Origin of the sequence: Desulfamplus magnetovallimortis (assembly GCF_900170035.1) — a bacterium.
GTDB lineage: Bacteria > Desulfobacterota > Desulfobacteria > Desulfobacterales > Desulfobacteraceae > Desulfamplus > Desulfamplus magnetovallimortis.
On the sequence record NZ_LT828540.1, the window covers coordinates 579,280 to 636,950 of the forward strand.

The following is a 57,671-nucleotide window of genomic DNA, read 5'->3' on the forward strand; positions in this document are numbered from 1 at the left end:
CATCGGCGGGTATTGCAAGTGCCATAAAGGTTATTTTATCCCTTCAAAGGGAGCTTATCCCCCCCCATCTACATCTAAATGATCCCAATCCCATGATACCATGGTCGGAAATCCCCATTCATATACCTAAAGCTCCCATTCCATGGCCCCTGAAGCAGGATGGAGAGCGTGTAGCAGGAATCAGCTCCTTTGGTTTCAGTGGCACCAATACCCATATGATTATATCTGGTATTGAGTCTGTAAAGGGTCCCTCCATCGGTTTCATCCAGGGTAAAGAAAGGGACACCAAGGGCATGGGAGCAGGTGTCCGGAAAATGGAAAAAGGCTCCCAGGAGATGGAAAAAGCCCCCCGGGAAATGGAAAAAGCTTACCTCTTTCCCCTGTCAGCCCGTACCCCAAAGGCATTAAAGGAGATGGCACGTCGATATATCAACGGCCCACTGTTACAGCCAAAGAACCAGACAAAAGAAAATGACCAGACAAGGATAGATGACCATATACGAGAAAATGGCCATATCCCAAAAAATGATCCTGAATGGCCCATTATTTGTGCCACCGCAGCTCAAGTCAGAACAGAATTTCCATATAGAATGACCCTGGTTGCCGACAATAAAAAGATGGCAAGGGATATTCTCACCGATTATACACAGGATATTTATACGGATAACCTACAAATAACAGAAATGGAACAAAGCAGGGATATCTCCCGTGTGGTATTTCTCTTTACCGGTCAGGGTTCCCAATATCTGGAAATGGGTAAAGAGCTTTACGATACAGAACCTGTTTTCAAAAAAGCAATGGATCAGTGCGATGAAATACTTAAACCTCATCTCAAGATACCCATCCTTGAACTGCTCTATGGAAGCGGCAATTACAATGAAGAACTTCTGAATGGTGATGACAGGGAAGAGCTTCTCAGCGGTGATAAAAGGAAAACAATCCTTAGCGATGATGAAAGGGAGGAACTTCTTAATAGCACAGGCTATACCCAGCCCGCCCTTTTTGCCATGGAATATGCCCTGGCACAGCTCTGGATGAGCTGGGGAATAAGACCCTCGGCAATGATTGGACATAGTGTGGGGGAATACGTTGCGGCCTGTATTGCCGGTGTTTTTTCCCTTAAAGACGCACTCTATCTGATTGCCCTAAGGGCACGCCTCATGCAGGATCTGCCACGGGAAGGAGCCATGGCAGCAATTTTTGCATCGTCCCAGGTTGTTGAACAGGCTATTTTGCAACATAATGCAGCAACCTCCCATAATATATCGGTTGCTGCATATAATGCCCCAAAAAACACTGTTATTTCAGGTAAAAGGGAATCTGTTGAGTCCATCCTTAAAACCTTTACTGAATGGGGAATTGAATACAGACACCTGCCGGTGTCCCATGCCTTCCACTCTGAACTTATGGATCCCATACTAAATGATTTTCACAGGAGAACACTTGAAATTGATTACCAACCCCCAAGGATAGAGATAATTTCAAATATCACAGGAAAGGTTGCGGGCACAGAGATTGGCACAGGAGATTACTGGGTACGTCACCTGCGTTCCCCTGTTAGGTTTGCCGATGGAATCACCACCCTGCTAAAGGGCAGCCATGGCTCATTTATTGAGATAGGCCCCTCGGCCACCCTTATAAGTATGGCAAGACAGATAGCAGAAAACCAAATGCGGGAGAGAGTAACACAGGAGAGAGCAATAAAGGAGAGAGCAACACAGCAGAGAGCAACAAAGAAGGGAGCAACAAAGAAGGGAGCAACAAAGAAGGGAGCAACAAAGGAATCAGATGCGGCTCCCCTATGGCTTCCCAGCATACGTCGCAAAACTCCCCCAAGGCGTACAATTCTTAAAAGCCTTGGATGCTACTGGGCCAATGGGGGTGTGGTAAATTTTGGAGCTGTGAACCACTCCATTGCCACTGTTGATAAAAACTTGAGACTACCCACCTACCCCTTTGAACATCGCCCTTACTGGAAAGAGGTGGAAGTGGACAGTCCAAGGAGCACATTAAAGGGGTTAAGCCAACTGGATCATCCCCTGCTTATGAACTGTTTCCAATCTCCCTTATTGAAGTCAACCTTTTTTGAAACAATGTTTGACCAAAGGAGAATACCCCTTCTGAATGACCACCGTGTATTTGGACAACTGGTTGTGGCCGGAGCCACCCATATATCTCTTATTTCAGCAGCAATACTTGTTCACAACTCTTTTCCGTTTTCTCTAAGGGAAGTGCTTTTCCCCCAGGCCCTTGTTGTGCCGGAAGATGATGCTGTGCCTGTCCAGTTAACAATTTCAACCCCAAAAAACAATGGGGAGATGGATTTCAGGCTAATCAGCTTAGATGAAAGTGGCCAGCAGTCAGCTCTCCATGCAAAGGGCTCTGTTATTACAAACAGTATGGAAAGCATCAATGTCAATATGGAGATGGATAGCACAGAAAATTTGCAGGCTCATTACAATAAACTCCAGAATATTAACGCAAAGGATATTACAAAAAAGGAGATTACAAAAGAGGAGATAAAAGAAAAATTAGATGAAATCCGTAAAAGCTGCCAGGAAGAGATCCCTGTAAATGAAGTTTATAACCTGCAAAGGGAACGCCATATTGTTCTTGGCCCATCCTACCAATGGCTCAAAAGTCTGCACAGGGGAAGGGATGAAGTTATTGCAACCCTTGCTCCGCCAGAGCTTGTTTTAAATATGGATTCCAATGTTATGGACGATCCATCTAAGTATGAAATCCATCCAGGACTTATAGACTCCTGTTTTGGTGCCATGGTGATGACCCGCTCCATGGAAGTTGATGAAACATTTATTCCTTTTTCCATGGGAGAACTCCACATCTATAGAGCTGTATCAGGTATTCCCTTACTCATTGTCCATGCAAGGCTAACCCACCAGGATGAAAACCGCCTGATTGGCGATATTGAAATCTATTCACAGGAAGATTACATGCCGGTGGCAAAGTTTGTTGCCCTGGAGGGAAGGAAGGCCGCCCGCACTGCCCTTCTGCAAAAATCAGACAAGGAACATGAAAGCCTCTACAAAATATCCTGGGAAAAATACAAAGACCATAGCTCTGAAAACCAGCCTGGATCAAAGGATATCGGGTCAACTTTAAAAATGATTTCAGGAAAAGATAAACCATGGCTTATCTTTACTGATGAAGATGGCATTGGTAAAGCAACGGCTGAACTTATGGAACAGAGGGGAATTGCCACCATAACAGTAAAGGCAGATCTCCATGGAGATGCCTTAAAACAGCTTTATACAAATCTTTTTACCATTAACCCTAATACACATTCATCTAATACAACAGCATCTAATATAACAGCATCCAATACAACCTCATCCAATACAATCTCATCCAATACAATCTCATCCTCCAGACCCTTTGAAATGCTGTTTTCCGCCTGCGGCCCCCTGGGGGGAATAATATTTCTATGGAATAATATTAAAACTGATGAAAAAAATGACCTTGGGAATGAGTCTGAAATAACTTTCCCAAACTCCCCCTTGCAACTCTGTGAGAGGGAACCGGGGGGTGAGATAAATGGACAAGTTATTAAAAATCCATTCCTTAATCATGAGACAGAAACTCTTTTAAATATTTTGAAATCCCTCACAAAGGTATCTATTCCCATTGAGAATCTTCCAGGACGCATACTGGTAACCACCTGTGGAAGCTGCCGGGCAACCCTCCAGGATACCATTCCCAATCCCCAACAGGCAGCCCTGTGGGGTCTTTCCCTATCTGCTGCCCAGGAGCAGCCGGCTTTTGGCTTAACCTGTGTGGATATACCCCCTGATACACAACCTGACCAATGTGCCAGATATCTCATGGAAACCATTGAACTCCCCTTAACGGAAAACAGAATTGCATGGCGTAATGGCCATGCCCATGTGCCGAGGCTGGTACCCGTCACACACGTTATTAAAAACCGCTCCCTTAAAACAGATGATAATTTAATAGATAAAGAAAAAACATATCTTATAACCGGTGGCATGGGGGCACTGGGTATAAAGCTTGCTGACTGGCTGGTGGAAAAGGGAGCACGCCACCTTGCCCTTTTAGGACGTACCCCTGTAAGCCTCACTGGTGATAATGACAATAGCGGCAATGCTTATAATGGCAATACCGACAATGTCTATAATGACAATAATTATAATAGTGATGCAAATATTCACAATAACAGCACACATGGGAACAACCCCATACATATGGCATTAAATGAGCTAAAGGAAAAATCAGCAGAACCCATATACTATTCCGTGGATATCTCCAATGGGGATGAGCTTGCCCGTATATTTAAAGAGATATCCATGAAGCAACCTGCCATTGGGGGGGTCTTCCACCTTGCAGGCCAGCTCCATGACGCCCTCATTGGTGACCAGACCGATGATACCCTTAAAAAGGTCATGGAACCCAAGGCCCTTGGTTGCTGGAATCTCCATGGGTTAACCTGTGACCTGGATACCCTGGATCATTTTGTATGTTTTAGCTCCATTGCTTCTGTTTTGGGAAGTGCCGGGCAGAGTAACTATGGTGCTGCCAATGCCTTTTTAGATGCCCTCATAGATCACCGCAGAGCATTGGAACTGCCGGGACTTAGCATAAACTGGGGCCCCTGGGCAGAGGCTGGAATGGCAGCCCGCCTTAATCCCAAACTCAGTGAGCAGATGAAGAACCAGGGAATTTATCCCATGGAACCTGACTCTTCCATGGAAACCCTGGGCAGACTTCTCTCAATGGCCTTCAATGATCATAATATGAATAAAACCCACCCTGACAGAATTTCCCAGGCTGTTGTAATTACCGCTGCCTGGGATCTATATACAAGGGGAAATGAAATTCCATTTCTTGAACGCTGTATTAATAAAGAATTATACAATAATGATGTGGCTAATGATAAAAAGGCATCTCTTATCCAGCAGCTTGCCCCTCTATCCCGAGAGGAACGCCGGGTACATTTAAATAGACACCTTCAAAAACTTGTGGGTACAGTACTACGCATGGAGGCCTCTGACGTGGCTCCCCGTATCCCACTTTTTGATATAGGCATTGATTCCCTCATGGCACTGGAGATGAAAAACCAGCTACAAAGACACCTTGAAACACCTTTAAGTGCCACCCTGCTGTTTGACTATCCCACCATTGAGACCCTGACCACCTACTTCCTTGATGAAGCCCTTTTATCAAAACTGTCGGAGCATAAAGGGCCTGATGCAGAAAAAATATCTGATGGAAAAACCAATGGATATCTGGATGAAACCAATGGATATCGGGTAGAAACGGCCAGGCAAAATAGTGCAAAGGATTCTGATTCCCCTGGCGATGGGGATGAGGTTGTAAATATACAAGAGATATCAGATGATGAAGCCGAAGCCATGCTTCTGGCACAACTTGAAAAACTGGAGGATCATTCATAATCCCATGACCACCACAGACCTGTCCGCCACCAAAAGAGCTCTTATCGCCCTGCAGGATATGCAGAAAAAACTGAATACCCTGAAACAGAAACAGAAAGAACCCATTGCTGTTATATCGGTATCATGCCGTTTTCCAGGAGAATGCAACACACCGGAGAAATTTTGGGAAAAGTTATCCAATGGATATGATGCCATAGAAACAATTCCGGCAGATCGCTGGGATGCCGATGCCTGGTTTGATGAAGATCCTGATGCCCCTGGCAGGATGTGTACCCGACGCAGTGCATTTCTTAAGGATATTGACAAATTTGATCCTAAATTCTTCGGCCTGTCACCTCGTGAAGCTGCCACCATAGATCCCCAGCAGAGGATTTTGCTGGAGCTGGCCTGGGAAGCATTTGAAAACGCCAATATCCCTCCGGACAAGCTCTATGGAAGCCGTACAGGTGTTTACGCAGGAGTTGCCAATTTTGAATATGGTGCCCATCTGCTCTGGTCAGATCCAGACCTTATAACCCCCTATGCAGGTACAGGTGGCTCCCTTGGTGTCACTGCAGGCCGTCTATCCTATACATTTGGTTTGACCGGCCCAAGTCTCATTGTGGATACAGCATGTTCATCATCCCTTGTTACAACCCACCTTGCCTGCCAGGCACTTCGCCTTGGGGAGTGTGACATGGCACTTTCCGCAGGGGTCAACCTGTTTTTCGGCCCTGAAACCCACATCAATTTCAGCAAGGCCAGGATGCTCTCACCAGATGGCTGCTGCAAAACCTTTGACGCATCAGCAGATGGATATGCAAGGGGAGAAGGTGCCGGGGTTATTCTCCTCAAACGACTGTCCGATGCTGAAAAAGATGGAGACACCATTCTTGCCGTTATAAAAGGATCAGCGGTTAACCAGGACGGCCCCAGCGGAGGTCTCACCGTACCCAATGGCCCTTCCCAGCAAAAGGTGATCAAACAGGCACTGGAATATGCTGGAATCACACCGGAACAGGTTGATTATGTGGAGGCACACGGCACAGGTACATCTTTAGGAGATCCCATTGAAGTTCGGGCTCTTGGCAAGGTTTATGGAGACAATCGCTCCATGGACAATCCCCTTAAAATTGCATCGGTTAAAACAAATATAGGTCATCTTGAGGCTGCCGCAGGTGTTGCAGCACTCATAAAAACTATCATGATGATACACCATGGCAAGATTGTTCCCCATCTTCATCTGAAGGAACCCACTCCCCATATCCCCTGGGAAGAACTTCCCCTGAAAATTCCAACCCAGCTTACCAACTGGGATAATCCCGTCAGGATTGCCGGTGTAAGCTCCTTCAGCTTCAGCGGAACCAACGCCCATATAATTTTGTCAAACCATATCAGCAGCAATACTAACTGCAATACCAATACTAATAAAAATAACAATATAATAGACAACAAAAAAGATAGGGAATACAGAGACAATACCAAGGACTCTGCCACCACCGTGAAATCAACTTTGGGCAGATTACGTACCCATTGGCATATTTTACCGCTTTCTGCAAAGGATGATGCTGCACTTGATCAACTGCTGATCAGGTACCAGGAACATTCAGTATCCCAGAATTGGAGTGATCTATCCTGGCCTGCCCTATGCCATACAGCATCAACGGGGCGTGCCCACCTTCCCTGGAGGATGGCAGTTATATCAAGGGATATCTCCTGCCTTGAAAAAGAAAAGATAGGCCAAACCTCACCCCCCGATATAACCATAAAAGGCCGTGCAGGAGCTGCTCCTGAAAAAATTGCTTTTCTATTCACCGGCCAGGGTTCCCAGTATAAGGATATGGGCATATCTCTATATCGGGATTCAAGGGTTTTCCGCGGGGCAATTGACAAGTGTGATGAACTGCTAAGACCATACCTAATTGATTCATTGGTTGATCTTTTATATTCACCGAATGGGAGTATTATAGATGAAAATTCAGGTTTAAACAGGACTTCCATAACCCAGCCTGTCATTTTTGCCCTGGAATATGCCCTGTTCAAATTATGGGATTCCTGGGGTATCCGCCCCGATGCCCTTCTCGGGCACAGTGTGGGAGAATATGCCGCAGCATGTGCAGCTGGAATCTTTTCCCTTGAAGATGGTATCCGCCTCATATCCCAAAGGGGTCGCCTTATGGAAACCATGTGTAACCCCGGAGCCATGTTGTCAATCCCCCTTGATGAAAAGGAAATCCTTGCCAGGATAAAAGAGTATGCCCCTGACCTGGTTATAGCAACCATAAACGGCCCTGAATCAGTTGTGGTGTCAGGCCCCTCCCCTTCGGTGGATAGATTTTCACAGACACTTGAAAATCAAGGGATTAAAGCCAAGTCTTTAAGGGTATCCCACGCCTTCCACTCCCCCATGATGGAACCCATGCTAAAAAGTTTCAGGGAAATTGCCGGCTCCATTACCTTTAATGAAATCAACATACCCATCTATTCCAATATGACTGGAGAACCCATGGGCAGGGAGATGGCAACCCCTGATTACTGGGTACAACATGTAATATCTCCGGTGAGATTTGCCCGGGGCATGGAAAGGATGCTAAAGGACGGCTACCGTACATTTGTGGAGATAGGGCCAAAACCTACCCTTTGTGCTTTGGGCAACGATATTGCCGAAAATCTGGATATGGATATGGCGTCCCAATGCCTGTGGCTTCCTTCCCTGCGTTATGGACATGGTGCATGGCCAAGGATGCTGGAGAGTCTTGGAAGATTATGGTTAAAGGGTTCTGATATAAACTGGCCTGCTGTTACGGGAAATGCCACTGATTTTAAAAATTATCCTTTGGACATACAAGGAACTTCAAGAGATCGAAAAGGGGATCCAACAAATTTAGAAAAAAATTCCATGGATTCAAAAGAAAGCTGCCCAAGGGGTAATGATAATTCCTGCCAGGCCTACATAAGGCTTCCCAATTACCCCTTCCAGCGTCGCAGTTACATGATAGACTGGATAAGCCCCAAAATTCCTGATAAATATAACAAACTTCATGGAAAATATAACAAACAACCTGATAAATTCAACAAGCTCTTTAACACATATAACAAATCCTCTGTTGATCAAAATTTACCAGGGGATACAATGCTCCTTGGCACATCCCTGAACTCACCTGCAATCTCCCAGGATACCCATATATTCATGCCTTCACTTGATGTGGAAACAATGTCACTGCTTATCCACCACCAGATATTTGGAGCAGTGGTTTTGCCTGCCGCAGGGCATGTTGAACTGGCACTTGAAGCAGCAGTTAGGCTCAATATGGATAGATCCCCATTGAAACGACAGGGAGAGGGGTCAGTATCCACAACTATCCAAACAAAACCAGGCATTATCCTTGAAAACCTCTCTCTCCACCAGGCCTTGGTGCTACCTGAAGCAGGTGAAGAAAAAAGCATTCAGGTGATTTTAAAACAGGTGGATAATGGATATGATTTTGAAATTGTAAGCGGCTTTGGAAAAAGCTGGACACGCCATTCCAACGGGCAGCTTCGTTATATTGAATCTTCAAAAATTCAATCCTCAAAAACTGATCATTCAAAAACTTATCCCTCAGAAACTTATCCCTCAAAAAATGATATCTCAAAACCACTTTTACCCCCTGTTTCCCTGAAACATTTGCAGGAAACATGCACCACCACAATATCTGTTTCTGAATATTACAGAAAAACAAATGAAGCTGGTATCGCCCATGGAGAAAAATTCAAAGCCATGGAAAAACTGTGGCAGGGAAAGGGTATTATACTTGCAAAATTTCAAATTCCGGATGGGGTAACCATGGGACCCCATCAATTTCAGTTACACCCGGTTCTCCTTGATGCAGCATTCCAGACAGGGGGAGTGCCCCTTTTAAGCCGTGGAAAACCCTATCTGCCCGTTGCCATTGACCGCCTGTGTCAATACAAAAAACCATCATCATCACTTTGGTGTGCCGTATTTATGAGAAAAGGAGCAGAGGAACAGGAACACATTGTAACAACAGATCTTGTTCTAATGGATGATAACGGCGGTGTTGTTGCAGAAGTTGAAGGTTTATATTTCCAACAAACAGATCCTAAAATACTAAAAATCCAGATTCCCTTTTCCCTTGGAGACTGGCTCTATAAGATGGTGTGGGTAACAAAGCCCATGTGGCAGCCTGAAGTGCCATGGCTTCCTGACCCTAAAACACTCACATCAAATCTAATGCCCCAGATGGAAAGCGCCCTTCCCAGTGTAATGTTTTATGAAAAGCTGTTTCCAATGATAAATACCCTTGTGGCAGCTTATGTACGGGATGCCCTTCTTGATTCGGGTGTATTAAGGAATGAGTCTGAAATAATTTTCCCAAACTCCCCCTCTCCAGTGATGGAGAGGGGGCTGGGGGGTGAGGTAAATGGACAAATTATTAAAAACCCATTCCTAAACAGCGAGTGTGATATTAAAAATATTGTTGAAAAAAGAGAGAAGCTTCTTCAACAACTGGAGGCTATACCGGAACACCACCGCCTCTTTGACCGCCTTATAACCATATTGGCCAACCATGGGGAAGGGATTGCACATAAAAATTCTTTGGCTCTAATTTCTGACATGAAAGAGGAGTTCCCCCAGGCAGAGGCTGAACTCACCCTCATTGAAAGGTGCGGAAACGGTCTAAAAGAGGTTTTGAGGGGTGAACAGGAGGGAATTCAGCTTCTTTTCCCCGGGGGGGATATGAGTGTGCTAACCCGTCTATATACCGATTCTCCAGGTGCCAGGGCAGTGAACTCCCTCCTTGAAAAAACCCTTTCAAATGCACTTAAACAGTTGCCGCAAGGAAACCAGGTACGCATCCTGGAGATAGGCGGAGGAACCGGGGGAACCACTGCCCATGTTTTACACTGTCTTCCCGCTGAAAGAAGCCATTACACGTTCACAGATATAACGCCCATGTTTCTTGGAAATGCCAAAAAAAGATTCAGCCAATACAGTTTTATGGAGTATAAAGTGCTGAACATAGAAAAAGATCCACTTGAACAGGGCTTTGCGGCGGGTAGCTTCGATATCATTATTGCAGCCAATGTACTCCATGCCACCCGTGATATGGGTGAAACCCTTGCCCATGTTAATACGCTCCTTGTCCCGGGGGGAATGCTTCTTCTCCTTGAGGGAACAACTGTCCAGCCCTGGCTTGATCTTACATTTGGAATGACAGATGGCTGGTGGAGATTTAACGACCTTAAGCTGCGGCAAAATAACCCTTTAATGGATATTGAAACATGGAAAAATGTACTTACAACCCAAGGTTTTGACAAACTTGGTGTTGTGGGACCAGACCAGGCCGCCGGCAGAGATATAGTGGGGCAATCTCTAATTGTTGCTGGAAAATCCTTTGGAAATGATTCCGAAATAGTTTCCCCCAACTCTCCTGAATATCTTATTATTTCCCATGACATGGCCATGGGAGAAGCTTTGGCCCCGCTCCTGAACTGCCAAAGGGAACATTGCCTAAGGGAGAGTCATCAAAGGGATAAACATTACTTATTAGATGCAGCAATGCTGACCCTTGAAACAAGCGAGTTTATTGCGGAAAAGATAGCTTCCATTGGAAATTTTAACACCATTTTATACCTTGCAAACCCTTACTTTGAAGGTGATGCAAGCACCAATATGCCAAATCACAAAAGCTGCCATGCCTTTCTTAATCTGACAAAGGCCCTGGATATAATCAAGGATAACATGCCAGTGCTGCCGGAGCTTTGCATTGTAACCTGTGGTGCTGCTCCTGTCATGGAAAAGGGCAGGAAAGATGACAAAAAAACGAATATTTTCAATACCCCCATGTTTATAATGGCCCAGGTATTCTCCTATGAATACCCGGAGATCCCATGTACAATAGTGGATCTTCCGCCAATGGAACAATTTTTTCACAGGGAACCAAATAAAGCAACTCAATCATCATCTATGAAAGGTGCTGATTTGGCAGATACAGGCGTGATAAGTAGAGATGTCTCAGGTAGAGATGTCTCAGGTAGAGATGTCTCAGGTAGAGATGTCTCAGGTAGAGATGTCTCAGGTAGAGATGTTTCAGGCAGAGATGTTCCAGGTGTGGAATCAAGCGTGGAAGAAAGAGATCCACTGAAACAGCTTGCCCAATTGCTACTGAGACAATCGACCACCTCTTCGTTGAAAACCGAAATAAAAGAACCAATGGCACTCAGAAACGGAGTTTGGCACGGCCTTAGACTGCACAGATACAATGGAGAATCCTCCCCCATTAATGTGAAAAAGGAGGCGTCATATCTCATTACAGGTGGAATGGGGGCATTGGGATTTTTGACAGCAAAGTGGCTTGTGGAGACAAAGGGAGCAACCACCATAGTTCTTGCAGGTCGAAGCGAGCCTTCTTTTAGTGTACAGGAACAGATAAAAGCCCTGGAATCCATGGGAGCCACCATAAAAATCAAAACCTGCGACATTTCCGATCCCAAACAAACCCGGGATCTTATACGTTTTGCCCATGCCCCCCAGGATGGCATACCCCTTAGGGGGGTAATCCATGCCGCAGGGCACCTTGATGATGGTCAGATTGCCTCCATGGAGTGGGAACGCTTTAAAAATGTTCTTACACCCAAGGTAAATGGAGGATGGAACACACACCTTGCAACCATTGAAATTGAGCTTGAGCTTGATTTCTTCATACTATATTCATCCATGGCTTCCCACTTTGTACCGCCCAACCAGGCTTCCCACGCTGCTGCCAATGGATTTTTGGATGCCTTGGCTCTGTATCGCCGTCAACTTGACCTGCCTGCCATGGTCATAAACTGGGGGGCATGGTCACAGATCGGCCAGGCAGCAGACATAAAAATAGGTGAACAGCTTGCCATGCAGGGCATAGGCACCATTTCACCATCACAGGGGCTGGAGGTTCTTGATTACCTTTTTAACCATCCAGTGAATCAAGTCACTGTAGCTCCCATGGAATGGCCCCTTTTTATATCGCAAATGGGGAAAAGACCCATGTTTGCCCATTTCTTAAATGAAAAGTCCCATGGGGCAAAATCCGCACACAACAATATTGATACTTTTTCATATTCTTTCCCGTCCGGAGATAATCGGGGGCAAGGTAATCTTTCAGCTCAAGGTACTCTTTCAGATGGAGTGGATCTGCTTAAGGAAAATAAAGGAGATCAATCCACACTTCTCAAAAATGAACTTCAGCAACTTCCCATTGGAGAACGCCACATAAGAATCATGGAACTACTAAAAGAGCATACTGCCATAATTCTTAACCTTGAATCATCCCAATGGGTTGAAGAAGACACGGGCTTTTTTGACCAGGGAATGGACTCCCTGACTGCCATAGAGCTTAGAAATGCCCTTCAAAGGGAACTGGGACAAGCAATGCCCACAACACTTCTGTTTAAATACCCAACTGTAAGTACATTGGCAGGATATATATTGGAAAATGTACTAAAAATTGAAAACAATGAAGATTCATCTGAGCCATCCACGGAAAAACCTGTGGATTCATCTTTAAAAAATTTAGAAAATAAATCTTCCCACGGGTCACAGCAAAACACTGAATCAAAAAATACCCTGGAGGCAGATCAAGATATAACCCAGATGTCCGATGATGAACTCTCCAAAATGATTGATGGAGAACTTGGGGATCTTTTGGATTTATAGACCTTAACAAAGCCCATGGATTTTAAAAAAGGAATAAGGATAAATGAGTAATACCACTGGAAAGGATATAAGCAGTCTCTCCCCCCTTCAAAAAGCAGCCCTTGCAATAAAAGAACTTCGTGGCAGACTTGATAAAATTGAAGCGGAAAAGAATGATTCCATTGCAGTTGTGGGCATGGCCGGTCGTTTTCCTGGAGCTGATTCCCTTGATAAATACTGGGATATTCTATCCAGTGGAATGGAGACCATACGGGAAGTTCCCCCTGATCGATGGGATATTAATGATTTTTATGATCCCAATCCCAATGCCCCTGGAAAAATCAACAACAAATCTGGTGGTTTCATGGATAATATACACCACTTTGACGCCTCCTTTTTTGGAATATCCCCCATGGAAGCAGAACGCATTGACCCCCAGCAGCGTATTCTGCTTGAAGTTGCCTGGCATGCCCTTGAGGATGCCGGCCAGGCTCCATCGGAACTGCGGGGATCCAAAAGCGGTGTATTTGTAGGTATTACCCAGAACGACTATGCTATAATGCAGTTTGCAGGTGCTCCGGAACATATCCAGGCCTATACCGGAACCGGAAGCGGTTTTTGCTTTGCTGCTGGACGTTTATCTTTCCTCCTTGGTCTCCATGGCCCCACATTTGCAGTGGATACTGCCTGCTCTTCCTCCATGGTGGCAATGCACCAGGCATGTCAGGCCCTTAAAAACAGGGAGTGTGATCTTGCCATAGTGGCTGGTCTCCAGCTAAATTTAACTCCGCCCATGCAGATTTTCCTTGCAAAGACAAACTCCTATTCCCCTGATGGACGCTGCTTCACATTTGATGAAAGGGCCAACGGTTTTGCACTGGGGGAAGGTGTGGCTGTAATGGTTTTAAGGCGAACCTCGGATGCTGTTTCAAGGAGAGATCATATACGTGCTCTCATTAAATCCACAGCAATGAACCATGACGGCCCAAGCAGCGGTCTCACCGTTCCCAATGAATCTGCCCAGGAAGCCCTGGTTAGAGAAGCTCTCCAAAAGGCACGCCTGAATCCACAGGATATAGACTATGTGGAGGCCCATGGTACAGCAACCACCCTGGGAGATCCCATTGAAGTCGGTTCTCTGCGGGCGGTTTTCGGGAATGACCATGTGGACTCTGGAAAAAAAAGAGATGATGCTACACCTCCAGATTCCCCGGACAATTCATCTTTAAGGACTGCCCCCTTAAGGATTGGTTCCGTCAAGGCCAATATCGGCCATTTAAGTGCGGCAGCAGGGCTTTCCGGTCTTACGAAGGTTGTCTTGATGCTGGAAAATGAAAAAATTGTTCCCCAGCCCAACTTTAAAACTCCCAATCCCAAAATCCCCTGGGAAGGATTTTATGTGGAGGTGCCCACAAAACCCATTCCATGGAAAAGGGATGAAAAACGTCCCCGTCGGGCAGGTATAAACTCCTTCAGCCTTTCCGGAACAAATGTTCACGCCATTGTAGAAGAGGCACCAAAGCCACCATCATCCTCAATTGCTCTTGATGGAACCGCCACACCAGGTACCAGTATTGGTCTTGATGGAACCGGCAAAACAGACACCGGTATTAGCCTTGATGAAACCGGCAAAACAGACACCAGTATTGGCCTTGATGAAACACCCACACCAGGCACCATTGAGAGACCCCTCCATATCCTTACCTTATCTGCCAAAAGTAGCCAGGCCATGGATGCCCTTGTTAAATCCTGGCAAGATTATCTAAAACATGGAGTGTTGAATATTAACCTTGGGGACATTTGCTACAGTTCAAATACAGGACGGGATCATTTTAAATACCGTCTAACCATTAGAGCTTCAACAGTGGAAGATCTGGAAAAAAATCTGACTTCCCATGATGGCGATCCAGAACTACCAACTTCTATTCATAAAGGAGAGGTGCCGAGGGGGGGCATGGGTGCAATTGCGTGCCTTTTTACTGAATCCATCGCAGTTGACCAGGTAATAACCATGGCCAAAAAACAGCCAATTCTTAAGGATACTCTTGAAAAATGCTCTGATATATGCCGTAAAATTTTGGGTAGGGAAATTTTCAAAGGAGCTGCAACCGATCCTGCAACCAATTCTTCAACCAATTCTTCAACCAATTCTTCAACCAATCCTGCAACCAATCCTGCAACCAATCCTGCAACCAATCCTGGAACCAATTCTGCAACCAATCCCTTGGAAAACAAACCAGATCATTTGCAAAACTTTGCATCCCAATATGCAATGCTAAAGATGTGGCAAAGCTGGGGACTTAATCCCTCAATGGTCATGGGGCAAGGTATCGGGGAGCTGACTTCGGCCTGCTGTGCCGGTGTGTTTACCCTGGAACAGGCATTTCAAATCCTGAAAGGTGATGAAATAACAGGAAGTTCACCAAGGATAATCATCCTTTCACAGTCAACCGGAAAACCGGTGCCTCCATCAAAATGGCAAAATTACAGGTTAATAGCAGATTCAACCATAACTATAGAAAACCCCGTCCAAAATACCATTGCACTGGCCACTGGGACTATTCCCGATAAATACAAGATACTCCTCACAACCGAAGAGTTGGAAACTAAAGGAGATGTTTCCTTTAAGTTAATGCCGATTCTTTCCATTAAAAATGATGATCCATGGATGTGGAGCCTGGATCTTTTGGGTAACCTTTATACCATGGGATTTAATGTGAACTGGAAAGGTTTTGACTCCGGTTACATAAGGAACAAAACCTCCATTCCACTCTATCCTTTCCAGGGAAAAGCCTTCTGGTTTAATCCATCTTCTGAAACGGAAAAAAATAGTGTAAAAACTCAGGAAATATCCAAAAAGATTCCAGAAAGATCCATGGATAATACCATCATAATTTTAAAAAATGCTGATGAAGAACCCCAAAAAACTGCAAACCCCAGGGAGCAGGAAAATCCAAACCCCTTACAACATCCAGCAGCCGCTTCCACTGCTATAACCCGAATCATGAAGAACCAGATTGAGACCGCAAATAGTATATTTTCCAATGTGGTGGCACAGCAACTGGCATTTGTGAAACAAACCATGGAACGTGGAGTTACCCCACAACCACAATCGGAGCAATTAACAGCAAGACCTTCAAATTTAGTTGATGCAGAGAATTCTGATCCTGACATCATTGTCCAGGGTAATGCTGAATCAGGTAAACTTAATCTTGACAACACTTCTACAAACCACACCTTTGGAGTGGCCTCCTGTGCCGGAGATTGGAAACTTATGCTCATGGGTGCAGATGATGAAGAGGCATTGCAGAAAGAATGGAATATACTGCTTGGAAAGCTGGAGGAGAACACTGAAAAAACAGATGAAGATAGCAAATCAAAAAGTTTGGAGGGTGGTGATCGAGAAATTGGTGATCGAGAAAATGACGATGGAGAAAACAGACTTTTAATCATAAAAAAATCCCTGAAAGATGATTCACCCTGGACTCCCAGGGGAAAACATTGCTCCATGGTGGTTTTTGAAAACAGTGAAGATCTTAAAACTGTTTTAAAGGAAAAAAATAAAAGAAGAATCTTTTCCGCTGTTTTGCCTGACACTTCCCGCAGTGTTGTCATGACATTTCCCGGCGTTGGAGATCATTATCTAAAGATGGGACAGGGACTCTATAACCATTTTCCAGTTTTCAAAAAATCCATGGATAGATGTTTTGACTTTATTTATTCAGAGTTTTCCCTAAATCTTAAAAATGTTCTCTACCCACCAAAACCTGAAAACGAAAAAAAACAAAAAAATAAGGTAGATGACAAAAAAGCCGCACCTGCCCCAAAACTGGATCTCAGGGCAATGCTGGGAAGGGGTAGTGCCCCTTCTATCAATCCGGAGGATCAAGCCTTAAACAGGACAGTTCATCTGCAACCCCTTATCTTTATAATTGAATATGCCCTTGGTAAGCTTTGGTTTACCAATGGTATCCGTCCAACTGCCCTTCTTGGTTACAGCATTGGAGAATACAGTGCCGCCTGCCTCTCAGGTGTAATGGAACTTGAAGATGCACTGCGTCTTGTTACAAAGCGTGCCCAGCTCATTGAAGAGCTGCCCAAGGGTGTTATGCTTGCAGTACCCTTGCCTGAATCAAAACTTGCTCCTATGCTTGAAAAACTTGGCGATATTGGAGAAAATCTTTCAATTTCCATTATAAGCACCACTAACCAGTGTATTGCAGGCGGCCCTGAAAATGCCATATCTTCACTGGAACAATATTTAAGGGATAAAGAGGTTGTCAGCAGAAGACTGCCTGGTACCCATGCCTTCCATTCAAAAATGATGGAACCACTCAAGGAACCTTTGACAGAGCTTGTGAAGGAGTTCAAACTTAATAGACCTCAAATTCCATATCTTTCCAATGTAACCGGAACATGGATAAAACCTGAAGAGGCAACCGATCCATCCTACTGGGCACGGCACACATACCAGACTGTTCGTTTTGCCGATTGCATAGAAAATTTAATGCAGGAAGAGGGACGGATACTGCTGGAAACAGGACCTGGCCAGAGTCTTGGCAGTTTTGTGATGCAGCATCCAAAATCACATGAAAGAAAGGATAAGCTTATTATTCCATCACTGCGTAATCGTTATGAGAAAATGCCTGATGAAGCTTACTTTCTTACTACCCTTGGGAAGCTGCTTTTAGCAACCAATGCAATGGAAAGATAAGAATGTCGATGAAAGGAGGAAGCCATGCAAGCCATAGAATTTGAAACAACCATTGATAAAAGCGGACAGATTCATTTGCCGGATGAGTTTCAACATGCTTATGGAAAATTTGTCCGTTTGGTTGTTTTATTACCGGATGAGTCGACATCTATCACGAAAAAAAGAAAACCAGGAAGTGCTAAAGGGATTCTACGTGTGTTGTCGGAAGATGACGAACACTTGAATGACTTCAAGGATTACATGCCATGAGCATTTTACTGGATACGCAGGCACTACTCTGGTTTCTTCTGGATGATCCCCGGTTAAGCGACAAAGCTAATGTAACTATCGTTGATAAGGATGGTTTGATTTATGTCAGTCCTGCAAGTATCTGGGAGATTGCGATCAAGATCAGTATCGGCAAATATGAACTTCCGGAGCCTTTTGCACTATTTTGGGAACGACAGTTGCGAATAAACGACTTTACGCTTTTGCCTATAACAGTGTTACAATCTGAATGTGTAATTAGTTTGCCGTTTCACCATCGCGATCCTTTTGATCGTTTGATTATTGCACAATCTTTGGTGGAGGAAATACCGGTAGTGAGCAGCGACACCATGTTTGATTCTTATGGTGTGGAGAGAATATGGTAAGTCGGGTTTAAAACCAATGATATTTTTCTAAAAACCGAGTGATTATTTTAAGGCCATATATGGCTTCGAAATCAAACCGTCAAATAAAATATTTTTTAAGTAAAATTATTTAAAAATAAACAAAAAATACAATTATTAATAATAAAATTAATTTTATAGTTTTTAATAGCACCAAACTACTCAAAATCGACATCTTATTGCTTTTTCAGAAGTTATTGCAGTTGTCTGAACCAGGATAACCAGGATGGATAGGATGCTCAGGATAGATAATCCTGCCTTATCCTGTTAATCTTGGGAATCCTGATTCAGACAGTGTTGACAAGGCTTACAAGATCATAGGTGTCGACTTTGAGAAACTAAATAAGGAGTAAAAATGAGCAAAAAAACAGTTGGCGTAATTGGTGCCGGAGTAATGGGAAGCGGAGTGGCACAAAATTTGGCACAAAAAAATTTTAATGTTGTATTAATTGATATCACTGACGAAGCCCTTGAAAAGGCACGAACGAATATACACAACAGTGTCCGATTTCAGGCTTTCATGCAAAAGGATAAAAGCAAACTTGATTCCCCGGAAACAATACTTGAAAGAATTGAATTCACAAAGGACTACGAACCACTTAAAGATGCCTGGTATGTTATTGAAAATGTGGTGGAAAAATGGGAAGCAAAGAGCGAAGTTTATCCACGCTTAGATGAGGTCTGCCCTGAAAATACCGTGTTTGCTGTGGACACATCCTGCTACTCCATCACCCGTGTGGGGGCACTTACCAAACGCCCAGATAAAGTTATCGGCATCCATTTCATGAATCCGGTTCCAATGAAACCCACCGTTGAAGTTATAAAGGGATGGCACACTTCAGAAGAAACCATTGAGATCACCAAAGAGATGCTAACCGGCATGGGAAAAGATTGGGTCATAGTTAATGATTCCCCTGGTTTTGTGTCAAACCGTGTTCTCATGCTGACAATAAACGAAGCAGTGTTTCTGTTGCAGGAGGATGTTGCCAAAGCCAAGGATGTTGATGACATATTCAAAAAATGCTTTGGCCACAAGATGGGTCCCCTTGAAACAGCAGACCTTATTGGCCTTGATACTATTTTATACTCCATTGAGGTACTCCATGAAAGCTTCAATGACAGCAAGTACCGCCCCTGTGCCCTTTTGAAAAAAATGGTGGATGCCGGACTCCTTGGCAGGAAAAGCGGAAAAGGTTTTTACTCCTACTAACATTCATATTAGATGATATGACGCAACAAAAAATGAAAGTTTAGGAAGCATCAAAACCTACTATTTTGACATAAATAATATAATACAAAAATTCAAAGCAATCATTTAAACAATTAAAGATTTTAAAATAAAGTGAGATATTTTTATGAGTAACGAATCAATTATGCCTAAAGTAAAAGAGTTTGTTGGACAATATCTTAACACCGACACAATAGAACCGGATCTTGATCTTTTTGCATCTGGAATGGTCAACTCCCTGTTTGCAATGCAGTTGGTGCTTTTTGTGGAAAAAGAGTATGGTTTAAAAGTAGAAAACGAAGATTTAGATATTGAAAACTTTAAATCCCTTGACGCCATCCATGGATTTATAGAAAGAAAGTTGGAAGTTACAGCATAGAAAATTTATTCTATTGCTCACTATCCTGTTGCTTAAAATTGCCAATATGTCACTTTCAAAAGATAAGGATTAATCATGGATATGGAACTGAGTGCCCAACATAAAGAGGCACAGAAAATTTTTAGGGAATTCGTGAAACAAAATATCACTCCAACGGCTGCAGAATGTGACCGAGTGCAGGAAACCCCCATGGATCTGATTAAAACCATTGCAGATGAGGGATATTTAGGTGCACTGGTACCTGAGCAGTATGGCGGAAAAGGGATGGATCCCCTTAGCTGGGGACTTCTGTGTGAAGAGGTTGGTCATGAAAGTGCTTCTCTGCTATCTCTTCTTACTGTTCACAGCATGGTGATACAGGCAATAGTGAAATGGGGTACCGAGGGCCAGAAAAACAAATGGCTGCCCCGTTTGGCAACCGGAGAAACCATAGGTGGTTTTGGTCTTACCGAGATAAAGACCGGAAGTGACGCCAGAAATGCAAAAACAGTTGCGACCTTAAAAGAAGATTATACCTCTGATGAAAAAACTTCTTCAAAGGATGAAGGCACTGCCCAATTTTATGTGTTAAATGGCCGAAAACGGTGGATCTCCTTTGGCCAGGTGGCATCCCTTTTTATTATACTTGGCCAGCTTGACGAAAAACCCACTGCCTTTCTTGTTGAACGGGAAAGTGAAGGATTTTCAACAGAGGCCATATCCGGCATGATGGGTTTTAAGTCTGCAATGCTTGCCGAACTTCGCATGGATGATTGCATTATTCCGGGTGAAAATATGGTGGGACGTCCCGGGTTTGGTTTCTCCCATGTGATCGGAGCTGCCCTTGATCAGGGCAGGTTCTGCATTGCATGGGGATCCTTGGGAATTGCCCAGGGATGTGTTGATGCCTGCCTTTCTTATACCAATGAAAGGGAACAGTTTGGAGTATCCATAAAGGAACATCAGCTCATCCAGGAGATGATCGCTGATATGATCACCCAGACCAGTGCAGCCCGTATGCTTTGCCTGAATGCTGCATCCCTTAAAGCAAAAGGTGATCCATCACTTATCATGGAGACCTCCATGGCCAAATATTTTGCATCCCGTGCCGCAGTTAAAATTGCAGGTGATGCTGTACAGATCCATGGTGCCAATGGATGCAGCGACCAATATCCTGTGGAGCGTTATTTCCGTGATGCCAAGATCATGGAGATCATTGAAGGCAGCAACCAGATGCAGCAGATTATAATTTCAAGGTATGGATACCAAAAATATCAGATGAGTAAAATGCAGGAAGGGAAAAAATAATGAGCAGTGTACATAATGGTGATGCTTCAATAACTGCAACGGCCATCACTGGAGAAACAGCCATTGCCACGGCCAAGGATGAAAAACAGAAAGAAGCCATAATAAAAGAACACAAAGAGCGTAAAATAAAGTGTGTGGTGTGGGACCTGGACAATACGCTTTGGAACGGTACCCTCCTTGAAGACAACAATGTCACCCTTCGTCCTGAAGTAAAAGATGCAATGGCCATTCTGGATAAACGGGGTATCCTGCAATCCATTGCATCCAAGAACGAGCATGAACTTGCCATGGAAAAACTTAAAGAGCTGGGTATTGATGAATATTTCTTATATCCCCAGATCAACTGGGGCCCAAAATCTGCATCTATTGACAGGATTGCAAAGGATATCAACATAGGCATTGATACCCTTGCCTTTGTTGATGATCAATCCTTTGAAAGGGAAGAGGTGGCCTTTGCCCTCCCCTCTGTCATTTGCATTGATGCCCTTGAGGTTGATAAAATGCTTAAACTTCCTGAGTTTAATCCCAAATTTATCACCGAGGATTCCGGAAAAAGAAGAAAAATGTACCTGGCTGACATTGCAAGAAAACAGGTGGAAGAGCATTTTGAAGGCCCCCAGGATGCTTTTCTATCAACCCTTGAAATGGTTCTTACCATAGGCACTCCCCGTGAAGAGGATCTGAAACGTGCCGAGGAACTTACCCAGCGTACCAACCAGCTCAACACCACAGGTTATACATACTCCCATGAAGAGCTGGATTTTTTCCGCCATTCAGACAAACACCGCCTCATAATGGCGGGATTAGATGATAAATACGGTACCTACGGCAAAATTGGTTTGGTACTAATAGAATGCACAGAAGACACATGGCTTATAAAACTTCTTCTCATGTCATGCCGTGTCATGACAAGGGGTGTGGGAACGGTTCTTATCAACTATGTAAGAAATGAAGCCCGTAAAAATGGAGTAAAGCTTGTTGCCGAGATGATAAAAAATGATCGTAACCGAATGATGTACATGACTTATAAATTCAATCACTTTAAAGAAGTTGATGAGAAAGATGATCTGATTATCTTTGAAAATGACCTTACCCATGAACAGGCTTATCCTGACTACCTGACATTGAAATTTGAGGATTAGTAACTATACAAAACTTCAAACACCCCCTCTTCATGTATGGAGAGGGACTGTTTATTTTATTTATGTCATATATTTTTAAAAACATTAATTTTCTTCTATCTAATTTTGGTAGTGTCATAAAAGTGTTGATATCTTTTTGTGAAAGCCCTGCTGAATCAAGGTTTGTGAAGAGCTCATCAACATATTTGGGACACCACCCTAAATTTTTATAGTCTAAATAATTGATTTATATTTAAATTTGAATTTGAATATAATGAAGACTTTGGAGAAACAAAATATGCCTGCAGAACTGATAAAAAAAACTTTAAGAGGTACTGATCTATTATCAATAAACTGGAAAAAAGAATTTGCTTTTATTCAACCAGATGAGCTGATTACTATAACTGTTTCCAAGATAGAAGAAATAAAAAATCAAGACGATTCAATCAAAGTCAAAGAAAAACATAAAATATCTGATACTAAAAAAAACTATGCTAAAATTGCAGAAGAATTTAAAAGAATAATGACCCCCGAAGTTTCTTCGATATTTGAAAATGCTTCAAAAGATTTTCGTGATGGAGTTGATGAATCTTTTGATTATAGAAATAATCAAAGTTTATAGAACATGAAAAAATACCTTTTAGATACTGGCATTATAAGACTTATTGGAATAAATGAGAATGTAACAAAAAAATTTATCTCTCTTGATCAAGTTAAAGGAGACGCTTATATTTCCGTATTAACAATTCATGAGATGTATTATGGACTTTCCAATGCAAAGAATACTGATTATGAAATAATGGCACGAAGGGCTATTGATTTTGTAAAAAAATCATTTCAAAATCATATTATATCTATAACACCAACAACAGCAGAAATATTTGGAGAGATAAAAAGTATATATAAAAAAGAAACTGGAATAAGCCCCAAGAATATTAAAAAACATACTATTGACTTTATGATTGCGTCCACAGCTATAAAGGAAAACGCAATATTAATTGCTCATGATAATATTTTTAATATTATTAAAGATATTTACACAGACTTTCAATGGGAAGATTGGATAAATTAAAAATCTCATGCCTGGCAACATATTAAAATTCAGGCTTTTTTCATAAATCAATTGAGTGTCCCCTTTTTGCTGGATTCTCCCCCTCGCCGGTCATGGAGAGGAGCCAGGGGGGTGAGTTTTAGGCTTAATCAGACGATCAAAAAAGGTTAAACGAAAATCAATTTTCAACAGGCTCTTAAACCCTAAAACATCAAGGAAACCTTGAAAATGACACATGCGAAAAATTCCATAGAAGGCATTGAACTATTTGATATTAGTACATTAAACCATGGTGCAAAGGGTTTTTCCGGTGCTGCATTTGACGGTCGATATATATACCTTGCACCCCTAAACAATGGAAACTTTTTTGGGGAGGTTCCAAGATTCGACACTACCCTGCCCTTTGATTCCAAAGATGCCTGGACTTTTTTCGACACAACCCAAATTGACCCCGAAAGCCGCGGATTTGTGGATGCAAAATATGATGGCAGATATATATATTTCATACCGTTTTGTAATGGAGAACACCACGGACATGTTACAAGGTACGATACAACACAGCCATTCAACATTGCCGACTCATGGAAGGTTTTTGATACAACAACAATCCATCAAGACTGCCGTGGGTTTATAAGTGGCTGCTTTGACGGACAATATCTATACATGGCACCCTATCAACTTGACTTTACCACAACCCATGGACGTACAATTCGTTACAACACCCAAAAATCCTTTGGGGATGCCTCATCCTGGGAAACATTTGATTTAACAGCAGTTAATCCCAACAATGTGGGATTTCACAGTGCTGCCCATGACGGACAGTTTATATATATGATCCCCTACCTTCTAAAAGGCAAACAGTATAACGGCAATCTTGCAAGGTACAACACAAAGGAAAATTTCAATGACCCTAATTCCTGGGAAAGCGTGGATCTCACCCTCTTTAACGGCCGTGCCCGGGGATTTGTCGGTGCTGTACACCATGGTGAATTTCTATATGTTGTTCCATATTTTGACGGAAACGACCGATATGGCCAGGTTGCAAGATACCATACAAATTCAGATCTTTCCGATCCCAATGCCTGGGAATGGTTTGACAGTGCCCATATTAATCCTGGCAGCCGAGGCTTTTTCGGTGCATTAAGTGATGAAAGATATATATACTTTATTCCACATTGCCGGGGTATAGGTGCATATCACGGTCAGATGACCCGTTATGACACAAAGGGCGAATTTGGAAACCCGAAAAACTGGGCAGTCTGTGATACTGCCCTTGCACATCCTGACTGCCGGGGGTTTATGGGGGGAGTTATCCATAACGGTTATCTTTATATGCCCCCCTTTGAGGTGGACGCCGGTGAGCACAGTGGGCTGATGGTGAGGCTGCACCTTGCAACTGAATCTTTATGGATCTCTTAAACAATTTGATGATAATCAGCAAAAAATCTGTGCATCATTTTTTCCTGCAAAATCTTACTTTTGAGAAAAATATCACAGGAATTAGAGAGAGGGAGAGATAAACATGCGTACATTTTCATCATATGGACCAGTAAATCCCAAACTTCATTATTATGCACCAAGAAAGGAGCTGCTTGACTTTGGCTATGGCCAATTGGTGGGAAATAGTTATGAAGAAGGTGGACATTATATTACGGTCTGGGGTTCCAGGCAGACAGGCAAATCCTGGGCATTGCGTGAAATTCTTTTTAGATTGAAAAAAGATGAAAAGTTCCTTGTATTAAAAATAAATTTAGAAAATTTAAAACAGACAAAAGATGTTTCTATCATCTTACAGAATATTAGCGAAAGCATTGGCAGTGGATTGAACAAAACGGTTCCTGTTATTGATACACCTGAACAATTTCAAAACATTTTTAGTAATAAAGTTTTAGATAGGCCATTGGTTCTTATTTTAGATGAATTTGACTCGCTAAATGAAGATGCCATTTCTGCAATTGTCGGTACTTTTAGAAATATCTATACCATAAGACAGGATCAGTCTGACAGACCAACAGATAAAAAAGATTACCTGCTTCATGCAGTTGCATTAATTGGTGTCAGAAGTGTACTTGGGGTTGAAAGTGCCAAAGGTTCTCCATTTAATGTGCAAAGAAGTATGCAAATTCCAAATTTGACTTTTGATGAAGTTGAGACCATGTTTCGCTGGCATGAACAAGAGAGCGGCCAGAGGGTGGATCAAGAGGTCATTGATACTCTTTTTTATGAAACACAAGGTCAGCCGGGATTAACCTGCTGGTTTGGTGAACTTTTGACAGAAGGGTGGGGGCAGTTTCGTGTAACACCTGAAATGCAAATGGATATGGCACTTTTTCAAAGAGCATACAGGGCTGGATTATACAGGTTACCCAATAACAATATTTTAAATATCATCAGCAAGGTAAAAATAACACCATATAAAGAGATTGTGTTACGAATGCTTGGTACCAGAGAGAAAGTTAGATTTGCTTATGATAAAACAGATCTAAATTTTTTATATACAAATGGTGTTATAGATATTGAAGAAACTGATGATAACAATCAAAAAGAGTTGCATGCCAAATTTGCCAGCCCATTTGTTCAGAAACGGCTTTTCAACTTTTTGACAAATGAACTGTTTGATATCGGTGATGAACTCTACGAGCCCTTTGAAGATATTGAATCTGCCATTAATGAAACCAGAATTGATATCCGTCAAATGATGAAGTTTTATCAAAAATACCTGATAAAAAACAGTCATTGGATATTAAAAAGGGCACCACGCAGATCAGATTTAAGAATTTTTGAGGCAGTGTTTCATTTTAATGTTTATATGTATTTATCACGATTTATCAGAAGATACGGTGGAGAAGTTTACCCTGAATTTCCAACAGGAAATGGTCAGATAGACCTTATCCTAAAATATGGAAAAAAGATATACGGTGTAGAGTTGAAATCCTATGTTGACAAGTCAGAATACAGAAAAGCTCTTAAACAGTCAGCAGCTTATGGACAACAGCTCGGTTTAAAAGAGATATCACTCATATTTTTTATAGAAATTATAGATGCAGATAACAGAAAAAAATTTGAAAATGATTTTAATGATCCTGACACAGGTGTTAAGGTCATGCCTTTTTTTGTGGAAACCAGATCATTAAATGATTGTTAATAATAATTGAATAATTCGTTAATTGTAGTAGAGACGCAATGCATTGCGTCTCTACATCATATATTGCATTATATATTACATTACGTATATATATTATATATCTAATGTTTCAGTATCATGAGATTTAAAATATAAATTCATTAATCCAAAAGTTTAAATAATCAAAAACATGAAATCATCGGAGAAAACTTGATGGACACAAAGTCGGCACAGCAGAATACACGGGATCACATAGTCAGTTTTTTAAAAGGATTAATGGAAAAAGCACTTCCTGAGACACCTGGAGAAGATGCCCTGACCATACCATTTCTTGAAATGGGTGCCAACTCATTAATCTTGATGCAGCTGCAACAATCTGTGGAGAATGAATTTGGTGTAACCATTGAGATTCCTCAGTTTTTTGAAGAATTGACCACCATGGAAGCACTCATAGATTACCTTGAAATACATTGGACTCCATCAAATTTAGAATCCCGTGAAAACTCCGTGAGCCAGCAAGGTTTTTCTGTAAACACTCCAAATAATTCCCCTGCCCATGGTCAATCCCCTTTATCATCCAATCAAGTTTTTGAAGAAAAAGAAAGCTTATCCTCCATACTTCCTTCCATCAATATTCCCACCTTTACCAATGCCGATGCTTCTTTGCTGGAAATCGTGGTGAATCAGCAACTACAGGCTGCAGCACAGAATTTCACCAACACGGTTAACCAGCAGCTACAGTTCATTGCAGAAGCAGGGATGGCTGGAATCAGCAGCACTAATTTAAAAGATATGGGGCAGCAGAAAATTAAAAAAGAGACTCCACCTGTAGCTGGGCAATCATTCCGGAAAGATTCATCTGCTGGTTTATCATACCAGAAAGATTCATCTGCCGGTTTATCATCCCAGAAAGATTCATCTGCCGGGCAATCATCCAAGAAACAACCCTCGCCTGATAAATCATCCAAAAAACATTCATCTTCTGCGGTGATGCACAAAATGCTCTCCCCCCTTGAGATAAGGGCAAGGGGCCTCACAGAGAGGCAAAGCAGACACCTTGAAACCCTTATTAGCAATTATACAAGACACACCCGCAGATCCAAGGAACTTGTTGCTAAATACAGGCCAGTACTTGCCGACAGTCGTGCCTCTGTGGGTTTCCGTTTCACCACCAAGGAGATGCTTTATCCAATTATAGGCCAAAAAGGCAAGGGAGCCCATGTCTGGGATGTGGACGGCAATGAGTATATTGATATCACCATGGGACAGGGAGTTACACTTTTTGGCCATGATCCTGACTTTATAAGACATGCACTTGCCAATGCCCCTTCTGATCGGCTACTTGGGCCCCGCCCTCCGGAAACTGGGGAAGCTGCTCGGCTTATAAGTGAATTTACCGGAATGGAGCGTGTTACCTTTACCAACACCGGTACTGAAGCTGTCATGGCAGCCCTGAAACTTGCCCGTGCAGCAACGGGAAGAGATAAAATAGTCATGTTTGAGAATGCCTACCACGGCCACTCGGACAATGTCATGGGCAGGGCTGTAAAAAAAGGAGATACCCTTGATGGCTTACATAGTGTGCCAGTAGCTCCGGGGATAACCCAAGGAGCAGTGGATGACCTTTGGGTACTTGAATATGATGAAGATGAATCCCTTGATTTTATACAGAAAAATGCCCATAAAATTGCAGCTGTGGTGGTGGAGCCTGTGCAGAGCCGCCGCCCAGATCTCCAGCCCAGGGAATTTCTCCATAAACTTCGCCGCATTACAACGGAAACCGGCACACTCCTGTTTTTTGATGAGATGATCACAGGCTTCAGGGTGCATCCTGGGGGGGCACAGGCATGGTTTGGTGTGGAAGCAGATATTGCCACCTACGGCAAGGTTCTTGGGGGAGGAATGCCCATCGGCGTTGTTGCCGGCAAGGCAAAATACATAGATGCCATAGACGGGGGAACATGGCATTACAATGATGCGTCATATCCCAAGGTCAACCGCACCGTGTTTGGAGGTACTTTCTGCCAGCATCCCACCGCAATGATAACCACCCTTGCAACCCTTAAACATCTGAAAAAGAAGGGCCCTGCCCTACAGGAATCCCTTAACAGAAAAACCAAATTCTTAGCAGATGAGCTAAACAGCTTTTTTCAGGCAGAAGAGGTACCCATAGAGGTTGTCTATTTTGGTTCCCTGTTCCGTTTTGCCTTTTCAAGTAACCTTGAACTTCTTTTTTACCACCTCATGGAAAAGGGAGTGTTCATCTGGGAATGGCGTAACTACTTCCTTTCAACTGCCCATACAGATGAAGATGTTGCCCACATCATCAAAGCAGTTAAAGAGAGTATAATGGAGCTGCGGAAAGGGGATTTCCTTCCCCCTAAAAAGGGGAAAGAAACGAAAAATCCTTTGGGGAGCAAGGAAGCTGAGATTTTTGTAGGCAGCAAGGAAACTGAAACTCATATAGGAAAAAATCTTGAAAATAGAGACTTCACCATCACCATCCCCCTTACCCGTGCCCAGCAGCAACTCTCCATACTGGCAACAATATCCCCGGAAGGATCAAAGGCATACCATGTAAGCCCAATGCTTAAGTTAAAGGGGAAAGTTGATATTGATCGACTGCAAAAAGCTGTGGATATCCTTATAAAACGCCATGAATCCCTTCGATCAATCATTGAGGGAGATCTTTTAAAAATCCTGCCCATGGGTGATTTCTATGCCATAGGCCCCCATGCTGGAAAGATTGTCACAGTTGATCTTTCCCAAGGTGTTGACCTTATCCAAGGTGTTGACCTTACCCAAGGTGTTGACCTTACCCAAGGTGTTGACCTTACCCAAGATGTTGACCTTACCCAAGATGTTGACCTTACCCAAGATGTTGACCTTACCCAGGGTGTTGACCTTCCCCAGGCCATTGATCTTCCCAAAGATTCAGATACTTCCAAAAACAGGGATATTGACCATGGGCTAAAGGGATGGCTTGGGGATTACGCTAAAAAAGGATTTGATCTTGCCAGGGGCCCGCTTTTTGAAATACACCTTTTAAAGCTGGATCACAGTGATTGGCGTCTTATCCTAAAAGGCCACCACATTGTTGTGGATGGGCTCTCCATGAACCTTATTGTCAATGAAATTGCCACCATCTATAATATTGCTCTCCATAATACTACTTCTTCGGTTGGCTCTTTTTCTGATTCCCTTAGCGATTCCCCTGATACTCTCCATACCTCTTCCGGACTTACACCACCCGTATCCTGGTCAAAGTATGCTTTCTGGCGTAACACCACAACCTTCCCCAGGGAAGAGAAATACTGGCTTAGGCAACTTGAAGGTGATCTGCCTGTTCTGTCACTGCCTGCTGATAATATGGAGCCAGCCATAAAAAGTTATTCAGGGGGCCGCTGCACAAAGATGATTCCAAAGGATCTGACCCAGGCCCTGGCACACCTTGGCACAAAACAGGGATGCACCGACTTCATGGTTCTTTTTGCTGCCTATGCACTGTGGCTCCATCGACTTTCCACCCAGGAGGATCTCCTGGTGGGAATACCGGTTGCAGGACGTGGTATGGAAAATGGAGATAAGGTTGTGGGTTACTGCACCCATGTTATCCCCATAAGAAGCCGTATTAATTGGGATGACACCTTTATTGAGTATCTCAAAGCCACAAGAAAGGTTCTCCTTGAAGGATACCAACACCAGGAATATCCCTTTGCTGAACTCATGGACAAACTAAAGATTAAAAGGGATGGGCAGCGTGCCCCGCTTCTCTCCGCCATATTCAACTTAGATCGACCCGGCAAGGCACCTGCCATGGAAAACCTTGAAGTAACATGGCTGTCACAACCCATCTATTATACCCCCTTTGATATAACTTTGAACCTTACAGAGGTATCTTCCGGCCTTGCCCTTGAGTGTGATTTTAACAGGGACAGGTTTGAAGAATCCTCCATTGAACGTTATGTGGAACACTTCATTACCCTAATTAAAGGCATTGCCAGCAAGCCTGAATGCCCTGTTTCATCCCTTCCCCTAATGGATACACCACATCTTGAAAAAATACTTTTGGAGTGGAACGATACCCATGCAGAGTTCCCTTCAGATAAATGCACCCACGAACTATTTGAAGATCATGTAGAAAAAACTCCAGATGCAATAGCCCTACGCATGGGAGGAGACCCTGATACAAAAATAACATATAGTAATCTCAACAAAATGGCTGACAGGGTGGCACATGCACTTTTACAACTTGAAACAGATGTGGAAGAGGTGGTGGCAGTTTTTATGGAACGCTCACCACAGCTTGTTGCAGCACTCCTTGGTATTTTAAAATCAGGTGCAGCCTACCTTCCTGTGGATCCTTCCTATCCGGAACAGCGTATAGGTTTTATGCTCAAGGACGCAGGGGTAAAAACCATATTGACACAGGAAAGCCTTTGCAGCCGTCTGTCTGATTCCAATGGCATCAATGTAATTCCACTTGACAACCTGACACAGGATAGCTTTTCCCTGCCGCCGGAGGTTGTGAAAAATAACAATATCAATAAAGACCCAAATGTTAACAGCAGAATGGTGCTGAACATTCCCAACCGCACACAACCTGATAACCTTGCCTATGTTATCTACACATCGGGTTCAACCGGAGTTCCCAAAGGGACAATGATCCGCCACCGGGGAATGGTTAATTATCTCATATGGGCCTGTTGTTATTACCGCACAAAGGAGGGGGAAGGCTCGCCTCTCCACTCCTCCATAGGATTTGATGCCACCATCACAAGTCTATTTACTCCACTTGTTTCAGGTAAATGCCTCTTCCTTCTTCCTGAAGGAGACCAGGGACGTGAAATCCAGGAGATCCATAAAGCCCTGGTGTCGGAAACTGACTGGAGTCTCATGAAGTTCACCCCTGCCCACCTGGAACTTATCAATGCCATGATTCCACCGGAAAAGCTAAAAGGTAGCACACGCTGCCTGATTTTTGGAGGGGAAGCACTGTTGGGACGCCAGGTTAAGCCATGGAGAAAATATGCCCCGGATACACGTCTTGTTAATGAATATGGCCCCACGGAAACCGTTGTGGGATGCTGCATCCATGAAGTTTGTCCAGATGATCCCCACACAGGCTCCATGCCCATAGGACACCCCATTGCCAATACACAGCTCTATATCCTTGACAACAATTTTGAGCCGGTTCCCATAGGTGTAACAGGGGAACTCTATATTGGAGGCGAAGGTGTTGCCAGGGGGTATTTGGGACGGCCGGAACTGACAAAGGAAAGATTTATTCCCATATCATCCACAGGAGTTGCAAGGGCACTTTCTGAGCTGCGGAAAACAGCCATAGAATCACCCCCAAATATCAATATTTCATCACAAAAGACTAATGTTTCATCACAAAAGACCAATGTGACGGAGAGTGATACAGCAAAAATTAATATGGATGCCCACATCTACCGCACAGGGGATCTTGTGCGGTATAGAAGTGATGGAACAATTTTATATTTAGGAAGGATTGACAACCAGGTCAAGATACGGGGACACAGGGTGGAGTTAGGGGAAATTGAAAACGCCCTGTTAATGCAGACAGGTGTAAAGGAGTGTGTGGTAAAGACCCATGAAGTATCAGCCCATGGAGTATCAGCACGGGATATCCGGCTTTTTGCATGGGTTGTTCCGGAAGATGATCATGAAATTGATGAAGTTACCCTGAGGCAGGGCCTTGGCTCACACCTTCCCTCCCATATGATTCCCTCATTCATAATGCCCATGGATTCCCTTCCACTGACAGTGAACGGCAAGGTGGACAGGGCTGCACTTCCCCTGCCCAGGGCACTTAAACAACCCGTGACAAACAATGTAATGGCACCTGGTACCCGTATCGAGCAAAAAAATCGCCACCATATGGCAGGAACTCCTTGCCACGGATCAAGTGGGCGTAAATGACAGCTTCTTTGAGGTAGGCGGACATTCCCTGCTGATACTTCCCTTAAGGGAGAGGCTGCAAAATGACTTTAACATATCAATGTCACCTGTGGATATTTTCCGTTATCCCACAATTGCATCACAGGCTGACTTTATCAAAAAAAGCACCCAACCTGAAGGGATCGATCCCATAGCTCACTTGCAGGGTATTCCTGACGGACAACAACAGAGGATTACCTCTGGACAACCACAGGAAATGGCAGGGCAAGCACAAAAGATTGCAGATCAAGCACAACGAATTACCCCTACAGGTAATGAAAACGCCATTGCAATTATAGGAATGGCCCTGCGGGTTCCCGGAGCACATGACCTTGACTCATTCTGGACAAACCTTGTGGAAGGAGTGGAATCCATCACCCGCTTCACAGATGAAGAACTCCTGGCCGCAGGTGTGAGTGAAGCTGATATCAACAATCCCTCCTATGTCAAAGCCAATGGTACACTGAAAGATATGGAGTATTTTGATGCAGAGTTCTTTGATTTTACCCCAAGGGAAGCTGAAATTTTAGATCCCCAGCACCGCCAGCTTTTAGAGTGTAGCTGGGAGGCCATGGAACATGCTGGTTATGATCCCTTAAACTATAAAGGCAAAGCAGGGATATTTGGAGGAGTTGGCCTTAACAGCTATCTTATACACAATCTCATGGGTAGAAAGGATCTCATTGAAACCATTGGGCCATGGCACATAAACCTTGCCAATGACAAGGATTTTGCACCCACACGGGTTGCATACAAAATGAATCTAAGGGGTCCCGCTGTAAATACCAGTACTGCCTGTTCCACCTCCCTTGTGGGCCTTGCAATGGGGTGCCGCAGCCTTCTTGCCTTTGACAGCGACATGATACTTGCCGGTGGATGCACAATCAACCTGCCACAAAATGAAGGATATATGTATCACCAGGGAGGAATTCTTTCAAAAGATGGCCATTGCCGCCCCTTTGATATCACTGCCAACGGCACTGTGGATGGCAACGGAGTTGCTGTGGTGGTCTTAAAACGCCTTGATGATGCCTTGAGGGACGGTGATACAGTACACGCTGTTATACGGGGATTTGCCGTGAACAACGACGGTGCCCTGAAGGTTGGTTATACAGCCCCCAGCATTGAGGGACAGGCTGCGGTCATAAGGGAAGCACAGTCAATGGCTGGTATATCCCCTTCAGATATCACCCATGTTGAAACCCATGGCACAGGAACAGACCTTGGAGATGCCGTTGAGGTGGCTGCATTGAGGGAGATTTTCAGTGGCACAGCGGGAAATCCACCTGATAATGACAACACCGCATTTAATGAAAAGAGTGTACCCTTTTTTTGATAATCCTGTCTGCCAAACCTCACCCCCCAGCCCCCTCTCCATAGCTGGAGAGGGGGAGAATAATGCAAAAAGGGTACACTCTAATGAAAAGCAAGCCCAAGGCAGTTGTGCCCTTGGCTCCCTTAAATCCAATGTGGGACATCTTGATACTGCTGCCGGAGTGGCAAGTCTTATAAAAACTGTTTTAAGCCTCCAGAATAATACAATCCCCCCCATGCCGGGATTTAAAGAACCCAATCCCAAACTGGATATGGAAACTGGCCCCTTTTTTGTGAATTCCCAACCCCTGCCCTGGATAAAGAAAGATAACACTCCCAGAAGAGCTGGGGTAAGCTCCTTTGGACAGGGAGGAACCAACGCCCATGTAATAGTGGAAGAGGCTCCAGATAATATGACCTCTTCGTCTGAAGCAGATCAGTGGAACCTTTTGACCATTTCCGCCCGTTCCCCTGAAACCCTGGAAAAATCCACCCAAAGAGTTGCCGCATATCTTAAAGAAAACCTGGATCAAAACCCAACAGATGTGGCATTTACACTGCAATGCGGCCGCCATCCCTTTGCATTTAGAAGAGCTGTACTTTCAAGAAGTATGATGGAAGGTTCAAAGGCCTTTGCCTCTTTAATTGATATTGATAGTGCCCATAAAATAAAAAATATAAATAGTACTCAGAATACTAAAGATATAAAAACAAAATCTTTCCCCGTTATAACCGGCAGGGCACTGCCCCATCCTCCGGAAGTTGTTTTCATATTTCCCGGCCAGGATATGCAGCATGACGACATGGCCAGGGGGCTTTATGAAACAGAACCACTTTTCCGCAGGGAGGTTGACCTTTGCAAGGAAATACTGAAAAAAAACCACGCAATGGATATTGCCGATGGCTGGTATCCATCGGCAATTGAGCTACCCTCCCTTATACCGGAAAGGGCCTCGGATCCTGTTCCACTTTTTATTGTGGAATATGCACTTGCAAGGATGTGGCAGGGTATGGGAATCCAACCCAGTGCCATGCTTGGCTACAGCTTAGGTGAATACACTGCGGCCTGCATTGCAGGAGTTATATCCTTAGAAGATGGCCTTGGTATGGCAGTGGCCGGGGCACGCCTGCTATCAGTAATCAAGCCAGGAGTGATGCTTGGCATATCCATGTGTGAAAAAGATCTTCTGCCCTTGATGGGAGAGGATCTTGACATTGCCATGATCAGCACCCCGTCCCAGTGTGTGGCCGGAGGTGAGAAAAATGCTGTGGAGCAACTGGAAGAAACATTAAAGGAAAAGGCAGTTCCCTATACACGGCTGCCCCTTGACTTTGCCTTCCATACAAGGCTAATGGAACCCTTTTTAAATCCCTTTAGAAAAGAGCTTGAGAAGGTAAAATTCAATCCGCCACAGATACCATATATATCGTGTGTAACCGGAGCATGGATAAATGCCCATGAGGCCATGGATCCGGAGCACTACCTTGACCTTGCAAGAAGGTGTGTGCGTCTGGCGGACGGCTTTAAAACCCTTGCAAATCATAAAGAACTAAGGGAATCCACCTCCATATGGCTTGAAACAGGCCCAGGACAGGGACTGGCGGGTCTTGCCATGCAGCAGCCGGATCGTCCTTCAAATAACACTGTGATATCAACCCTCCATGATCCCAGATATCACTTAGGAAACACCCCCTCCAGCTCCCGTACCCTGGGATATAATCTAAAAAGTGATGATCATGGAGAGTCCCAAAGAAGCAACATCCATTCTGACACCCCGGCACTCTTAGCTGCAATGGCACGCATGTGGGTACTTGGCCTGGATATTAAATGGGAAAACAGATATATGGGAAAACGCAGGCAAAGAATACCTCTTCCCACATACCCCTTTGATTCCAAAAAATACTGGATTGAACCCGCTGCAACCAACATAGGTCATAATGGGAACATAGAGTGTCTGGACAAGAAACCGGACACAACATCACCTTCAAAATACCCCGACCCTTCAAAATGGTTTTACATTCCGGTATGGGAAGAGGTTCCCCTGGAGAAAAAGGGAGATGCCTCTGGATTATGGCTTGTGGTGGGGGATTCTGATGGCATTGATCAAGCACTGGAGAAACAAGGGATCAAGGTCATAAGTGTTTCCCTTGACCATGCTCCTCTTAATCTTGACCATGCTCCACTTAATAATGAAAAGGACATTCCAGCAAAACCTGACACCCTTTCCATGATAAATATCAATTTCATTTTAAATGATGAAAGGCATGAAGGCTGGTCATCCCTCCTTGATACCCTTAAAAAGAAGGATATGTGGCCTGATCACATAGTTTACACGGGGCTGCTTGGGAATAATTTTGGTGGGGAGGATCGCTTTAACAAAGAAGGTCTCTTTGGTGGACAAAATCATACCGGCGGCGGAGAACACTTGGCCAAGGACGATTTCTCTTGCCAGCAAAATACTATCCTGCAATATGGTTACCATAAAATGGTGGAGCTGGGTCAAGCCCTGGGAAAACTTGCCTTTAGTGATCAACTTTCCATAACCGTTGTTGGAAGCGGTATTTTTTCCATGTATGACAATGAAGCAGTAGATCCCTCCAGGGCTGCTGTCATAGGCCCTTTGAAAGTTCTTCCCCAGGAGTATACAAACCTGAAATGCCGTCTCATGGATATAATCATTCCTGATGTGTCATGGAAAAGGGAAAAATTCCTGCAAAGGGTTACAGCGGAGCTTACAGCAAGGGACGGGGAGCGTTCTGTGGCTCTTCGGGGGAACAACAGATGGGTGGAAAAATTCAAGCCGTTTGATTTACCTGTTTTTGAAGAAAAAATTTCCGGAACAGGCATTTCTGAATCCAGATCCAAGTCAGCAGGCACCTATCTTATAACCGGAGGTCTTGGAAATGTGGGGCTTACCCTTGCAGGGGCAATTACAGGTCTTATACAGGATTCAACAGTCATTTTGACCGGACGCAGGCCATTACCGGAACCTGAGATGTGGAACACCATTATTAACTCTCCGGATAGCGACCCGGCCCTGGTACACCGTCTTGGAACACTTCAGGCACTTCTTGAAAATGGTGCTGATATTGAGTTGATGGCCGCCGATGTAACGGATATGGAAGCGATGCAGGCCATTATGAACAGGATTGATGGTGAAGATGGTGAAAAAGCTCCTCTAAGGGGGGTAATTCATGCAGCGGGTCTTGTTGGGGCAGACTCCTTTGCCACAGTAAGCGAAACCACTCATGATTTCAGTATGAAACAGATATCCCCCAAACTTAAGGGCACCCATGTTCTGGAACAGTTATTAAAGGACAGACACCTTGATTTCTGTATTCTGTGCTCTTCCCTTTCCCCCATATTGGGAGGCCTTGGATTTACTGCCTATGCAGCAGCCAACGCATCTTTGGATGCCATGGCAATTTCCCATAACAGAAAACACCCTGTGCCCTGGCTCTCTGTGAACTGGGAGGGATGGCGTTTTGAAGATGAACCTTCAGCAGGTCAGGCAGGAGCTTCTATAGCAGAGATGGCACTGACTCCGGCAGATGGAGTTGAGGCTTTTAAACGTATTCTATCCATGTCAGGAGCCATTTGTAATTGTTCTCCTGTTACCCATTCTCTTTTACCCGATATCCCCCGCATAGTTGTATCCACTGGAAACCTTGATGGCCGGATAAGCCAATGGGTTAATATAAAAGAGGAGAAAGAACAGCCATCACTTGCAAGGCACCCAAGACCTGCACTTTTAGGAGAGTGTGTTCCTCCAGGAAGTGATGTTGAAAAAGAGCTGGCAGAGCTATGGGAGAAACTCCTTGGCATTGACGGAATAGGAATATACGACAGTTTCTTTGATTTGGGGGGCAACTCGCTTTTAATGACACAGCTTGTAACCCAGATCCGCAAAGCCTTTAAACTTGAACTTTCCCTGGCAGAGCTTTTTGATAAGCCCACCATAAGAGATATTGCCGCCCAGATAGAAGAAACAGTTAATGGCAATGGAAAAAAAGGAGGTGGAGAAGAAGGAGCTGATGAAGAGGAAGAAGATTGGGAAGAGGGTTTTATATGATGGCCAGTTTGCTTTGTCAACCACCCCTCCTGAATCAATGATTCAGAAGGGGGACGCTTCGGCGAAGAGTTGAAATATGGAGATAAAACAATGGTAAATAGAAACGAGGAAATCAAGGAGAACCTCAATTATTCAAGGAAAGTTGAATATGAGTTCATACCCTGATAGGCACAACGAAAACAGTTTTAAAATTGATATTATGAAAAAGGATATATCATGAAGGAGATCAAAAGTTTACTTGCAGAGCTAAATCAACTGAATATCACATTGTCACTGGAACAGGGCAAACTGCGTTACAATGCCCCCAAGGGTAAGCTTTCCCCCTCAATTCGTGAACGGATAGTCAAATATAAAACTGAAATAATACAGTATCTTGAAGAGAAACAAAAACAGGATGCCTTCAGCCCTGATATTCCCATCCCACCTCAGCCGCAGGATACACCTCTTCCCCTCTCAACGGCACAGCAGAGATTCTGGTTTCTGGATCAGCTGGATCATGGTAACTCCCCTGCCTTTAACATGCCCCCCATGGTTATGAAACTTGAGGGAAACCTTGATATCAATGCCCTTAAGAAGGCTTTTAACTCCATTCTTTTACGCCATGAAGTTCTTAGGACAATCTTCCGGATGGAAAATGACCAGCCCGTACAGGTTGCTGCCCCTTTTACTGAAATGGAAATACCTGTACATGATTTAAGTGATACTCCCTTAAAATCCAACAGGGAAAAGATTAACAAGCAGGAAGAGACTGACAAACAGAAAGAGATCGACAAACAGAAAGAGATCGACAGGATCGTTTTAAGGGAAGCCGGAACCCCCTTTAATCTACAGGAGGGTGGCAGACTTTTAAGGGTGGTGCTACTCAAAACAGGTGAGAGGGAGCATTACTTTATACTCACCATGCACCATATAATTTCAGATGGATGGTCAATAGGAATTTTGGTAGAGGAGCTTGCCGCCATCTATAAAGTTATTGTCACCGGAAAATTTTCCATTTCAACCAATGAACCCAAGGATAATCAGCCCCAAGCTAATGAATCCCAGGGTATGCAGCAGGTATCAGCCGATTCCGTTAGAGAGACCACCTCCTCCGAAAACCTGGAAGATCTTGAAAAACTCCAGGAGATGGCAGGACTTGCCCCCCTTGCCATTCAATATTCTGATTATGCTGCCTGGGAAAAGGGACGTCTTGAAAGCAGTTCCCTTGCAAAACAGAAAAATTACTGGATAAAACAGCTTGAGGGTGCCCCTACCCTATTAGAGCTTCCAACGGATCATATGCGTCCCAAAATACGCCGCAACTTAGGACGCATAGAGCCTTTCAAGCTGGACTCAGAAGAAACCCTGCAACTAAAAGAGTTGTGCAGAAAAAACGGGATTACACCCTACATGGCCCTTCTTTCCATATTTGGAATAATGCTCTGCCGCTATACAGACCAGGAAGAGATAATGATCGGCTCCCCCATTTCGGTGCGTCCCCATACAGATACAGAACCCCTAATGGGTCTCTTTTTAAACACCCTTGCTTTAAGGATAGATCTAAGGGGGAATCCCGGCTTCACAGAACTTAGCCAAAGAATCAGGAAAACCGCCCTTAATGCCTACGAAAACAGTGAATACCCCTTTGACCTTCTTCTGCAGGATCTAAACATTGAAAGGAGCCTTGACAGAACTCCCATTTTTCAGGTGCTCTTTGCCCTGCAAAACGCACCCATGGGGCCTGTGGAACTTGAGGGACTTACCATCACCCCCATGCCCGCAGAGGAGCTGCACTCCCCCTTTGATCTTGTGCTCTCACTTGAAGAAACCCAAAAGGGTATTGACGGAAAATTCCGTTATAACACCGACCTTTTTGAAGCTGCTACAATAAAACGTGGCATTGAACATTACCGCCTCCTTTTAAGAGATATTCTGTTAAACCCTGAAAAGCCCATACGCCAACTTGACATGATACCTGAAAATGAGATGAAACTGCTGCATAACTGGCAGGGCGGTAGATCAAATTTTCCTGTAACTGAAACAATTATCGAACTTTTTGAAAAACAGGTGGAAAAAACTCCGGATGCCACAGCCCTTACCCTTGATAATGAACACCTTACCTACAAACAGCTTAATAACCTTGCTAATCACTTAAGCTATCAACTTTTGTCAATTAAGGGAATTGATGGAGAGAATGGATTGGAAGGGAAAAGGGTTGGGCTTTGTGCAGAACGATCCCTTGAGCTTGTTATTGGAATACTTGCAATCCTAAAGGCAGGTGCAGCATATGTCCCCCTTGACCCTGCATACCCGGATGAACGGCTTCGCCTCATTGTTGAAGATGCCGGAATTATGGTGGTTGTCGGACCTCAAGAGTTGGTTGAAGAGCTTGGGCTTAAAGGTGTCAGATCCATTGATCCTTTTGATTCCAATATAAACAACCCAAATATTTACCAGGAAAATCCTTTTCCCCGTTCCACCCCTGAATCGGTTGCCTATGTAATTTACACATCAGGCTCCACAGGACGCCCAAAAGGTGTGCAAGTTACACACTCCAATGTTGTCCGTCTTTTAACCGGAACCGAAGAGCTTTTTGGCTTTTCAAACAGAGATGTTTGGAGCCTTTTCCACTCCTTTGCCTTTGATTTTTCCGTATGGGAGCTATGGGGTGCCCTGCTTTATGGCGGCCGCCTTGTGGTTGTTCCATACAGGACAAGCAGATCCCCCCATGATTTCCACACCCTCCTTGCCCATGAAGGTGTTACTGTACTTAACCAGACACCCTCTGCATTCCGCCAGCTCATAGAAGCTGATAAAACCATGGGGGATAAAAACCCTGCCCTTGCCCTTAAATGGGTTATATTCGGGGGCGAAGCACTGGAGCCGAGGACGCTTTTGGCATGGACTGATAAATATGGTCTGGATAAACCAAAGCTCATCAACATGTATGGCATTACCGAAACCACCGTTCACGTTACCTTCCATGAAATCACCCAGGAAGATCTCATTGACGGCGGCAGCGTGATAGGACGCTCCCTGCCCGACCTTTCACTTACCCTGGTGGATTCCCACAACCAGCCTGTTGCCATTGGTGTACCGGGTGAGATGCTTGTGGGGGGTGCAGGAGTTGCAGCCGGATACCTTAACAGACCCGAGCTGAACAACGAACGTTTTGTGGATGCTGGAGTCCTCTTTGGTCAAAATCCAGCCCTTGGAGCCTTTAAATTTTCAGAAAACGAAACCTTTATCCATCAGCATACTGCACTTAAAGATTCTAAAATACCGGAAAAGAAAAGCCCGGGCAAATTATACCGAAGTGGTGACCTTGCAAGGTGGCGGGCAGATGGTATCCTGGAATATATGGGAAGGATGGATCAGCAGGTCAAGATACGTGGATTCCGCATTGAACCCGGTGAAATAGAGGCCTGCCTTACCTCCCACCCCAATGTCAGGGAAGCTGTTGTAATTGCACAGGAAAAGGAAGGAGTAGCAAAGCTTGTCGCCTATATAACCCTTGATAAACCTTCCGAACTGCCCCCATTGGATATCCAGGATCATGGCAATGGTAAAGGATATAGTGATATTAATCAAAAGGAGGAAACAGATCTTCTGCCTCCAGACTCCATTCCCGCTGTAACCGGAACAATAAGGGACTTTGCAGCCCAGCACCTTCCCGAACATATGGTTCCTTCAACAATTGTGGTTATGCAAACCCTGCCCCTTACCCCCAACGGTAAAATAGATAAAAGGGCATTGCCGGAACCTGATACGGAAAGACCTGACCTCAAGGTGGAGCTGGTGCTTCCTGTGACCCCCCTTGAATGCCTTTTAACTGATATGTGGCGTGGAATCCTTGATATTGCCACCATAGGCGTGGATGATAACTTCTTTGAACTGGGGGGGGACTCCATAAAGGGAGTTATCTTCACCAATAAACTCCAGGAAAAGTTAGAGACTGTTATCTATGTAGTGGCTCTTTTTGAAGCACCAACCATAAGGGAGTTGACCAAATATCTACACCTGCATTACCCCGATGCTGTGGAAAAACTTGACAATGAAAAAGGTGACTATCCTGAATCCACTTTAAAGGGTGGAGATATAGATATAAATGACGGTGAAAAAAATTCCCATGGAAGAATCAGTGGGGAACAGATCAGTGGAAAACAGATCAGTGGAAAACAGATCAATGGAAAACAGATCAATGGAAAACAGATCAGTGGGAAACAGATCAGAGGTGAACGGATAAGTGAAGAAAAAGTGGGACGCCTGGTCAAGGCCATAACTCCCATTGCTCCAATGCCCTCTCTTTCTTCCACCCCCCGTAATCCAAGGGCTGTATTTGTGCTATCTCCACCAAGATCCGGATCAACCCTCCTAAGGGTACTCCTTGGGGGACATCCAGATCTTTTTGCACCGCCGGAGCTGGAACTTCTCATTTTCAATACCCTGGATGAACGTAAAACTGTCTGCTCCGGCCGTGATTCATTCTGGCTTGAGGGAAACTTAAGGGCTGTGATGGAGCTTAAAGGCATTGAGGGCGATGCTGCCCGGAGCCTTATGGAGGAGTATGAAGCACAGGGAATGAGCGTAAAGGAGTTTTATGGCAAGATGCAATCATGGCTGAGCAATAGAATTTTAGTGGATAAATCCCCATCCTATGCCCTTGATATCAATGTATTGAAACGTGCAGAAGAGTATTTTGAAGATCCACTTTATATCCATCTCCACCGCCACCCCTATGGCATGATCAACTCCTTTGAGGAGGCACAGCTACACCAGATATTTTTCCGCCACCCCCATGATTTTACCCCCCGTGAACTTGCAGAGCTTATATGGCTCCATAGCCACCGAAACATTTGTAGATTTCTGGCTTCGGTACCCACACATAGGCAAACAAACATAAGCTTTGAGGAGATGACCAGTAACCCACGCTCCTCCATGGAGAGGCTGTGCAGATTCATGGGCATTGATTTTACACCGGAAATGCTTGCCCTGTATGAAGAAAAAGAGCAGAAACGCCGCATGACCGATGGTATCCACAAAGAGTCCAAAATGCTTGGGGATATCAAGTTCCACTCCCATGGCTCCATAGATTCATCGGTGGCTGAAAGATGGAGGGAGCGTTACGGCAACAATGATTTCTTAGGGGAACCCTCCTGGCATATGGCCATGGATTTAGGCTATAATAAAAGTCTATCCCCTAATATGGCCATGGATTTAGGCTATGATAAAGGTCTATCCCCTGAAAGTGTATCTCTACCCCCTCTGCCAGGCGGAGCACTGTTCCCCTCCTTTGCCCAGCAGAGGCTCTGGTTTTTAGATCAACTTGAAGGTGCAGGCGATGCCTACAATATGCCGGTGGCTGTAAAGGTTAAGGGGGCACTTGACCTGAATGCCTTGTCAGATACCCTAAAAATAATTGCCACCCGGCATGAGGGTTTAAGGAGCTTTTTTGAAACCCATGATGGCCAGCCCGTTGTGCGTATAGCTCCATATCCCCAGGAGATGGAGATCATTGATCTCTCCCATATGGATAGTGAAAAGCAGAACCTTGAGGTTTCAAGGCATCTTGAAGAGGATGCCCAGGCATCATTTGATTTAAAGAAGGGCCCCCTGTTCCGCAGTACCCTTTTGATACTTGATCAAGAAGACTCCCAAAGCCAAACCAATATATCCATAATAAATGAAGCCGTAATAATGGTGAACATGCACCATATTGTATCAGATGGATGGTCAATGGGCATATTGATAAGGGAATGGGGAGAGCTTTATAACAAACTTTCAAAGAGAGATACTATTACTGTTCAAAATTATCTTTCAGATCAGGGTAATCTTAAACCCCAGGATAATCTTTCAATGGAAGACAGCAAAAAAACAGTGCAGATTCTTCCACCCTTAACATTCCAGTATGCCGATTATGCCAGACGCCAACGGGGATGGGCTGCACAGGGGGGAATGGCCAGGAATGTAGAGTACTGGAAAGGAAAACTTAAAAATGCACCTGCCCTTTTAGAGCTGCCCACAGATCGCCCAAGGCCGCCTATACAGCGTTTCCATGGAGATACACTTGAGTTTGAGCTGCCGCAGGATATCTCCCGATCACTGAAAAAATTTGCAGATGAAAGCGGTGTATCTCTATACATGCTTCTTCTTGGTGCATTTGGAACACTACTGATGAGATATTCGGGGCAGGAAGATATCATAATTGGTTCACCATCGGCAAACCGTACCACAAAGGAGGTTGAATCTTTAATCGGTTTTTTTGTAAATACACTGGCTATGAGGCTTAATCCCCTTAAAGATTTATCATTTTCAGATTTTCTTTCCCATGTAAGGGAAACCGCCCTTGAGGCCTATGAACACCAGGAGATACCCTTTGAAAAACTGGTGGAGGAGATAAAACCCGACCGCAACCTCAGCCACTCTCCTATTTTCCAGGTTATGTTCTCCATGCAGAATACCCCTGCTACTCCCCCTGCCCTTGAAGGCGTTGAAGTAACAGTGCTGGAACAGGAAACAAAGGTGTCAAAATATGATCTCACCCTTTCCATGGGAGAATCAGAAAGAGACAAAAATACCATCATACATGGAACATTTGAGTTTAATACCGATCTTTTTGACAAAACCACAATGGAGAGGATGGCAGGACATCTCAAATATCTGCTTGGGGGCATACTGAAGGATCCTTCCTGCAAACTTAAAGCCCTGCCCATTGTTACACCGGATGAGTATAATTATATTATCAGCGATCTTAATCAGACGGTGCAAACCTTCAGCGACATAAGTACACTCCACGGACTTTTTGAGGCCCAAGTTGAAAGAACCCCAGGAAAAATTGCAGCTCAGTTTGAAAGCAGGGATCATCTCACCTTCCATGCACTAAACTGCCGTGCCAACCAGCTTGCACATAAACTGAAAGGTATGGGGGCCGGCACTGAGACCATGATTGCAGTGATTATTGAGCGTTCCATGGAAATGCTTGTATCCTTACTTGCCATCATGAAGGCAGGGTCAACCTACGTTCCCCTTGATCCGACATACCCTGCTGAACGCATACAATATATCCTGGATAACGCCGATGTTGAGATACTTCTAACCCAATCTTCTCTTATCCCCATGCTGCCCCAGCATAGTGGAAAAACCCTTTGCATTGATAAAGAGAGGGAAGCTATAAAGCAACTTCCGGAATCCAACCTGAATGCACCGGTAAAACCTGAAAATCTTGTATATGTGATATTCACATCTGGTTCCACCGGAAATCCTAAAGGTGTTATGATTCCCCATTCAAGTGCAGTTAACTTCATCAACACCATGGCAGAAGCTCCTGGCATGAAGCAGGATGACAAACTCCTTGCAGTTACCACCATAAGTTTTGATATTGCTGTACTTGAGCTTTACATGCCCCTTGCTGTGGGGGGAAGGGTTGTCATTGCCGGAGAGGAGATGACCCGTGACGGTAATCTTCTGATGCAGGCCCTTGAATCTGAAGAGATCACCATTCTCCAGGCCACCCCGGCCACTTTCAGGCTTCTTCTCGCAGCCGGATGGGAAGGTAAAAGGGATCTTAAAATCATATGCGGAGGCGAGGCTCTGCCCGGCCCCCTTGCAAAGCAGCTTGTATCCCGCACAAAGACCCTCTGGAATCAATACGGACCCACAGAAACCACTGTTTGGTCAGCCATACACAAAGTGACCAGCGAGTCAGGAGATGCACCCCAACCCATTGGACGTCCCATTGCAAACACCTTCCTTTATATATTGGATGATTCTAAGAATCCGGTTCCTGTGGGAGTTCCAGGAGAACTGTTTATAGGTGGTGATGGACTTGCACGGGGATACTGGAAACGCCCAAATCTAACAGCAGAAAAGTTTATCCATGATCCCTTTGTGGAAAAAATTATTTCCAATACACTTAAGAAACAATGTGCTTCCCATTCTCCTGGGAATCAATTTACTGGCAATCAATTTACTGGCAATCAATTTACTGAAAAGAAGGTCGGAAAAATGTATGCCACAGGTGACCTTGCAAGGTATCTGCCGGATGGTACAGTGGAATATATGGGCAGAACCGACCACCAAATAAAACTAAGGGGCTTTCGCATTGAGCTTGGTGAGATTGAACATGCACTTTCAAAACTTCCTGGTGTTGGAACGGGTGCAGTGGTTGCGGAGCAGGATAATGACGGTGCTGTTAAACGTATAGTTGCCTTTTATGTTCCTGATCTGGATTATGACAACCTTAAGGAGATTGAGCCGGAGCTTTTAAGAAGGAAAATTGCAGGAAAACTGCCCGAATATATGGTTCCCTCTATTTTTGTCCCCATTGATGAGATGCCCCTTACACCCAACGGCAAAATAAACCGCAGGGCACTTGAGATACCAAAGGGCATGGCCACATCCTTGCAAAATAAAACAGTCCTTCCTTCAAGGGATACATTGGAGATGCAACTGATAAATATATGGGAGGAAGTACTTGAAGTGCATCCCATTGGAGTTCGTGATAATTTCTTTGATCTTGGAGGACACTCCCTTATAGCCGTGCGTCTCATGTCCCAGATCATACGCCATTTTAAATGTCATCTGCCCTTGGCTGCCCTGTTCCAGGGTGCAACTGTGGAAGCCATGGCACGTCTTATCAGAACAACAGGACAAGGTACAAGTGATGTATCCGATAAAACATCCACAGACCATAATTTAACTAATGATGGAAGAGCCTCTTTAGTAAATATGCTATGGGATTCCTTGGTGCCCATACAGCCAAAGGGAGACTTAACACCCCTATTCTGTATTCCAGGTGCCGGCGGCAATGTTGTTTATTTCAATGAACTTGCAAGGGCAATGGGAGCCAACCGCCCCCTTTACGGACTCCAGCCCCCGGGACTCGATGGTGTTACCCCTCCCCATGAAACCGTGGAGGAGCTTGCCGCCCATTATATTGAATCCATAAAAAAGGTGCAGCCATCGGGGCCATATCTTATTATGGGTCACTCATTTGGTGGACTTGTGGCTTTTGAAATGGCAAGGCAGATTCAAATGGCAGTACAGCCTCAAATTACAGTGAAGCCCCCCCAAAAGCCCCAAATAAAAGAACAGACTCATAATGCCGAGGAAGAGGTTATAAAGGTAATACTCATCGACACCCCTGCCCCGAAGTTCTTTGAGCCAACTGGAGAGGATTGGGATGAGGCCACATGGCTCTGCCAGGTTGCTGCCATTGCAGGGCACCAATATGGAGCTGACCTTGGAATTGATTATGAAATCCTTTCCCCGCTTTCACCTGAAGAACAGCTGAAAAAATTGCACCAAAGTCTTAAAAGATGTGATATATTGCCCCCTGAAGCTGAAATTTCCCATTTCAAGGGATTTATTGAAGTATATAAAACAAATCTTAAGGCACGTTATTCACCCAACATTACAGAAACAAATGCCAGGCCACACAAAATCACTGATATAGAAGATATAATTCTGCTGAGGTCAAGGGATGAACAGCCTGAAAATATCGCAAGTGACAGGATGCTTGAATTAAGATCCATAAAAGACTTAGGATGGTGTGAATCCACAGGGGTCTCCATGAAAGTAATGGAGATACCCGGCGACCACCTTACAATGCTTCAATCTCCCAATGTTAAAGTGCTTGCAGATGCCATTCAAAGCACCATTTAAAGGAAAATAATATGAATACTGTTGGAGTACAACAAGCTATAAGTACATTACCAGAAATTATAAAATCAACTATTGATAATTGTGAGGAAACAGTTATTGTTTCTGATTCAGGATCAGTAGTATTAATAGATCAACGCGAGTGGGATAATATATCAGAAACGTTACGCCTTTTTCACGATAAAAAATCACTGAAAGCATTAATCGAAGGGCATGAAGTAAGAGATAAAGGACTTATCCCCACTTCTATTACTACTGAAGAGGCATTTTATGACCTACAAACTGAATATTCTAAAAAATGCAAATGATGATTTAAACTGGTTCAGAAAACATGATAGAAAAAATTATATTAAAGCTTTTGATCTCGTTAGAGAAACCATAGAAAATCCAAGGTCTGGAATCGGTAAACCCGAACGTTTAAAATATTTTGAAAAAGAAGTTTATAGTAGGCGAGTAAACCATAAAGACAGAATGATATACACAATCTATGAAGATACTAAGGAGATAGATATCTCCTCATTTAGAGGACATTATTAGTTGAATGTTACACATTTATATAATATTTTAAAAATCGCAACTCTTATCAGACCCGGAGCTGCTTTATAAACGCAGCACCATAATATATATAACCCTAAATGTAGCAAGGAGAAACCTATGAAAAAATTGAGTCTAATGATTTGCTTTAGTTTTATTCTATTCTCTTCCACCTTTGTCTTTGGAGATGAGAATCTCCCTGATTTTGTTGTTGACAATCCACACTTTGAAGCTGGAGCAGGTCCGGTTGTTGCAGTTGATGCCGCACACAACAACGAACATACCCTGGAACATAAATTTGGAGGTTTTGGAAAACTTGCTGAAACAGACGGTTTCACAGTGCAGCCACTGACAAGCACATTCTCTGCTGATAGCCTTGCAGGTGTGGATATACTTGTGAGTGCCACTGCAATGGATGCTGTAAATGCAGCCATTACAGATCCAGACAATGATGGATGGGTACTTGCATTTGATCCTGCAACCTTTGTATATCCAATGTCTGCATACACAGATGAAGAGGTAGCTGCTGTAAAAGAGTGGGTTAAAAATGGCGGCTCATTGATGCTTGTAACCGACCACATGCCCTTCCCTGCTTCACAGCAAAAACTGGCCAAAGCCTTTGGTGTTATTTTTGAAAACTCCTTTGCCTTTGATTCACAATTTTTACTGCTCCTTGCAAGCGGTGGACAGATCGGCGGCAATATGGGTAACCTGCTTAAGTTCTATGCAGATCCAGCCTCTGCTTCTGGCAGCAATGGAAAACTTCACTCCCATGATATTACAAATGGCTTAGGTTACGTAACTTCCTTTACGGGAAGCGGTATGCACGTAATATCCGGTGTAACCTATCAACCCCTTATGGAGATGGGGGATGGCGTACTTATGCACTTTCCCTACAACCATGTAACATACTCAGATCTTCCCCAAAACCAGTTATCACTACCCTTGGGTAATGGTGTGCTTCAGGGTCTGACACTTTCATATGGCAAGGGGCGTGTGGCAATATTTTCTGAAGCTGCAATGTTCTCAAGCGTTCCATCGCCAATGGATCCAAGTATTCAAAATGGTGTACTCCATCCAGAGGCGGAATTTAACCAGGATTTTGCTCTCAATACCCTGTTCTGGCTTGCCAATACCGAGAGCAGTTCAGGCTGCGTGGTACTTGGTGACGATTTCAGCTTTACCCTTCCTAACCTAAAAATGTCAGGGCTTTCATTCAGTGCACGTTTTACCTATGCAGGTGGAACTGCTTTTAAACTGGATATGAATTCAGTGGGTGCTGCAGATACAACTGCTGAAGCCATTGAATTTGGAGCTATACTAAATATTAAATGCATGAATATACTGGGGCAGGGTTTCACTGTTATACTGAAGTCACCTACAGGTAATCTGATGGATTGGGCTGTTGACCTTGATGAGATAGTCATGAACTAATAGGTTTCCAGAAAATTTATTTTTTTCTGGAATTATATGCTTCCAGAAATAGCTGAACATTATCATCCATGGATACGGTTTTTTCTTCCATGGATGATAATATTGAACCCATTACCATAACCGGCAAAATAAAAGAACGAATCTGCCTGTTTGCAAACACATCCGTAAGCCAGGTTAATCCAATACCAATGGATGCAACTGCAACCGGACTAAGGAAAAGAAAAATTGCCGGCAACAATGACTGGAGAAGGGGTTTGGCAATATAGAAAGATGCAACTCCTGAAAGGGCAATAGCAATTTTTGCACCTGCAAGATAAACAGTATAACGACCCATGGTGATCAGCGTAGTAATGGCCACACCTAATGATTGATCATACAGAGCACGTCTGACAGTTTCATGGGAAAAATTATCAATCCCAAGAATATTTTTTATCTCTTCCTGTGCATCTTCAGGCATTGATTGTAAAATATCCATGACTTTTTTTACAGCATCTTTCTGAAAATCAGCATCTTTTTGTCTGAAAATTTCTGACAAACCTTGAATAATTTTTCCAAGCAGATGCTGAACCATCTCATTTGATGATGTGCCTTGAAACCCTTTATCAACTTTACGGTATAATTCAACTGTCTTGAATTCAATCTCAAGACCAGTTGAATGCAGTGTATGGATATCAAAGAACTCTGGTATATCTATTGTGCAAAAACGCAATATCTCATTTAATTTCCAGATTCTCAGCGTAACAGGATCAAGCCTTGAGGCAGAAGCAGATTTCAGGCTCAAGTAATCACCAAGGAGATCTTCATTGGAAAGCCATCCGGTGAACTTGTGCTGCATAATATTTCTAAATGTAAGGTGATGCCAAAGACCCAATTGCCCGGCAAGGGAATCCTTATTTTCCACAATAAGTCCACTGATAAATTGACTGCTGTTGTTCTCCATAATGGTTATACCTTTTATAATTGATCTGGGGGATTATTCGATCAAGGAAAATGTTTGCCATAGTCATACCAAATTTGGGCATGCTTCATGATCACTTTACACTTTCTGAAGCCAGGCTCCAGTTTACAGGGAATTCCCACAAAAAAAGTGTAAAGTATTTTTATGGAAATATGAAGTATGCCCAAATTTAGTTTGCAGAATTGTAAATCATTCCCACCAACAGAGTCAATATTCTTCCTTTTTAACATTAGGAATGAGAATGAAATAAGGTTCTCAATTAAAATTCTCAGACCTCAGACCTGATAACGGTCATCCGTTTTGAAAAGTGCAAATTATTTAAGACTCATCCTTAAGGAAACAGCAAAAATGAACGAACGCATTGAACAGGCAAGGGAGATAGTAAAAAAATATATGTGGATATCTTCGGGTGCCGGCATAATTCCTGTTCCCATTTTAGATATTTCCATTATTACAGCAGTTCAACTCAAAATGATATCCTGCCTTGCAAAGCACTATGAAATACCATTTTCAAAGTCAATTACACAATCAATTATAACTTCACTGGGAAGCACTATTACTATAAGCAGCGGCTCCAGAGGAATTATTGGAAGCACATTAAAGGCCATTCCGGTCTTAGGCAATTTGAGTGCCCCTTTTATTATGCCTACCTTTGCCGGCACAGCCACATATGCACTTGGTATTGTCTTTATTCAGCATTTTGAATCAGGCGGAACATTTCTTGATCTTGACCCTGATAAAACAAGGGAATTTTACAAAAAGGAATTTATTAAAAAAAGCCAAGCATATTAAGAAGAACATGTGATTTACCATCTGATATCAAAAAAATTGACTCATTAATTCTTAAATGATAGTTACTTCATAAAGTTAAAATCAACAATAAAATTTTCCAAATATTTTATTGTTTAATACTACTTTGTTAGCTTATCTTTTTTTGCTGTCTTAAATGCAGGATAACCTGGATGAAAAGGATATTCAGGATACTTAATCCTGTCTTACCCTGTTAATCCAAGGTATCCTGATTCAGACAATTTATAGAAGTTCACAAAAGTAGAATTAATCTAACGGAGGAAAAAAATGAAAACGGAGGAAAAAATGAACAAACTTGTTAAATGTTTTATTGTTATCTCTCTACTCATGCTATCCTTAACATCTGTACCCCAGGCAGCGGAGAGCGAAAAGGAAACAAGCTGGATATCCAGCGGTCAGGAACTTGGTCTTGGCCCCTGGTGGAAAAAGACAGCCCATAGATTTGATCCCATACCGGATCCCCTGCTTTATCATCTTGAAGGAAGTATAGCCTTTACAAAGCTAAGTGGAAATGTTGACGCTGAGATAATGAAGGCAGATGCTGATCTTTTTTTGAGGAAAAGACTTCTAACCAGTCTCACGAGCTTTCATTCCACAGCCAATGATACAGAGCTAAATATGAAAAACAAACAGATCACCGTTGATAAATATGATTTCAACCAGATGCTGGCATATGATATCTCTGACAAACTCTCCTTTGGTGGCGGTTTCATGTGGAAAAGAGATAATGCTCGATTTCTGCTTGATCGCTGGACATACTACCTTGGTGCCAACTATTCATTTTTTATAGATCCCCCTTTTATTCTTAAATTAGGTGCATATTATGGGTATGAAGATAATACCTATGATACAGACTACATAGAGGAAGACAGTGCAGAAGCAGCCCCCCTCTGGGATCTTCCTCAAGTTGGTGGAATGCCGGAGACCTATGATTCAGATGGTATCCGTTTCATGGAAAACATGACAATAATGCTCAATGAAAGGGTGGTTTTCCTCCACTCCTTTGATTATATGATGTATATGAAAGATTCTAAATACTACCACTGGAACACAGCATTTACCATTCAGGTGGGTATTACTAAAACCATATCTTTCTTTACAAGATATGAGATAAACTATGAAAAGAGTCTTCTCGCAGAACGATATGGCAATTTCTTTCAAGCAATGAAAGACCATTTAAATGTTTATGGATATGATGTAGTTGCCAAAGATGAAGCCATAATTGCAGGCCTAAAATTCAGCCTATAAGATTTGATATTGTATTTTCCATTTTACCCCTTTTCGCCTCCATTATCTAAAAAGGCTGAAGAGGGGTATTTTACATCTGATTCAATCATTTTACCATGAAAATGACTATCATTTTTATACTTGGGGGTGATTGATACGTAATCATGCCCGTTTACCTAAAAACTTTCTGCGATATGCTAAATGAATCTATTGACATTATATAAAAAAGAAGCCACTAAATCCGGTACTCCTGTTCTTGTCATGGCTCTTGTCTCAGGTATTTTCCAGGGCCTTATACTGGGTATCATTACAAATGCAGCATCAGAAGGCTCAGAGGATCTTGCATATTTCAAATATCTTGGACTTTTTGCAGTGAGCTTTGCCATTGCCATTTTAGGTAAACATTATGCCTTGACAGAATCAACCCGTCTTGCAGAGATCATGATCAAAAACATAAGGATGAGAATCTCTGATAAAATACGAAATTCTGAACTCCTTTTCCTTGAAAACATAGGCAAATCAGAGGTCTATACCCTTATTACCCAGAATACAAACCTCATATCTGAATCTGTTGTTCTAATAATAAATGCCTGCCAGGCCGGCATTGTACTGGTTTGTTGTCTTTTTTATATAGCATATCTCTCACAGCTCTCCTTTCTGATAACCCTTGCTGCCATATTTGCAGGCATATTTACCTTTATGATGCACCAGAATTCCATAGACAGCGAACTTCGTCAAACAACAATAAAGGAAACCCAGTTTTTTGATATGCTTTATAATATTTTAGATGGTTTTAAAGAGCTGAAAATCAATCGAAATAAAAGCGATGAATATTTTAGCAATGTCAAAAAAGTTGCCGATGAAACAGAAGCTCTTAAAATTCAGACTGGATTTCGATTTGTTATTGAAATCATGTTTTCCCAGGTTTTTTTCTATATCTTAATAGCTGTTATTGTATTCCTGCTTCCAAAATTCAACTATATGGAGGGGGATCTGGTGATCAAGGTAACCACTGCTGTACTTTTTATCATAGGCCCTGCAAATCAGCTTGTAACTGCCATCCCCCTTGTATCAAGGGCAAATATTGCCGTTGAAAACATTTACTCCCTTGAGAACAGACTTGACAAGGCATCTAAACCCTATCAGGCAAAAGGTGTCGTGCCTGTCTCTAAATTTGACTCATTCAAAAAAATTGAATTTAAGGATATCAAATTCTCCTACCTTGACAATAATAACAATCCCCTTTTCTCATTGGGGCCACTTAATATGGATGTATCTTCTGGGGAGATCATATTCATTGTTGGAGGTAATGGCAGTGGTAAATCATCATTTATGAAACTTGTGACTGGGCTATACTATCCAGTATCAGGACAAATCCTACTTGATGGCACTCCCATTGACGGCGTAACCTATCCAGCTTACAGGGAACTCTTTTCTGTTATATTTAGTGACTTTCACCTTTTTGACAAACTGTATGGTTTTGTTAATATTGATGAAAACAGAGTTTCCTACTTACTTAAAACCATGCAGCTTGAAAAAAAGACAGAGTTAATAGATAAAGGGTTCACCAATATCAACCTCTCTACTGGTCAAAGAAAACGACTGGCAATGATTGTGGCAATGCTTGAAAATAGATCCATATGTGTATTTGATGAATGGGCGGCAGATCAAGATCCAATATTCAGGGAATTTTTCTATAAAACTCTTCTACAGGAGATGAAAAAGGAAGGCAAAACAGTTATTGCTGTCAGCCATGATGATCGTTATTTCCACATGGCAGACAGAATAATTAAAATGGAATATGGTCAATTTGTATAGAATTACCTTAAAAGTGCAGCAGAGATAATTCTACCAATTTCAGGAATATGATTAAAAATGAAAAAATGATCCCCTGGAAACGTTTTTATCCCTATATTATAACTGGTTACATCCTGCCACTTTAAGGCATCTTCATAGGTTGTTTTCTCACTCTCTCCTATCAAAACAGTTAACGGGACATCCAAAGGTGGAAGATCAACATAATTATAATTATCAACGGCCTGAAAATCAGCCTTTAAAACAGGAATAAAAAGGTCCATCAAATCTTTTTCAGCAGCAACTTCTCTTGGCATACCACCATATTCCATAACTTTTTCAATAAAATGGTGGCGGGGAAGAAGGTGGAAATTTTTATCCTCTTCTTTTATTGGAATGGAAGGAGCCTGACGGCCGGAACAAAATAGATGGGACGGTAAAGGAAGTCCTGAATTTTCAATGGATCTGCACAGTTGATATCCCACAAGAGCTCCCATGCTATGACCATATATTGCATAAGGAATCCCAGAAGAGATGTCATTTAGGAGCAAAGAAAGTGTGAAATCAGATAACATATTAATATCTGTTAAAAGAGTTTCCCTGAGCCTCTTCCCATGTCCTGGAAAATCAATAGGTACAATTTCAATTTGTTCATCTATGTGTTTTACAAATTCTCTGTAAGCATAGGAACTGCCACCTGCATAGGGAAGGCAGTAAAGGTTTATTTTTTTCTAAACGACATAACACCAAATCTTTTTTAGTTTCATATAAACCTCCATGTTTGCTGAAGCATCACAACGAAACATGAAAGTATTTTTTAAAACAGCCACTTATATGAAGGCTCTCTTCCTCATTTACCGTGAAAATTACTATCATTTTTATACTTGGGGGTGATTGATACGCAATCATGTCAGTTTACTATTTTTTCCTGGCTTCTGTTTATCTGGACGTGGATCTGAAGCAAATACAACAATTAACCCAATCAAAGGGGTTAAAAGAAGCGAACAAAAGAAATATCCCCAAAAGCCAAACTTCCTGTTTCTTCCCAATAAAGCAACAATATAGCTAAATACAATAATCAGAATAATAAAAATCATAAAATATGTTCTCCTTAAAAACGGTTTTTAATAACTTGTCCATTTACCTCCCCCTCTCGCAGAAGTTGTTAGGGGGAGAATAGATAAAAATGGTACATTCAAGTTATTTCCGACTCATTTTATTTTTTTATTGAAGACTCAAGCTCTTCTTTCCCTCTATTAAACACTTCACCATCTTCCACTTTATCATTAATATTAGAGTTTTCTTCTTGAATATCAGATTTATCTTCAGGGATCTGCTCTGTATCATCCATATTGCTATTTTTTTCCTGACTATTTTTTAATACAGATGTTTGATTTTGGCTGTGACCATTGGAGTAATTTTCAGTATCGGCATTAAAAATAATAGGGAGTCCATTTTTACCGCTCCCCACAATAATAACCTTTGTGTTTGAAGATTGAGCAAGCTCAAGGGTCGCCATAATTCCTTTCCACTCAAGAAGTTCAGAGGATAAGCTCTCTGCAATAATATTTTGATATTGTCTTATACCAATTGCCTCTTTCTCTTTTCTCTCAATTTCTCTATCTGCCTTCTGAATCCGAAATTCATATTCAAGATATTGCTGCTGATGTTTTAGTTTTTGCTCAATGGCATCATTAATTAACTCCGGCAACATAATATTTTCAACTATAAAGTCATCATAAACAATCGGAATTCTACCAGTTTCCTCAACAACTTCAACAAGCAATTTATCCTGAATCAAATGCCGTGCTGTGGTATAAATCTCTTCTGGTTTATATTCACCAACAACCTCCCTTACAGAAGATATAACTGATGGTATAATAATTTTATCCAAATAATCAGGCCCTACCATTTTATGAAGATATGGAAGTTCGCCTCTAACAACATGATACCTTATGGATACAATAACCTCAATTGTAAGTCCATTTTGGCTTAACACACCCACAGTCTGCTTATGCTCATGGATACGGATATCATATACATACATTTTATCCCATGGAAAGATTACATTCAAACCCTCATCATACACTCTATTTGTAACAGTTCCTTTGTTAATTATTCTCTTAAACAATACACCTGCTTCCCCCGGATATATTGTTATAAAAATATAATCAATCAAGAAAATGAAAAAGAACAATAGAATCAAAAATGCAACAATAATAAGTCCAGATTTTTCTTTAATTTTTTCGGTAAGTTTCATCAAAAACTCATCTCTTTAATTTTCGCCATTATTAAAACCATGAACTTCATGGGAACACTATTCGGAAAAGTCCTCAAGTGTATTCCCTCTCCAATATTTATCAAGGCAAACTTCTACACAAAGAGCTTCTATGTCACGACAGTCTGCTTCGATAGCTTCCACTGCAAGTTCACCGTTGCAGAGTGAGAATGCAAGTGGACAATCACGAACACATCTCATAAAGGCTCCTATACTTGGAGCAGATTTTATCTGCTCCCTTGCAGTGATCAAAATCTTAAAAATATAATACTTACGGCAATTGTTAAGCCTTAGTGAATAATCAGATGTTTCGGAATAACACTTGATGCGTTCATCAATAAGTTCAAGCCATAAATCCTTAAGATCAGAAGCTTCAGATGCTTTAATCATATTATATGTTTCGATTATTGCTCCGTAGGGTGATTTTTTTCCCATATTTTGATCATAATTGATATTAACCGGCATAAAAATAATACACCCTACAATCAAAAATAAAAAAATCCGAAATTTGTTTTTCTTTCTCATATTAATCAAAATTTTCTCTTTTGAGAACCTTTGTAATTACAAGATCTCAATTTTTTGTTTTGGCAAATTTTTAACATCCTATTGGCTTTTTATTAGAAAGTTTTTATATATTAGTATGTTACGGAGGCCTTCTAATAAAGACTTTCAACTTTTCGATTGTGGAGGGAATCCGCCATGTACGTTATAGAAGTTATCTGGCATCCTTCTTTTGGCCGTCGGTTTACATTTTACAAATCACATCATTGTCCATTTTCCTGAAACCTCAAATTAGAAAATGTAAAGTACTTTTGGGATGACATGAAGAATGCCAATTATTTCTATATTTTTTCACAACAGAACTCAAGCCTATTCTTTTAAAATGATGTTAAGTTGAGTTTTTGTTAATTCATATGCAGGCATCTTTCATTTGTCGGTTTACACTTTTTTTGAACCATGATTTTCATGATTAAGGGATTACCTTGATTTTTAATCGTGTTAA

Annotated in this window: 28 protein-coding genes; 23 read left to right on the plus strand and 5 right to left on the minus strand. The window is 42.8% G+C overall.

The annotated features are described in order from the left end of the window. From MTBBW1_RS02390 to MTBBW1_RS02485, 20 genes are all read left to right on the plus strand, one after another. The coding region (locus MTBBW1_RS02390) for an acyltransferase domain-containing protein (RefSeq protein WP_080798630.1) at nt 1-5,432 on the plus strand (5,432 nt) is incomplete at its 5' end. Nucleotides 5,433-5,436: 4 nt separating this feature from the next. Next, nucleotides 5,437-13,110 (plus strand): type I polyketide synthase, encoded by a 7,674-nt coding sequence (locus MTBBW1_RS02395; protein ID WP_186441044.1) that lies wholly within the window; start codon nt 5,437-5,439, stop codon nt 13,108-13,110. Nucleotides 13,111-13,153: 43 nt separating this feature from the next. Beyond that, complete coding sequence (locus tag MTBBW1_RS02400) at nt 13,154-17,803, plus strand: type I polyketide synthase (RefSeq protein ID WP_080798635.1); 4,650 nt, start codon at nt 13,154-13,156, stop codon at nt 17,801-17,803. Nucleotides 17,804-17,827: 24 nt separating this feature from the next. Continuing rightward, on the plus strand, nt 17,828-18,052 hold the full coding sequence (locus tag MTBBW1_RS02405) for a hypothetical protein (RefSeq protein WP_080798637.1): 225 nt from the start codon (nt 17,828-17,830) through the stop codon (nt 18,050-18,052). Beyond that, a complete protein-coding gene (locus tag MTBBW1_RS02410) occupies nt 18,049-18,435 on the plus strand; it encodes a type II toxin-antitoxin system VapC family toxin (protein WP_080798640.1) in 387 nt (128 codons plus the stop codon). Before MTBBW1_RS02405 ends, MTBBW1_RS02410 begins: the two co-directional genes overlap by 4 nt. A gap of 373 nt (nt 18,436-18,808) precedes the next feature. Then, entirely contained in the window at nt 18,809-19,663 is an 855-nt protein-coding gene (locus MTBBW1_RS02415) for a 3-hydroxyacyl-CoA dehydrogenase family protein (protein ID WP_080798644.1), read from the plus strand. A gap of 145 nt (nt 19,664-19,808) precedes the next feature. Then, complete coding sequence (locus tag MTBBW1_RS02420; protein ID WP_080798648.1) at nt 19,809-20,060, plus strand: acyl carrier protein; 252 nt, start codon at nt 19,809-19,811, stop codon at nt 20,058-20,060. 81 nt (nt 20,061-20,141) lie between these two features. Then, nucleotides 20,142-21,347: an acyl-CoA dehydrogenase family protein gene (locus MTBBW1_RS02425; RefSeq protein ID WP_245809251.1), complete on the plus strand. Its 1,206-nt coding sequence runs from the start codon at nt 20,142-20,144 to the stop codon at nt 21,345-21,347. Further along, a complete protein-coding gene (locus tag MTBBW1_RS02430) occupies nt 21,347-22,489 on the plus strand; it encodes an HAD-IIIC family phosphatase (RefSeq protein ID WP_080798653.1) in 1,143 nt (380 codons plus the stop codon). The genes MTBBW1_RS02425 and MTBBW1_RS02430 overlap by 1 nt, the downstream gene beginning before the upstream one ends. A 277-nt stretch (nt 22,490-22,766) precedes the next feature. Further along, the gene (locus tag MTBBW1_RS02435; protein WP_080798656.1) at nt 22,767-23,090 is read left to right on the plus strand and encodes a hypothetical protein; all 324 of its coding nucleotides are present in this window, start codon (nt 22,767-22,769) and stop codon (nt 23,088-23,090) included. 3 nt (nt 23,091-23,093) lie between these two features. Further along, nucleotides 23,094-23,540: a type II toxin-antitoxin system VapC family toxin gene (locus MTBBW1_RS02440; RefSeq protein WP_080798659.1), complete on the plus strand. Its 447-nt coding sequence runs from the start codon at nt 23,094-23,096 to the stop codon at nt 23,538-23,540. Nucleotides 23,541-23,747: 207 nt separating this feature from the next. After that, entirely contained in the window at nt 23,748-24,938 is a 1,191-nt protein-coding gene (locus MTBBW1_RS02445; protein WP_080798662.1) for a hypothetical protein, read from the plus strand. Between the two features lie 103 nt (nt 24,939-25,041). Then, nucleotides 25,042-26,664, plus strand: a complete 1,623-nt coding sequence (locus tag MTBBW1_RS02450) for an ATP-binding protein (RefSeq protein WP_080798664.1) — start codon at nt 25,042-25,044, stop codon at nt 26,662-26,664. 192 nt (nt 26,665-26,856) lie between these two features. After that, nucleotides 26,857-32,589 carry a non-ribosomal peptide synthetase gene (locus MTBBW1_RS02455; protein WP_080798667.1) on the plus strand — a complete coding sequence of 1,911 codons (5,733 nt, stop codon included), beginning with the start codon at nt 26,857-26,859 and terminating at the stop codon, nt 32,587-32,589. Next, nucleotides 32,576-33,943: a beta-ketoacyl synthase N-terminal-like domain-containing protein gene (locus MTBBW1_RS02460; RefSeq protein WP_080798670.1), complete on the plus strand. Its 1,368-nt coding sequence runs from the start codon at nt 32,576-32,578 to the stop codon at nt 33,941-33,943. Before MTBBW1_RS02455 ends, MTBBW1_RS02460 begins: the two co-directional genes overlap by 14 nt. Continuing rightward, entirely contained in the window at nt 33,873-37,994 is a 4,122-nt protein-coding gene (locus MTBBW1_RS02465; protein WP_139786635.1) for a type I polyketide synthase, read from the plus strand. Before MTBBW1_RS02460 ends, MTBBW1_RS02465 begins: the two co-directional genes overlap by 71 nt. 216 nt (nt 37,995-38,210) lie before the next feature. Further along, the gene (locus MTBBW1_RS02470) at nt 38,211-47,636 is read left to right on the plus strand and encodes a non-ribosomal peptide synthetase (protein ID WP_080798675.1); all 9,426 of its coding nucleotides are present in this window, start codon (nt 38,211-38,213) and stop codon (nt 47,634-47,636) included. A gap of 11 nt (nt 47,637-47,647) precedes the next feature. Continuing rightward, entirely contained in the window at nt 47,648-47,941 is a 294-nt protein-coding gene (locus MTBBW1_RS02475) for a hypothetical protein (protein WP_080798677.1), read from the plus strand. After that, entirely contained in the window at nt 47,904-48,170 is a 267-nt protein-coding gene (locus MTBBW1_RS02480; protein ID WP_080798679.1) for a Txe/YoeB family addiction module toxin, read from the plus strand. Before MTBBW1_RS02475 ends, MTBBW1_RS02480 begins: the two co-directional genes overlap by 38 nt. Before the next feature lie 117 nt (nt 48,171-48,287). Further along, the gene (locus tag MTBBW1_RS02485; protein WP_080798682.1) at nt 48,288-49,601 is read left to right on the plus strand and encodes a hypothetical protein; all 1,314 of its coding nucleotides are present in this window, start codon (nt 48,288-48,290) and stop codon (nt 49,599-49,601) included. A 16-nt stretch (nt 49,602-49,617) separates the two neighbouring features. Here the strand turns inward: MTBBW1_RS02485 and MTBBW1_RS02490 are convergent, their stop codons facing one another. Continuing rightward, the gene (locus MTBBW1_RS02490) at nt 49,618-50,541 is read right to left on the minus strand and encodes a hypothetical protein (RefSeq protein ID WP_080798685.1); all 924 of its coding nucleotides are present in this window, start codon (nt 50,539-50,541) and stop codon (nt 49,618-49,620) included. Between the two features lie 366 nt (nt 50,542-50,907). On the opposite strand from MTBBW1_RS02490, the gene MTBBW1_RS02495 reads away from it, so the two are divergent. The 3 genes from MTBBW1_RS02495 to MTBBW1_RS02505 all read left to right on the plus strand — a co-directional run bounded on the left by MTBBW1_RS02495 (nt 50,908) and on the right by MTBBW1_RS02505 (nt 54,414). Beyond that, nucleotides 50,908-51,351, plus strand: a complete 444-nt coding sequence (locus MTBBW1_RS02495) for a YcjF family protein (protein ID WP_080798688.1) — start codon at nt 50,908-50,910, stop codon at nt 51,349-51,351. 303 nt (nt 51,352-51,654) lie between these two features. Beyond that, complete coding sequence (locus MTBBW1_RS02500; protein ID WP_186441045.1) at nt 51,655-52,617, plus strand: DUF481 domain-containing protein; 963 nt, start codon at nt 51,655-51,657, stop codon at nt 52,615-52,617. A 180-nt stretch (nt 52,618-52,797) separates the two neighbouring features. Further along, complete coding sequence (locus MTBBW1_RS02505; RefSeq protein WP_080798693.1) at nt 52,798-54,414, plus strand: cyclic peptide export ABC transporter; 1,617 nt, start codon at nt 52,798-52,800, stop codon at nt 54,412-54,414. A 2-nt stretch (nt 54,415-54,416) separates the two neighbouring features. Here the strand turns inward: MTBBW1_RS02505 and MTBBW1_RS02510 are convergent, their stop codons facing one another. The 4 genes from MTBBW1_RS02510 to MTBBW1_RS02525 all read right to left on the minus strand — a co-directional run bounded on the left by MTBBW1_RS02510 (nt 54,417) and on the right by MTBBW1_RS02525 (nt 57,103). Continuing rightward, a complete protein-coding gene (locus tag MTBBW1_RS02510; protein WP_080798697.1) occupies nt 54,417-55,115 on the minus strand; it encodes a thioesterase II family protein in 699 nt (232 codons plus the stop codon). Between the two features lie 180 nt (nt 55,116-55,295). Next, nucleotides 55,296-55,487: a hypothetical protein gene (locus MTBBW1_RS02515; RefSeq protein WP_080798700.1), complete on the minus strand. Its 192-nt coding sequence runs from the start codon at nt 55,485-55,487 to the stop codon at nt 55,296-55,298. A 119-nt stretch (nt 55,488-55,606) separates the two neighbouring features. Beyond that, the gene (locus MTBBW1_RS02520; RefSeq protein ID WP_080798703.1) at nt 55,607-56,650 is read right to left on the minus strand and encodes a prohibitin family protein; all 1,044 of its coding nucleotides are present in this window, start codon (nt 56,648-56,650) and stop codon (nt 55,607-55,609) included. 57 nt (nt 56,651-56,707) lie between these two features. Then, on the minus strand, nt 56,708-57,103 hold the full coding sequence (locus tag MTBBW1_RS02525) for a hypothetical protein (protein WP_139786636.1): 396 nt from the start codon (nt 57,101-57,103) through the stop codon (nt 56,708-56,710). Nucleotides 57,104-57,671: the final 568 nt, after the last annotated feature.

Bases quoted from the DNA above. Each gene is read 5' to 3' on its own strand.
- MTBBW1_RS02470 (WP_080798675.1), top strand. From the start codon at position 38,211: ATGAAGGAGATCAAAAGTTTACTTGCAGAGCTAAATCAACTGAATATC.
- MTBBW1_RS02420 (WP_080798648.1), top strand. From the start codon at position 19,809: ATGAGTAACGAATCAATTATGCCTAAAGTAAAAGAGTTTGTTGGACAA.
- MTBBW1_RS02435 (WP_080798656.1), top strand. From the start codon at position 22,767: ATGCCTGCAGAACTGATAAAAAAAACTTTAAGAGGTACTGATCTATTA.
- MTBBW1_RS02500 (WP_186441045.1), top strand. From the start codon at position 51,655: ATGAACAAACTTGTTAAATGTTTTATTGTTATCTCTCTACTCATGCTA.
- MTBBW1_RS02395 (WP_186441044.1), top strand. From the start codon at position 5,437: ATGACCACCACAGACCTGTCCGCCACCAAAAGAGCTCTTATCGCCCTG.
- MTBBW1_RS02475 (WP_080798677.1), top strand. From the start codon at position 47,648: ATGAATACTGTTGGAGTACAACAAGCTATAAGTACATTACCAGAAATT.
- MTBBW1_RS02525 (WP_139786636.1), bottom strand. From the start codon at position 57,103: ATGGGAAAAAAATCACCCTACGGAGCAATAATCGAAACATATAATATG.
- MTBBW1_RS02405 (WP_080798637.1), top strand. From the start codon at position 17,828: ATGCAAGCCATAGAATTTGAAACAACCATTGATAAAAGCGGACAGATT.
- MTBBW1_RS02455 (WP_080798667.1), top strand. From the start codon at position 26,857: ATGGACACAAAGTCGGCACAGCAGAATACACGGGATCACATAGTCAGT.
- MTBBW1_RS02450 (WP_080798664.1), top strand. From the start codon at position 25,042: ATGCGTACATTTTCATCATATGGACCAGTAAATCCCAAACTTCATTAT.
- MTBBW1_RS02430 (WP_080798653.1), top strand. From the start codon at position 21,347: ATGAGCAGTGTACATAATGGTGATGCTTCAATAACTGCAACGGCCATC.
- MTBBW1_RS02445 (WP_080798662.1), top strand. From the start codon at position 23,748: ATGACACATGCGAAAAATTCCATAGAAGGCATTGAACTATTTGATATT.
- MTBBW1_RS02425 (WP_245809251.1), top strand. From the start codon at position 20,142: ATGGAACTGAGTGCCCAACATAAAGAGGCACAGAAAATTTTTAGGGAA.
- MTBBW1_RS02505 (WP_080798693.1), top strand. From the start codon at position 52,798: ATGAATCTATTGACATTATATAAAAAAGAAGCCACTAAATCCGGTACT.
- MTBBW1_RS02485 (WP_080798682.1), top strand. From the start codon at position 48,288: ATGAAAAAATTGAGTCTAATGATTTGCTTTAGTTTTATTCTATTCTCT.
- MTBBW1_RS02515 (WP_080798700.1), bottom strand. From the start codon at position 55,487: ATGATTTTTATTATTCTGATTATTGTATTTAGCTATATTGTTGCTTTA.
- MTBBW1_RS02400 (WP_080798635.1), top strand. From the start codon at position 13,154: ATGAGTAATACCACTGGAAAGGATATAAGCAGTCTCTCCCCCCTTCAA.
- MTBBW1_RS02415 (WP_080798644.1), top strand. From the start codon at position 18,809: ATGAGCAAAAAAACAGTTGGCGTAATTGGTGCCGGAGTAATGGGAAGC.
- MTBBW1_RS02410 (WP_080798640.1), top strand. From the start codon at position 18,049: ATGAGCATTTTACTGGATACGCAGGCACTACTCTGGTTTCTTCTGGAT.
- MTBBW1_RS02490 (WP_080798685.1), bottom strand. From the start codon at position 50,541: ATGGAGAACAACAGCAGTCAATTTATCAGTGGACTTATTGTGGAAAAT.
- MTBBW1_RS02480 (WP_080798679.1), top strand. From the start codon at position 47,904: ATGACCTACAAACTGAATATTCTAAAAAATGCAAATGATGATTTAAAC.
- MTBBW1_RS02440 (WP_080798659.1), top strand. From the start codon at position 23,094: ATGAAAAAATACCTTTTAGATACTGGCATTATAAGACTTATTGGAATA.
- MTBBW1_RS02495 (WP_080798688.1), top strand. From the start codon at position 50,908: ATGAACGAACGCATTGAACAGGCAAGGGAGATAGTAAAAAAATATATG.
- MTBBW1_RS02520 (WP_080798703.1), bottom strand. From the start codon at position 56,650: ATGAAACTTACCGAAAAAATTAAAGAAAAATCTGGACTTATTATTGTT.